The following is a 57,671-nucleotide window of genomic DNA, read 5'->3' on the forward strand; positions in this document are numbered from 1 at the left end:
TGTTTCTATTAAATAGAAACGCCCTACACATTTGGTTTGTTTTATTCGTTCAGTTTTCAAAGGTCTACATTGTTTGTAGCGTTGTTTCAGCAACTTTTAAATCATAACAGATTGCAAAGTAGATGTCAATAACTTTTTTGAAGTTTTTTCGAAGAAGTTGTTGTCATCGTTTATTGCGACTTTGATAGAATAACTGAAAATCAGTTGTCTGTCAATAACAATTTTAGGTGTTCCGAAAGGTTTTTTGCTGTCTCAGAACATAAAATAATATATCAGTTTTAGAGCATTTGGTCAACGAAAAAATAGCAATTTTATCCACTTTTTTTAAACACGATGTATAAATATAAAATTTAAAATTTCGTTCGTTTTTTTGTTTTTGAAAAGGGATTTTCTATCTCATCTGAAGTTTAACTTTCGGTATTTTATTTTTGATTTTTCTTTAACTCCTAGTGCTGTCTTTCGCCTTCCTTTGATTTCTTTGGTAAAATAGGAATGTAATTATTTTTATTATGGACGGAGGAACATTTAATGAAAGTTTTAGTTGCAGATGACGACAAAGAGATTGTCGAACTATTAAGTATTTATTTGCATAATGAGGGGTATGATGTCGTAAAAGCCTATGATGGGAAAGAGGCATTGAGTAAACTGCGTACGACAAATGATATCGAATTGCTCTTATTAGATATCATGATGCCCGTTATGGACGGCATGCAAGTTGTAAAAGAATTAAGAAAAGAATCACAGATACCTATTATTATGCTAACAGCGAAAACAACGGACATGGATAAGATCAAAGGGTTAGTCGCTGGTGCCGATGATTATGTGACAAAACCGTTTAATCCATTGGAAGTGATGGCTCGGGTCAAATCGTTGTTGCGTCGAACAAAGATGCACATTGCCGAAGATCAACCTGATATTCTTGAGATTCAATCATTAATCATTAACAAAGATTCTCATGAAGTCAAAACAGTTGATGGTAAAGAAATTCAATTAACCGCTTTAGAATTTGGAATCTTGTATTTATTAGCAAGTCATCCAAATCGTGTTTTCAGTGCGGATGAAATTTTTGAACGGGTTTGGAAACAAGAGAGTATCGTTTCAGCAAAAACGGTCATGGTTCACGTCAGCCATTTGCGGGATAAGATCGAAGAAGCAACAGATGGCGAAAAAGTGATCCAAACCGTTTGGGGTGTGGGTTATAAAATAGATGCAAAATAAACTAGAAAAGAAAAAACGAATCACGCTGACTTCCAAAGAAGTAAGTGAACTGATTGCTGAAGGAATCATCACGATTATTTTGTTGCTTCTATTAAATGTAGCAATTATGGTCCTTTTTACACAGATACTTAATAATTCGCCAGATTTGACCGACGCGATCTATCGAACAAAAGATATCTTTGCCAACAATTTAGGAAGTGATATTTTTTGGAGCGGACGTAACTTTATGATTCCTTTCTTTGTTCTCCTTGATGTTTTGATTGTTTTTTGGCGATTGATTCGTCGATATCGGCAAATGCAGCTGCGCCATATCATCAATGAACTGCATTATATAGCTAATGGGAATTATGATTATCGGATTCCGTTTGAATTACGCGGTGACCTTAGCAAAGTGGTCGATAGTATCAATGGGTTGGTCGACAGTACCGTCGCCGCAATCGAAGATGAACGAGAGATTGAAAAGTCCAAAGATGAACTAATCACCAATGTCAGCCATGACATTCGAACTCCTTTGACTTCAATCATTGGCTATCTAGGATTGATTGAAGATGGGCAATATCAAAACAAAGAAGAAATCCTAAAATATACTAGTATCGCCTATAATAAAGCCAAACAAATGAAATCTTTAGTTGAAGATTTATTTGAATATTCTAAAGTTCGTCAGCCTTCTGTCCCGGTCAATACTGTCTCTTTTGACATGGTTCAACTCTTAGAACAGTTAGCAGCTGATTTTGAATTGGAAGCTCATAAAAAGGCTATTCAGATTCAAGTTGATACTACAGAAAATCAATTAGTTATGGACGGCGACACGGAAAAACTTGTGCGTGTCTTCAATAACTTGATCACTAACGCGTTAAAATATGGCGGTAATGCGGATAAAATCGTGATTGAGATTGAAAAAACTAAAAATGAAGCCGTCGTGACTGTCAAAAACAACGGACAACCCATTCCAAGGGAAGCTTTGGAACAATTATTTGATCGTTTTTACCGTGTCGATGGATCACGTTCACAAGAAATCAGCGGAACAGGCTTAGGTTTAGCTATCGCACAAAATATCGTCAATCTTCATGGCGGTTATATTTATGCCCAATCAAATGAGGAGTGGACATCTTTCATTATTCATTTGCCGCTTTATAAAAATCAAATGAAGAGCTTTCAAGATAATCATTGACTTTAATTTTTTGATTGCTTATACTGGTCTCAATAAGATATACAGGAAACCAAGTACATAAGTTTGTTTTTCTAGAGAGTTGATGGCTGGTGGGAATCAACAAAACAACTTAAGGAAATCCAGTTTCACTAACTGTGTTTTTTGAAAGAAAAACCGGGTGACGTCGATACCCGTCGATCAAGTGCAGCTTCGGCTGAATTTGGGTGGTACCGCGAAATTCAACACCGTTTCGTCCCTGTTATATGGGATGAAGCGGTGTTTTTTAGTTTAAAAGGAGGAAAAATAATGCTAGATGTAAAAATGATTCGTAACAATTTTACTGAAGTGAACGAAAAATTAGCGACTCGTGGCGTGAAGGAAGAAATCTTGAAACGGTTCTTAGAACTAGATGAACAACGCCGCCAGTTATTAGTAAAAACCGAGGAATTGAAAAAATATCGGAATGATGTATCAAATGAAATCGCCAAATTAAAACGTGAAAAAAGTGATGCCGCCGATAAAATTGCTGAAATGAAAGAAGTCGGGACAAAAATCAAGGACTTTGATGCCCAAGTTGCTGAGATTGACGCCCAATTAACTGAGATTGCTACGACTTTACCTAACTTGCCTCATGATTCTGTGCCGATTGGTGAAGATGAAGACGACAATGTTGAAGTTCGTCGCTGGAGTACGCCCCGTCAATTTGCCTTTGAACCAAAACCACATTGGGAAGTCGCAGAAAATCTAGATATCTTAGATTTTGAACGAGGAGCAAAAGTTTCTGGTAGCCGGTTTGTTTATTACAAAGGTTTAGGCGCACGATTAGAACGCGCAGTCTATAATTTTATGTTGGATGAACACGTTTATGAACAAGGATATACAGAAATGATCACGCCTTTCTTAGTGAACAGCAAATCAATGTTTGGGACAGGACAATTTCCTAAATTCAAAGAAGATGTTTTTCAAATTGAAGACCGTGATCTAACATTGATCCCTACAGCCGAAGTTCCTTTGACAAATTACTACGCAGATGAAATCTTAGACGGAAAAGAATTGCCAATCTACTTCACTGCCTTGTCTCCTTCTTTCCGTTCTGAAGCAGGTAGTGCCGGACGCGACACCCGTGGATTGATCCGTTTGCATCAATTCCATAAAGTTGAAATGGTAAAATTCAGTGATAAGGATTCTTCATATGATGAATTAGAAAAAATGACACAAAATGCGGAAGTTCTTTTACAAAAACTAAACTTGCCTTATCGTGTCATCACTCTATCAACCGGTGATATGGGCTTCTCTGCTGCGAAAACTTATGACCTAGAAGTTTGGGTCCCTGCCCAAAATACGTATCGTGAAATCAGTTCTTGTTCAAACTGTGAAGATTTCCAAGCACGACGCGCAATGATCCGTTACCGTGATGAAAATGGGAAAGTCCAATACGCACATACGCTAAATGGTTCTGGTTTGGCTGTTGGTCGAACAGTGACTGCAATTTTAGAAAATTATCAAAATGAAGATGGTTCAGTTACAATTCCTGAAGTTTTAGTTCCTTATATGGGAAATGTAAAGGTCATCAAAAAAGAAAAATAAGTAAAAAATATAGCAGCATCGCAAAAGCGATGCTGCTGTTTTTTTTGCAATAACTTATCGATTTTTATTGTTCGACTGAGTAGTTTGGTGCTTCTTTCGTGATTTGAACATCATGAGGGTGAGATTCTTTCAAACCATTTCCACTCATCTGAACAAATTGAGCATTTTCACGCAGATGTTCTAAGTTGCCTGCACCGACATAACCCATCCCGGCTTTCAATCCGCCGATCATTTGGAAAATAATATCTGCTGCGGTTCCTTTGTAAGCCACCCGTCCTTCGATACCTTCAGGAACTAATTTATTGGCTTCATTCACGCCACTTTGGAAATAACGATCACTTGAACCTTTTTCCATCGCGCCTAATGATCCCATTCCGCGATAGGTTTTAAACCGGCGACCTTGATAGATCTCAAATTCACCTGGTGATTCATCTGTTCCGGCTAGCATCGAACCTAACATCACCGCATGCCCACCGGCTGCTAGTGCTTTGACGATGTCGCCTGAATATTTGATTCCGCCATCGGCGATGATTGCTTTGCCATATTGTCGTGCGACAGATGCTGCGTCGTAAATTGCTGTCAATTGTGGTACGCCGACTCCTGCAACGACACGTGTCGTACAGATCGAACCTGGACCAATCCCTACTTTTACAACATCTACACCCGCATCATACAAAGCTTTTGCTCCTTCAGCAGTTGCGATATTACCGGCAATCAATGTCGCTTCAGGGAAAGTAGCCCGAATCTCACTGATTTTACGCAAGACACCGGCACTGTGTCCATGTGCAGTATCAATGACGATTGCATCGACTCCAGCGGTTAATAAAGCTTCAGCCCGCTCAAATGTATCGCTCGTAACTCCGACTGCTGCGGCAACTAATAAACGGCCATGTTCATCTTTTGCAGCATTAGGAAATTCAATCACTTTTTCAATATCTTTAATCGTAATCAAGCCACTTAAGCGGCCTTCTTCATCGACAATCGGTAATTTTTCAATCTTGTGTTTTTGTAATATCTTTTCAGCATCTTGGAGTTTCGTGCCTACCGGTGCGGTTACTAGACCTTCTTTTGTCATCACTTCGTAGATAGGAATATCGTAGTTTGTCACAAAACGCATATCGCGGTTCGTGATGATTCCTACTAATTTGCGATTTTCCAATGTTTCTACAATCGGAACACCGCTAATCCGGTAACGACTCATTAATTCTTCCGCATCTCGTACTTTATGTTCTGGTGTTAAGAAAAACGGATCGATGATTACACCGCTTTCTGAACGTTTTACTTTACGAACCTCATCTGCTTGGGCAGCGACACTCATGTTTTTATGGATGACTCCCAGGCCGCCTTGCCGAGCCATCGCGATCGCCATTTTACTATCTGTCACTGTATCCATACTTGCACTCATCAATGGAATGTTCAATTTTATATTTTTTGCCAATTGTACACTCATGTCCACTTCATTCGGCAATACATGACTCTCCGCCGGAATCAATAATACATCATCAAATGTCAGACCTTTTTTTGCAAATTTCGTTTCCCAATTAGACATCGTTCGTTGCCACTCCCCAGAATTATTTTTAATAAAAAAACTAACAGAATGCGTGAGTGAAGTCAACAACTTGTGCTGAATTCCTCATCTAACCCTTATTTTTCTTAAAGTTCAAATTCTTTTGCTAGTAATTCCGTTGTGATTTCGGTGTCTTCTCCAAACATTTGATACGTTACTTGATTGGTCTCATTGTCTCGAATCAAATAAAAGCCTTCCTTATTAGTAAAGTTATCTAAATGGATCACCGTATACCGTTCATCGATTTTTTGCATGCCTTTAACGATCTCTCGTAACAATAATTTCGCATGATGAATATTTTCTTGTCGTTCTTGGGCTTTTTTAACTGATGCAGTCAACGTGTATCCTTCATCCAAAAAGTGCTTGATAATCTCTACTCGAATGACCATGGGTAATTCAAACGTTCGATTGCCATTTTTTTCCCCTGTTGATCGAATGTATCCCTTTTGTTCCCAATAGCGAATTTGACGTGGGGAAACGCCAGTCACTTTGCTCAATTCACTGATACCTACTAATAAATCTGTACTTTCTAGGAGTTGCTTCACCATATTATTTTTCACAACGCATCCCTCTCTTTACTTTATGATTATACTTTCGCTAACATCTATGTCAAGTAAGTTGACAAATAATTCAAATAGCAGTAAAGTAACAAACGAACATTTATGTTTCTGAAAATTTCCAAAAAGAGAGAAGGCGTTAGATCGTGAGTCATAATCAAACGGTCGATATTTATGGAAAACCTTACAATCGTTCCTTGCTAGTTGTTGTCCTATTAATTGGAACATTTTGTACGGTATTGAATCAAACTTTGTTAACTACAGCTTTTCCAGCACTAATGAAAGCTTTTGATATCTCAGCTTCCAGTGTTCAATGGTTAACGACCGGCTTTTTGCTGGTAAATGGAATCATGATTCCAATCAGTGCATGGTTGATCAACAAATTTAGTTCAAAAAAATTATATTTAGCTGCTATGATGATCTTTTTGATCGGTACGATCACTTGTTTCGTCGCACCAAACTTTTCTACCTTATTAATCGGACGTTTAGTCCAAGCCGCAGGCGTCGGGATCTCGATGCCTTTATTACAAAACATTATGCTATCGATTTTTCCACCAGAAAAACGCGGATCAGCGATGGGGATGGCTGGTATTGTAGTTGGATTGGCTCCAGCTTTAGGTCCCACCCTTTCTGGTTGGATTATCGATCACTATACTTGGCGTGATCTTTTCGGTATGGTGATCCCAATCGTAGTTTTAGTTTTAGTATTAGCGAGCTTCTTAATGAAAAGTGTTATCCGATTATCTAATCCAAGTATCGATATTTTATCTGCTTTATTGTCGACAATCGGTTTTGGTAGTTTGCTCTACGGCTTTTCTTCTGTTGGGAATGACGGCTGGGGCAGTATGAAAGTGATTGGCTTTTTGATTGTTGGGATTATAGTCATCGCCTTGTTTGTCTGGCGTCAACTACAATTGGAACAGCCATTTTTAGAATTACGGGTATTCAAATCCCCCATCTTTACAATCACAGCAATTTTAAGTGGTGTCGTCAATATGGCGATGGTGGGTGCTGAAATGGTTTTGCCTTTGTATATCCAAAACATCCGAGGAGAATCGGCTTTTCATTCGGGTTTAATGTTATTACCAGGGGCTTTAATCATGGGACTCATGATGCCTATCACTGGTGCAATCTTCGATAAACATGGTGCAAAACGATTAGCTATCAGTGGTATGTTGATCCTTACTGCTGCTACGTTACCTTTTGCCTTTTTGACACAAGAAACACCAATCGCTATGATTGTTATCTTGTATGCTCTACGTATGTTTGGGATCTCTATGGTTATGATGCCAGTCACTACTTCAGGGATGAACGCTCTACCAATGAACTTGATTAGTCATGGTACAGCCGTCAACAATACTTTCCGTCAAGTAGCAAGCTCGATCGGTACCGCTGTTTTAATCAGCATTTTGACAAATGTAACAAAAGACAATCTACCAAAAGCTTCGCTATTGAAAACATTGCCGCTATCTTATAAAACTCAAGCCCTCGATGCTACTTTATCTGGTTATCATGCAGCCTTTTTCGTCGCTGTCATTTTTGGGTTGATTGGTTTTGCCATCACCTTCTTCTTGAAGGCAAATAAAAAAGTTGCCGGAGGTGTTGTAAAATGATTTTCATCGTAACAATCATAAGCGTGCTTGCTTTTGCTCTGACCAATATCTTTGCAAAAAAAACTTGGCAGACCGCACTATCCATGATTTTTGCGGTCGTCTTCTTGCTCAGCTTAGGATTTATCACTGCAAATGATCACTACCATTATGGGATGAAACAACTTACAGAGACAACGACTCAAACATTGACTACCGCAGCTGATAATAAAGATATTGATTTGCTGCTTTATAAACCACTCGGTAATGGTACAGAAAAAGTTTATTTATATAAAACCAATGATTCCCAAGATAAACCAAAACCGACTGGAACAGATCATGTCAAAAATATCGTAAAAAACACGCAAAAAAATGCGCAGTTACAAATCGACAAAACCTACTGGGTTTATAAAAACGATACTGCCAAATTTTGGTTTAGCCTTTCCAGTAAAGATCACCAATTGATCAAAGAAAAAAATACTTTCAGTATTCCTAAGAATTGGGTAGTCTTAAGTACTGAACAAGCAGAAAAATTAACTAAATTAGTTCAAGAAAACAAAACTGCGATGGAAACAGACGCAAAATCTTTCGTTCAAGCAAAAGTCAAAAAAGCTATGCTTCAGCAACCCACGATGAATCAAGCAACACAGCAAAAAATCATCCAGCAAGCTACTGTTGAATATCAACAACAAGCCTTAGCTAAACTAATTGCTGAAGTTAAATAAAAAAGAAGGAAGTTCATAATGAACTTCCTTCTTTTTTATTTACGTGGTGCAGTGGCTAAACTGCTGATAATACCAAAGCGTTTTTTCAAATAGTAACGCAAGACTAATGCAAGACCAGATAATACGACTAAAACTATCGGATCAAGAATAGGATTTAATGCTGGTGGCAACAAGGCCGCACCGTTGAATACTAAAAACCAGACAAGTGTAACCGAGGCTAACATAAGGATCGTTTTCCAAGTTTTTGGTTTTTTTGATTTATCTGCACCCGGTTGATCATACTGATAAATAAATAGATACATCATGTAAAATACTAATCCGCCGACTGCTGAAGCGACGATCAGCGCAGTGATTCCATAAGTAACCGGCTGTGTTCCACGTGAAACAAACAGTCCCATAATTCCGGAAACTATACCTAGCAAACCAAATAACAATAAGAAATTGTCCAACCACATCAATGATGCAGTCGTTGATTTTTTCTGTTCAACAGGTTTATTTACGATTGCATCTAATCGCTCTGAAACTGTCCCAAATAATTGTCGTGCGGTTTTTCCAGCTTTTTGTTCTTCTACTAAAACTGGCAGCATTTCATTTAAAGCCTTGATGGTCTGTTCTTCCGTTAAATTTGCTGCTTTTAAAGCTTTTTTCAAGTCAAAAATGTACTGTTCATTTCGTTTGGTCAATTTTTCTTCAAGCTGTACATTTTCTGCTTGCAACGTTTGCAATTTCTCTGGTTCCATTATTTCTTTCCTCCTAAACGTTGAAACGGAACAACATTACATCGCCATCTTGCACGACATAATCTTTTCCTTCTAATCTAACACGCCCAGCTTCTTTTGCCGCGTGCATACTGCCATATTTATCCAGATCTTCAAAAGATACTGTCTCAGCACGAATAAATCCACGTTCAAAATCTGTATGAATTATTCCTGCAGCTTGAGGAGCTTTCATCCCTTTGCGGAAAGTCCACGCTCTAACTTCTTGTTCTCCTGCAGTAAAATAAGTAGCTAAGCCTAATAAATCATATGCTGTACGAATCAATTGATCCAACCCGGATTCTTCGATTCCCATCGCTTCTAAAAATTCTGCTTTATCTTCTTCTTCCAATTCAGCGATTTCTTCTTCGGCTTCAGCACAGACGACGATTACTTCTGAATGTTCACTGGCAGCAAAGTTTCGAACAGTTTGTACATATTCATTATCATCTGGATTTGCAACCGTCTCTTCATCTACATTTGCTACATAAAGAACCGGTTTACTCGTCAATAAGAATAAGCCTTTGACGATTTTTTGTTCTTCTTCAGTAAATTCGATCGTTCGAGCCGATTGACCTTCTTCTAGAACTGGTTTTAATTTGTCTAGAACGGCCAATTCTGCAACGGCATTTTTTTCTTTTGTTTTCGCTACTTTGGCTACTCGTGTATATCGTTTGTTGATTGAATCTAAGTCAGCTAAAACTAATTCTAAGTTGATTGTTTCAATATCTTCTAACGGATCAACGCGTCCTTCCACGTGTGTGATGTTTTCATTATCAAAACAACGGACTACGTGACAAATGGCATCTACTTGACGGATATGGCTCAAAAATTGATTTCCCAATCCTTCTCCTTTGCTGGCACCTTTGACGATTCCAGCGATGTCAGTAAATTCAAATGTCGTGGGAACTGTTTTTTTCGGATGAACTAATTCAGTCAAGCGTTCTAAACGCCAATCAGGGACTTCCACCATCCCGACATTTGGATCGATTGTTGCAAAAGGATAGTTGGCAGCTTCTGCACCTGCTTTAGTAATTGCATTAAATAGGGTAGATTTACCTACGTTGGGTAATCCTACGATTCCGGCTGTTAAGGCCATGATATACTTCACTCTTTCTCTACTAAGGAATTATTCTTGAGTCAACTCTGTTTTTTTCTCAAGGATTTTTTTCATTTTCTTTTCAAAGTCACGGCGCGTCATCATAACGATATGTCCGCAATTGATACATTTGATTTTAATATCCGCACCCATCCGAATGATCTCCCAGCGATTTGTCTGGCAAGCATGCGGTTTTTTCATCTCAACGATATCACCTAAATCGTACATCTGGCAAACCTCCTATGTTAAATTTAAGTATTCAGCTTTTTAATAAAACTAAGCGATTTTAATCCAACTAAGCTTCATCAAAATGAATATTCAAAATATCTAAGATTCGAGTCAAATCTGATGGTGACAGGTATTCAATCGAAATCTTGCCTTTGCCGTCTTTTTCAACGATTTCGACACCGGTTCCGAACTTGTCCATCAGGCGGTCTTCGCTTTCTCGCAAGTAGTATGGTTTTTCTTTTGCTAGTCGTGGCCCTTTTTTCTTATCTTTGGCCTTGCCTTCATTGTATTCATTAACGATCTGCTCTAATTGGCGGACGGTCAAATTCTCTTTCACCGCACGATTGGCTAGTTTTAAGATTTGATCTTTTTTCTTCAATCCTAGCAACGTTCGTGCTTGGCCCATTGATAGCCGTTCATCTTGCACCATTTCTTTGACTAGTTTAGGCAAAGTTAATAAGCGTAAGTAGTTGGCGATATACGGACGGCTCTTTCCTAACCGATTGGCGACGTCTGCTTGCGTCAGTTTTAAATTTTTCATCAGCATCTCATAGGCTTCGGCTTCTTCTAGCGGGTTCAGATCTTCCCGCTGCAGATTTTCTAAGACAGCAACTTGCATCATAGCTTCTTCATCAAACTCACGAATGATAGCCGGAATAGTTTCTTTCCCAGCTAATTTTGACGCACGAAAACGACGTTCGCCGGCAATCAATTCATACCCTTTCACCGCAGATTTTCTTACGATGATTGGTTGAAAAACACCAGATTGCTCAATTGAGTTAGCTAGTTCTTGCAATGTCGCTTCATCAAACGATTTTCGTGGTTGATAAGGATTGGGACGCAGATCACTTAACGGAATCTCGATCACTTGGTCCTTTTTCATATCAACTTCTTCAATCTCAGACAAATCTTGAAACAAGGCATCAATCCCGCGGCCTAAACCTTTATTTTTGCTCACGAACTAACACTTCCTTTGCTAGAGCTTGATAGACTTCGGCACCTTTTGAGCGTGGATCGTAATCAATGATTGGCTTTCCATGACTAGGTGCTTCGGATAAGCGAACATTTCTTGGAATGATCGTATCATAAACTTTTTCTTGGAAATAGCGCCGCACTTCTTCTACTACTTCTGCTCCTAAATTCGTACGTGCATCATACATCGTCAATAAGACGCCTTCAATCTCTAATCCTGGATTAAAATGTTTTTGAACTAGACGCACTGTATTTAGTAATTGACTCAATCCTTCTAACGCGTAGTATTCACATTGAACTGGGATCAAAATGGCGTCACTAGCTGTAAAAGCATTGATCGTCAAATGTCCTAGAGATGGCGGACAGTCTATCAGAATAAAGTCATACTCGTCAATAACTTCTGCTAGCGCGCTCTTTAGACGAGACTCTCGTGCCATCATAGAGGTCAATTCGATCTCCGCGCCAGCTAATTGCAATGTTGCAGGAACGATCGACAAATTTTCTCGCGATGTTTCAATAATCGTTTCTTTGATTGGGATCTCATTGACTAAAACATCATAAATATCTTGCTTCACATCTGGTTTGCGCACGCCTAACCCGCTGGTCGCATTTCCTTGCGCATCGCTATCGATCAATAAGACTTTCTTACCATCATAAGCTAAGCACGCACCTAAATTCACAGTCGTCGTTGTTTTTCCAACGCCGCCTTTTTGGTTTGCAACAGATATGATCCGTGCCATTTAATTTCCTCCTAGTTCGTACTAATGAATTTTTCCTAAAAACCGCTACGTGTTTTCTGTATTTCTCATTTTGACGTATTCATTAGATTTATTTTAATGGCTGCTTGTTGGGCATCCCTGGTTTGCGTGGGTATTTTTTTGGGGTTTCTTTCTTTTTTTGTACAGTGATGATGTGCCGTGTATCACCATTTGGCAGTGAGACATCCTCTGCTTGGATCAGCTTACCGCCCAATAAAGCGATCGCAGGTCGTGCTTCGGTCAACTCTTCTTCACTTTTCGCTGCTTTCAAGGCAAAGAAACAACCATTTTTTTTCACTAAAGGCAAACACAATTCCGTCAACACATTTAATCGAGCAACTGCTCGCGCAGTAACAAAATCATAGGCTTCACGAAATTCAGGCGTTTGTCCAAAAGTTTCCGCCCTATCATGATAAAGATTCACACCATCTAATTGCAAAGCCGTCACTAAAGTTTTCAAAAAAGTAATCCGCTTATTTAACGAATCGACGATAGTGATCTCTAATTCTGGAAAAACAATCTTTAATGGTACACTGGGAAAACCAGCACCTGATCCTACATCACATAACTTTCCTTCTGGTTTGAACGTATCAGAAAAAGCCAATGTGATAGAATCGTAAAAATGCTTCAAATAAACTTCTTCGTGTTCAGTAATGGCGGTAAGATTCATTTTTTGGTTCCATTCAACCAATAAATGAAAATAAGTCGCAAATTGATCCATCTGTTTTGCCGATAATTGGATCCCTTGCTTCTCTAATTCCGCTTGAAATTCTTCTGGTGTCATAAGAAATCCTTTCATTTTCGTGAAACAGAAAAATGTTTCACAGACTATTCTCTACTTTAACGCATTATTACGTTACATGCAATGGTTTACGTATGTTTCACAAGGAGATTAAGAAAGCTTTAATCCCATTTTTTATTCAAATTTTCTAGACAAAAATCATAGAATTTTTTTAGAACTGGGATCTCTAAATTATTTCTTTTTACCGCTAAATAAATATTACGATCATCCACTCTATCCTTTATAGTAATTTTTTTTACTGGAAATGAGGTGATCGACATAACATTAGGCATGATAGCGATTCCATAACCTTCTCCAACAAATCCTAAAATACTATGATCTTCTTCTAATTCACAAACTATTTTTAAATCTAGTTTTAGCTTCCTAGTTTGCTGATCTAAATAAGGACGCAAACCACTTTGTTTATTATAGTAAACATAAGGATATTCAGTAGTTTCAGCTAATGAGATAGCATCATACCTTGCCAATGGATGGTTCAAGGGCACTACCACCACCATCTCTTCCTGTGTTAAAATTTGATAAATCAATTCAGGATCATCACTCACCTTTGAGCAAATACCAATATCGATGTGATCTTCAAGCAGCATTTTAATGATTTGATTAGAATTTCCTTGTTGAAATTCAAAACTAACTTTGTCATTGCCCTGCTGATGGAAAGACTGGGCTAATCTCGGTGCTAGTTTAGCCCCCATCGTAAAAATAAAACCAAATTGGATTTCACCTGAATTAGGATCAATCATCTCTTGCAGTTTTTTTTGACCCTTTTCAATCCTAGCTAATGCTGGAGCTACATACTCGTAAAATATTCGTCCGTGGCGAGTCAACTGGATGTTTCGCCCCTTCTTTTCAAATAATGTCACTCCAATTTCTTGTTCTAACATTGTCATCGCATGGCTAATATTGGGTTGCGATGTATTGGTCTTTTTGGCCGCTTGCGTCATGTGTTCCGTTTGCGCTAATATAACAAAAAATTCTAATTGTCGTAAATTCAATTTTTCACCTCATTTACTAAAAACTATAACTCTATTCAATAAATAGAGTTTATCAATTTTATTGATATAAATCATTAGTTTTCATAATAATTTTGAGGTACTATGTGTGTGAATACAAGTGAATAAAATCACATGAAAGGAGCCTTTAATGAAAAAAAATCACTATGGTTTGTTAATATCAAGTTTATATTTCAACTATATTTTCCAAGGAATGGCGGCTATTCTTCTGTCACAAAATATGACAAACTTAAGGCTACATTGGCAAGCTACTACTTCTCAAGTCACCTTAGTTATGAGTGCTATTGGCTTAGGAAGAATTTTGAGTCTATATTTTTCAGGTTATTTCTCAGATAAATTTGGGCGCAAAAAAACTGTTTTGATTGCCATCATATCTTATATGATTTTCTTTTCTGGAATGCTTTTGAGTCCGAATTATCAATTAGCCTTTTTTTTAGCAATGTTTGGCGGAATTAGCAATGCTTTCTTGGATACAAGTACTTATCCGACTTTAGTTGAAGCATATCCAGATGAGCGAATAAATAGTTCTTTGAGTGTATTAAACAAAGCTTTTATCTCACTCGGACAATTTTTACTTCCTTTTATTACTCGATATTTACTGCAACATGATTTATTTTTTGGCTGGCCTTTTATTTTATGTGCATTATGTCTATTTGCTAATATGTTTTATTTGATGTTTGCCCGCTTTCCGAGATCGACGACAATTATAGAAAAGGAAACACAAGATATTATACAAATCACTTCAAAAAATCGTGGAAATTTTAAAATTGATGGAATCGCCTTGTTAGTTTTTTCATTTGTCTCTGTTTCCTTGTTCAATATTTTTATTTTATGGATTCCTCAGTATGCCGAAAATATGCGGATTGTTTCCCATGAAAATAGTTTGATTTTTGTCAGCCTCTACAGCACTGGCTCGTTTATCTCAGTTTTTTTTACTTCTGGAATCGTGAAAAAAGGGATCAATATACCTAAATTTATCAGTTCTTGTCTAGTCATTTCCGGTTTAACACTGATTTCGATGTTGATTCATCCGAACTTTGTTACTGTCGTTATAGCTGCGATATGTATTGGAATTTTTACTGCCGGAGGTATTTGGCAATTAGGACTTGCTTTGATGTTAGAATTATTTCCTAAACACAAAGGTAAATGTACCAGTTATTATTCACTTGCTACATCTGTTTCGATCATGGTCACACCTTACATCACTGGCTTACTTAGTGAGCAAAAAATCACTTATGTATTTTGGTTCATCATTGTTTTAAATGTTATTGGTTTGGTTGCTTCTCTCATTATTAGTTATCGTTACGATAAATTGGTGAAGCAGCTGGTCTTAAACTAGTTGTTTTATTGATTTATTTTATTGGTTTCATCCAAATAAAGCATTAGTTTTTAATCAAATTAAATTTTAAAATAGAGTTAACTAATTGTGATTGAGTTCTCAATCAAATCATTTAGAAAACGCTTAGATTGGTAATTACTGATCAAATAAACTTGAAAAGAGGAAATTTCTAATGACTGAAAGACTTACTGGACATACTTTACTAATCAGCTTAATTGCAACTCCGATTCGACATAGTATGTCTCCTACCATGCATAATGAAGCTTTTGCCAAACTAGGACTTGATTATGCTTATTTAGCTTTCGAAGTAGGTAATAAAGAACTAAAAGATACTGTTCAAGGTATCCGTGCTCTAGGAATTCGTGGATCTAACGTTTCGATGCCCAATAAACAAGCAATTATTCCTTATCTAGATGAAGTATCACCTGAAGCAATGCTGATAGGTGCTGTCAACACAGTAACTAATCTTGATGGTAAAGGACATCTCGTAGGATACAATACAGATGGAATCGGTGCTATGTCTGCATTAAAAGATGAAGGAGTCGAAGTTAAAAATCAAATTATCACTTTAACAGGTGCTGGTGGTGCAGGAACTGCTGTCGCGATCCAAGCTGCCTTTGACGGTGCGAAAGAACTACGTATTTTCAATATTGATGATGGTGTTTTTTCAAATGCTAAAGAAACTGCACGTAAAATCAATGAAAATACAGCATGCCGAGCAACAGTTACTGGTTTAGCGGATCAACAAGCATTTAAAAAATCAATTGCCGAAAGTAGTATCTATATTGATGCAACTGGTGTTGGAATGAAACCATTAGAAGATTTGAGTTTAATTACTGATCCTGCTGTCATTCGCCCAGACTTAGTTGTTTTTGATGTCGTTTACGCTCCACGTGAGACAAAATTACTAAAATTTGCCAAAGAACATGGAGCAAAAAAAACAATTAATGGACTCGGTATGATGCTTTATCAAGGGGCTGCCGCTTTTAAACTATTTACAGGTGAGGATATGCCTGTCAGCTATATCAAAGAACTATTATTCAACGATTAGGAGGAATATAATGAAAACAGTAACTGTTGGTCAAGTTACCATCGGTACAGGTCAACCCAAAATCATCGTTCCGATGGTGGGGAAAACTGAGTCTGAACTCTTAACAGAAGCAAAAATGATCCATTCATTGGATTGTGATTTAGTCGAGTGGCGGATCGATTTTTTTGATCATGTTCAAGTGCCGCAAATAGTCGCTAAGCTTTCACATACATTGAAAACTATACTAAAAAAGCCGTTATTGATCACTTTTCGTACAAAAAAAGAAGGCGGTGTATGTGAGCTTTCGGATGCTGATTACTTTGCTCTTTATCAAACAATCATCGCCGAAGGTTGTTTGGATTTATTGGATATAGAATTGTTCATGCCTGAGGAAAATGTAGCAGAAACGATTGATCTCGCTCATAAAAATAACATTAAAGTCATTTTATGTAATCATGATTTTAACCAAACACCTGCAAAAAAAGAGATCGTCACTCGACTACAAAAAATGCAAAACAAAGGAGCAGATATTTGTAAAATTGCTGTGATGCCTCAAAATTCCGCTGATGTACTGACTTTACTAACAGCCACTCGTGAAATGCACGAAGAGCATGCTGACGTTCCATTAATCACTATGTCAATGGGTGCCTTAGGAATGATCAGTCGTGTCTCCGGTCAACTCTTTGGTTCTGCTGCAACTTTTGGTTCTGCTAAAACGGCATCAGCTCCTGGTCAAATTCCTGTTGCAGAATTACGAAAAATGTTGGCTACACTAAAATTAACTCAATGAGCTAAATTCTCTCAAAAATCCATTGAGAAATATTTGTTAAAACACGTTATATATTTTCTTGTTTTTAGTTATTTATTGCTTATAAAAAAGTAACTGTTCCAAAAAACCAGAAGAAAATGTTTCACATGAAACATTTTCTTCTGGTTGATTGTATTTCAAATAATTAGCTATTTGAAATACTTTTATCTTGATACAATCTACGATTCAATGATTTTCTTAAAAAAGAAATACTCACATCCTAGTATCGGAACATCTTTGATCTTTCCAAATTCCTCATACCCGTTTTTCTTATAAAAATTAGGTGCTTCAAATGAAAAAGTCTCTAAATGAATGGCTTTACAGTGCTCTCTTTTAGCAATAAATTCAATCTCAGACAACAATTTTCTACCTTGTCCTTGTCCCCGCAAATTTTCATCCACCCAGAAAAAATCAATATGCATGATGTTCCAAAAACAATGGGCTGCAATTCCGCCTACAAGTTTATCTTCATCGTATAAATAGCAGCCAAAAGTAGATTCCGGTAGTGTATCAATCGTGGTAGGTAATTTTTTATTGCCAAAAGCAACAATTTTATCTTTAATTTTCGCCTGTAGTTCCAGTGTATTATTTTCTACTATACGCACTTTTATTCTCCTATCTGATTTTTACATTGAATGAATTGATCAATCATTTAATAAAAAAAGCCCAATGGATAATGGGCTAATTTGTTATTATTTCCATAATTTTTCTGTTTTAATAACGAGGTGATCTGTATTACGAATCGTGTATTTGTATCCCGGACTAGCAGGATATGAAGCATTTCCATCATAAACTATTAATTCAGTTGTTTCTCCATTTTTGATAAATTCATCATAACTACCGCCTGCTCCGCTAATATTAGCCCAATGCAGGACTAGCCGGTTACCGTTTTGTTCAACTAAACTCCAACATTTTCTATCATAATTTTCCCATACGATATTTTTACTTATTTCGTTTGAGGTATTTTTATAGACCGCTTCATAAAATTGAATCGCTTCATCCATTGAAGACCACGTATCAGTATTTTGAGTGCTTTGATCTTGAGTAGGTTGACTAGCAGAAGTACCACCTGCAATATTTTGAAAACCTGTATTTAATTGACTATTTTCTGTCGGAGTAAAATGCAATGCTCCGTCAGGCATTCCTTGATTTTGCATAGAGACTAAAACGATAGGTTGATCCTTATTGAAACCAAAGAAATAAACATGTCTGACTGCATATGAAGCCGTTTCTGCATCGGAATAAACTGAAACGATTGTATATTCTGCAGACGATTTTCCGCTAGCAGACCATTCAGCTGATACAATCTTATCGTTGACTGCAATTGGTTGCTTTGTTCCCAATACATCATCCGGTAAATTTAATCCATAAAAATTAACATTTTGACCAGGTTGATATTCCTTATAAGATTGTCCCATCGTATTGCCCCAATTTTTCATAAATGTGCGCAGTTCACTAGCCTTTTGCTCCGTCCAAACAGTAGCTGTTTCACTAGTTTCTTTATTATTTTCTGATGATGTTGGAACATTTTTTTTGAGATGCGAACGAGTTTTTTCCTTGTTCCCCGTACGCTTAGTAGTTGAATAAGTTTCTGAAATTTTGACAGAATTCTTGCTTTCTGATCCCTTAGTCTGTTTTTGGTCTTTACAGCCTGCTAAACTAAACAAACAAATCCCTATACTTACCCCAACAATGAGCTTTTTCATTTGATCACTCCCAATTTATCTGCTTTTAGCTTAGCAAATAGCCTCCCTTATTAAAAGGTCTTTTCCTAAATAGATTGCTAAAAACAAAAAAACGGCTGAATATCAAGCCGTTTCTGTGCCAACCTTCGCAATTTTCCCTTGTTCGATGTAGACCATCAAGATACTGATGTCTGCAGGATTCACACCGCTGATACGGCTAGCTTGGGCAATTGTTTCTGGTTGGATTTTTTGAAGTTTTTGTTTTGCTTCAGTAGCTAAACCATTGATTGCTTCATAGTTGATGCGTTCTGGAATGCGTTTAGCTTCCATTCGTTTTAACTTATCGACTTTTTCCATCGCTTTTTTGATATAGCCTTCATATTTGATTTGAATCTCGACTTGCTCGATTTCTTTTTCCGTCAATTCGTCATTAGCAGGAATGAATAGCAATAGTTCTTGATAAGAAATTTCTGGTCGTTTTAAGAAATCACTCGCCAAAACACCATCTTTTAATTCTGCGCTGTTTTTAGCCCGCAGGAAGCTTTGAACTTCTTCATTAGGTTTTATACGAACAGAACGTAAACGAGCCATCTCAGCTTCGATATGGGCCTTTTTGACTAAGTATGCTTGGTAACTCTCTTCTTCCACCAAACCGATGGCGTGTCCGATTTCTGTTAAACGCAGATCAGCATTATCATGACGCAAAATCAAACGATATTCTGCACGGGAAGTTAATAAACGATACGGTTCATTTGTTCCTTTTGTAACCAAGTCATCAATCATGACACCGATATACCCATCGCTGCGCTTCATAACGAACGGTTCTTTGCCTTGAATCTTTAAAGCGGCATTGATACCGGCCATCAAACCTTGTCCTGCTGCTTCTTCATATCCGCTAGTCCCGTTGGTTTGTCCAGCCGTGTAAAGATTTTCGATAACTTTTGTCTCTAATGTTGGTCGTAATTGGTGCGGTGCAACCATATCATATTCAATTGCATAACCAGTCCGCATCATTTCAGCATTTTCTAAACCTTCGATTGAATGCAATACTTCATTTTGGACATCTTCTGGCAATGATGTCGATAAGCCTTGTACGTAAACTTCTTCTGTATGACGTCCTTCTGGTTCTAAAAATAATTGATGACGTTCTTTGTCTGCGAATCGAACAATCTTATCTTCAATTGATGGACAATAACGAGCACCGACCCCATCAACGATACCGGTAAACATCGGTGCACGATGCAAATTATTTTGGATGATCTCATGACTTTTTAGATTCGTATACGTCAGCCAACAAGGTATTTGCTCTTGTAAGTAGCGGCTGTCTGGTGTTTGATAACTAAAATGATTGGGTTTTTCATCTCCCGGTTGGATTTCTGTTTTACTATAATCGATCGAACCTGATTTTACTCGTGGTGGTGTACCAGTTTTGAATCGATGGATTTCTAATCCTAATTCTTGCAAGTGATCAGCTAATTTAATCGCTGGTTGAGAATTATTAGGACCAGATGAATACTTCAATTCACCGATAATGATCTCACCACGTAAAGCTGTTCCGGCTGTAATAATCACAGCTTCCGCTGAATATCGCGCACCTGTTGACGTTACAACGCCTTTACAAATTCCTTCTTCAACGACTAGCCGATCTACTACACCTTGTTTCAAGGTCAAATTTTCTGTTTTTTCAATCGTATGCTTCATTTCTTCTGCATACGCATGTTTATCTGCTTGTGCTCGTAATGCGCGTACCGCGGGGCCTTTTCCCGTATTTAACATTCGCATTTGAATATAAGTTTTATCGATATTGCGTCCCATTTCACCGCCAAGTGCATCAATTTCTCGCACGACGACACCTTTGGCTGGACCACCAATCGAAGGATTGCATGGCATAAATGCCACCATATCCAAATTGATCGTAATCAATAACGTTTTTTGTCCCATTCGCGCTGCTGCTAAGGCTGCTTCAGAACCAGCGTGTCCCGCACCTACGACAATCACGTCATACTTTCCTGCATTGTATTCCATATCGATGCTCCTTCTTATTTTCCTAAACAAAATTGGCTAAATAATTGTGTGATCAATTCGTCTTGTACACTGTCGCCAACAATCTCACCCAAATAATCCCAACACCGTGTCATATCGATCTGAACTAAATCTACCGGCATCCCTGCCATAATCCCGTTACGGACTTCAGTCAATGATTGACCGGCTTTTTCCAGCAGTGCGATATGACGAGTATTTGATACATAGGTCGCGTCTTTCTCTCCGGTTTGGCCACCAAAAAAGAGTTTTGCGATAGCTTCTTCTAATTGATCCAAACCTGCTTTTTCCAAAACAGAGATTGCAAAAATTTCTTCTTCACTCAGATATTCTGCTAGTTCAGCAGGTGATAATCGACTAGGCAAATCAGTTTTATTTAATAAAACAATCCGTTTCAAGCCTTGTGTCGCTGCTAATAATGCTTGATCTTCGTCAGTCAGCGCTTCGCTTTGATTCAAGACCAATAAGATGAGGTCAGCCTCACTTAACGCTTTTCGACTACGTTCTACGCCTATTCGTTCCACCACATCATCCGTTTCACGGATTCCTGCTGTATCGATTAATTTCAATGGTACACCACGAACATTGACATATTCTTCAATCACATCGCGTGTCGTTCCAGCTATTTCTGTAACGATTGCTTTTTCCTCATGTAATAAATAATTTAATAAACTTGATTTCCCAACGTTTGGTCGACCAATAATTGCTGTGCTCAGACCTTCGCGTAAAATTTTTCCTTGCTGAGCGTTTAATAACAACGCATCGATCTGTTGACCGACTTGTTGCGCTTTTTCCAATAACAATTGGGTCGTTAGTTCTTCTACATCATCATATTCTGGGTAATCAATATTCACTTCAACTTGTGCCAACGTTTCTAAAATTTCTTGGCGCAATTCACGAATCAAATGAGACAAATTTCCATCTAATTGATTGATTGCGACATTCATCGCTCGATCTGTTTTTGCTCGAATCAAATCCATGACCGCCTCTGCTTGAGACAAATCTACACGACCGTTCAAGAAAGCTCTTTTCGTAAATTCACCAGGTTCTGCTAAACGGGCACCTGAACGTAGGATTAATTGCAACAATTGATTAACGACCACGATACCACCATGACAATTGATTTCAACGATATCTTCTCTAGTAAAAGTTTTAGGTGCACGCATCACACTTACCATTACTTCATCAACTACTTGCTGATCAGCAGGATCAACGATATGTCCATAATGAATCGTATGTGTTGGAACATCTGACAAACATTTTTTTCCGCTTTGATAAACACTGTCTGCAATCGCTACTGCCTGATCACCGCTCAAGCGTACAATACTGATTGCACCTTCGCCTGGCGGGGTCGAAATTGCTGCGATCGTATCAAATTCTAAGGTGATTTCTGCCACTTTATTTCCTCCTGTTTCTTTTTTAGAGCATAAAAAAAGTGCCTACTCCACCCCTTAATAAGGAGTAGATTGAGCACTTTGACTGCTTTTTCTACAAAATTCTGGTGTAAGATTAGCATATTTTTTTTAACAATTCAAGCATCCTTGCTGAAATCCCACTGTTTTCTCAAATTTTAGTAAAGAAAGCTTATTCTTCAATAATTAAAGAATATGCCTGGGAACTTTCGTAGATACCTTGCGTTTTGAATGTAACAGGTTTTGAAAATAGTGGTCCATCAATCACTAATGTATGATATTCCCCATTTTCTCCACAAACATCTAAATCATTTTTTATTAAATAATCAATAAAAGCATCATCCAATGGTCGACCTAGAAATTCAACCGGAATTCCTGATTTTTTGCTAACTGTCTTAATAATTGCTTGATACCCGCTAGAAAGAAATTGATTCACAATTTCACGACGTTCGCATTGCCATAATGGTAAATAAGGCGTTAATCCTGCTTCTTGGGCGATACGTTTATCCCAATCACCGTTCTCTTCAATGTCGATATCGCCAAAACAAATACTGCTGATTCCTTCTTTTTGGATTTCTTTTAATGCTTTGAGCATTTGTTTCTCATAATTTTTGCCGTCTGTTTTAACAATCACTAATGGGAGATTCAATGCAGTAGCAGCACTCTTTAGAATACCTTCTGGAACACCATGAAACCAAGAGCGATTGATTTCTTCGTTTAAACTGGTAATCAGTCCAGCTGGCTGCAGACCTTGTTTAACTAAGGTATCCAGCGCTAAAATGCAGTCTTTTCCAGAACTAAAACTTAAATAAAATTTTTCCATAATCTCTCTTCTTTCTTACTTGGATTTTTCAAAGAAGTTTAAAAAAAGCGTTAAGTAAGCTAAAGCTACTTAACGCTGATTCAATGAATTAGAAATATTTTTTAGCTGGTTCAACGACTAAGTAACGATAAGGATCTTCACCTTCAGAATGTGTTTTGATGTAATCATCTTTACTTAAAGCTGAATGAATCATCTTTCGTTCAAAGGCCGGCATTGGTTCTAAAAAGACTGGTCGACCGGTTTCTTTGACTTTTTCTGCAGTTCGTTGAGCTAAACGTGTAAGAACTTCTTCACGTTTTTGGCGATAGTTGCCAACATTTACCACTACGGACAATTTTTCTTTTGCTATCCGGTGTAAGAAAACTTGTGCTAAGTATTGCAAAGCATTCAAAATTTTCCCATGTTTTCCGATCAACATCCCTTGTTTGCTCGTTTCTAGATTCATCACGATCAAACCATTGGCTTCTTGTTGGATCTTCACCAAGGCCGGTACACCCATGTCATTAGTGATATTAGTCAAATACAAGGCCAACTCTTTGATGGCATCCTCTTTTTCTAAATCTTCTAAATGATCCACTTCTTCAGTTGCTTTCACAGGTTCTGGGTTGCTTTCTTCAGCCTCAGCAGCAACTTCTTCTGCTTCAGGTTCAAGAACCGGTGCTTCTTCTATTTCGATGGGTTCGATAGAAACACGAGCAGCTTTTTTTCCCATCCCTAGGAAACCTTTTTTGGCATCCGTTAAAATTTCAATCGTGGCTGCTTCTTTCTTCAGTCCTAAAGCGTGTAATCCTTGTGCAATGGCTTCGTCGATCGTTGGACCTTCATAAACAGGCATTTTCTAAACCTCCTTATTGATAAGTAACTATTAGTCTTATGAAAAACTAAGCTGTTTTAGCGTAAAATAACTGATAAATATTACGTTAAACAACAAAATGTTCATACTTATTTCCGTTTTTTCTTCGAGCGTTTCGCTTTTTCAAGTGCTCGTTCGCGTTCACGAATTTGACGAGCAGCCTCTTCACGTTCATGGCGGATCTTGAACGGATTATTGATCAATAATGTTTGGACTACTTGGAACGCATTGGAAATCACCCAGTAAAGAGATAACCCACTTGCTAAATTCAGTGCCATAACAAAGATCATCACTGGCATCGCAAAGTTCATGATTTTCATAGAAGCATTCGATTCGATCTGACTCATACTAGATAAGTACGTGCTGGCAAAAGTAAAGACGGCTGCAAGAATCGGCAAGATAAAATACGGATCGGCTTCACTTAAGTTCAACCATAAGAAATGACCTGCGCGTAACTCTGGAATTCGTAAAATTGCTTGATACAAGGCCATCATTACTGGCATTTGAACCAATAGCGGCAGACAGCCAGCGTAAGGGCTCACATTATTTTCTGCGTATAACTTTTTTGTTTCCTCTTGTAGTTTCTGTTGTGTTTCTTGATCACGCGAGCTGTATTTTGCTTGCAACGCTTTGATCTTTGGTTGCAGCTCTTGCGTTTTACGCATACTTTTTGTTTGGAAATGCATCAATGGCATCAAAATGATCCGAATAATGATCGTAAATAAAATGATCCCAATCCCAACATTGCCAAAAGCAAGACCTTTAATCGCCTGGCCAAAGTAGTAAACAATGTAGCGATCCCACATATTGGTACTGCTTGCGCTGATCTCTCCAGTTCCACAGGCAGATAACAAGAAGACGAGACTCAGTAATCCTGTCATTAATAATATTTTTTTATATTTCTTCACCTAGATCTGTTTCCTTCCTAACTTAGTATTTTTGCTAATTTTAACACGTGTATAAGATTCGAACGCATTTCATCATGAGGCAGATCTTTTGTTGCTGGCCGCGCGATGACGATAAAGTCTATTGGCGGTAATTCTGTTTTCAATTCTTGCAGAATTGCTCGAATTTGACGTTTCACTCGATTTCGTGTTACCGCGTTCCCGACTTTTTTACCGACTGACAGACCTACTCGAAAATGTTTTTGACCAGAAGGTTCTAGACGATAAACTACGAATTTTCGATTCGCAAAAGAAGCACCTTCTTGGAACACCTTTTGAAATTCTTGTTCTTTTTTGACCCGATATTTTTTTTTCATCTAGTTTCCTTCGTTTCTTTTAAATCTATACCTGACAATAATACCATACTTCAAATTAAGGAATCATCCTTATTTACCAGAAAAGTTCATTAAAAATCTAATTTTAGATACAAAAAAAACCACTGACCGGCAGTGGCTTAAGCAGCAAGTACTTTTCTTCCTTTACGACGACGGCTTGCTAATACTCGACGGCCGTTTTTAGTGCTCATACGTTTACGGAATCCATGAACCTTTTGACGTTTACGTTTGTTTGGTTGATAAGTTCTTTTCATTTAAATACACCTCCATATAACATTACATAGACATACCCGAATATTATAACGACTCATCCCCTACTTTGTCAATCAAGAAATGAAAAAGGTTTAATTCTTCAGACCTATTATTCCGTCTATTCACTAATACAGAGTCAAAGTAACTCGCTAATCGCCTTAAACTATTGTGATTTCTTTCGTAAATTTAGAAAGAAATTTTTTAAATCTTGTCCTCTCAAAACTACATATTAGCAATAAAATTTATCCACATTTTCTGGGGATAAACTAATTGAAATTGTGCACAACATTTTTTTGTAAAAAACTTGTATAGAATTTTCCCAACGTTTTTCCACAAAAATCGCTCTGTCTAACAACTTTTCCACAAGGTGGATAACTTTTGTTAACAACTCGTCTCCAGCTTTAGTTAGCAAGGCCTTTGTTTTCTCTGTTTTGTCTATAACTTCGTGGAAAAAGCAGAAATTCCACAATTTTTCTTTGACGTGTGGATATGTTTTTTCCATCTAGTTAATAACTTTTTGCATTTTTATACATTTTGTGGAAAAACTGAAAGACACTCTTCTTTTTTTGATTGTGGAAAACTTTTTAAAAAAATGATAAAGTAAGGCTATCTGAATTTTATTAAATAGGAGGCGACTTTTTTGACCTCATTAGATAGTTTCTGGCAGGAATTAAAGGACAGTTACAAAAACGACCTTAATCCTGCCAGTTATGATGCTTGGATAGTCACAGCTAAACCTTTAGCTCTAACAGACAATCAACTAACGATTGAAGTCACGAGTGATTTACATAAACGCTATTGGGAAAAACATTTAGCTGCAAAAATTGTTGAGATCGGTTTTAAAGTAACAGGAGATGAGATCATGCCGTTGTTTGTCACACCGGATGAAGCTCCACCTGTTAGCATTACAGAAAAAGCAGAAACACCTAAAATAGACACGACCAAACGAGCAATGCTTAATCCAAAATACACTTTTGACACATTTGTTATCGGAAAAGGGAACCAAATGGCCCATGCGGCGGCTTTAGTCGTAGCAGAAGAACCTGGTTCCATCTACAATCCGCTTTTCTTCTATGGAGGAGTTGGATTAGGGAAGACCCATTTGATGCACGCTATTGGACATCAGATGTTGGCGATTAATCCGCAAGCCAAAGTTAAATATGTTTCTAGTGAGACATTTGCAAATGATTTTATTAATTCCATCAAGAACAAAACATCTGAAGAATTTCGGCAAGAGTACCGTAAAGTAGATTTGCTATTAGTCGATGATATTCAATTTTTTGCTGATAAAGAAGCGACACAAGAAGAATTTTTCCATACATTTGAAAATCTATACAATGATAATAAACAGATTGTATTGACGAGTGATCGTTTACCAAACGAGATTCCGAAATTACAAGAACGGCTTGTTTCTCGTTTTGCATGGGGGTTATCAGTGGATATCACACCGCCGGATTTAGAGACACGTACAGCGATTTTACGAAAAAAAGCACAAGCAGAAAATCTTGAGATTCCAGATGACACACTGAGTTATATCGCCGGACAAATCGATTCAAATATCCGTGAATTAGAAGGGGCTTTGGTCCGTGTTCAAGCATTTGCCACAATGAACAGTGCAGATATCACGACGAGTATTGCCGCAGATGCCTTGAAAAGTCTAAAAGGAACCAATAATGCACAGCTTTCTATCACAAAAATCCAAGAAGAAGTCGCTAAGTTCTATCATATCCAGGTAAAAGATCTAAAAGGGAAAAAACGAGTCAAAGCAATCGTTGTTCCTCGCCAAATCGCTATGTATCTAGCCCGTGAAATGACTGAAAGCTCATTGCCAAAAATCGGTGCTGAATTTGGCGGCAAAGATCATACGACTGTCATCCACGCTCATGAAAAAATCAATCGTTTAGTAAAAGAAGATAGCAGTATCCAACAAGAAATCGCGGAGATCAAAAATCTGCTCCTTGGCTAGCCTGTGGAGAAACAAAGGAAAAGCGTTCAATTTATCCACACCTTTTCCACAAGTGGAAAACTTATGATTCCAAGCTTTTTTCTAACTTTTCCACATCATCAACAGGCCCTACTACTTTTATTACTTAATTAATTAAAATAAATAATAAAGAGTGCGCAGCATTTTTTAGCCAATCAAACGGTCTGTTAAGACTTAGATTGAGTATTAAAAATAAACTAATTAAAATGAAAAAGGAGTTCCATTATGAAATTTACGATTAATCGTGCCCGCTTCATTCAAGAATTACAAACTGTTCAACGTGCCATCTCAACTAAAACGACTATTCCGATCTTGACTGGAGTCAAAATCGAATTGAACCATGAAGGATTGAATCTAACAGGTAGTAATGCAGATATTTCTATCGAAACTTTTTTAGCTGCTGATGACGAAAAAGCTGAATTACAAATTGATACAACAGGAACGATCGTTTTACAGGCTCGTTTCTTTAGTGAAATCATTCGTCGTTTGCCTGAAGTGACTTTTACGTTAGAGGTCCAAGAAAATCATCAAGTATTGATCACTTCTGGAGCAGCTCATTTTACGGTCAACGGATTGGACGCCGATAATTATCCACATTTGCCGGTAGTAGAAGAGCAGAATCAATTAAAATTACCTGTCCACATGTTGACAAAATTAATTGGAGAAACAGTTTTTTCCGTTTCTCAACATGAAAGCCGTCCAATTTTGACAGGGGTTCATTTTACAATGTCTAATGGTCAACTTTTAGCAGTTGCCACCGATTCTCACCGTTTAAGTCAAAGAATTGTCCCAGTAGAAAATGCGAACAAAGATTTTGATATCGTAATTCCAGGGAAGAGTTTAGTTGAACTTTCTCGTTCTTTATCAGATGAAGAGGCTGAAGTGGAGATCAGTATCATGGAGAATCAAGTTTTGTTCAAAACACCGACGATGTATTTTTATTCTCGATTACTTGAAGGAAACTATCCTGATACCAATCGATTGATTCCAACTAGTTTCAATACAGAACTTACTTTTTCTGTCCCAACTTTATTAGCAGCTATTGAACGGGCATCCTTGCTTTCTCATGAGGGACGAAACAATATTGTTCGTTTAGCAATTGCAGATGATTCTGTGATTCTTTATGGAAATTCTCCAGAGATCGGTAAAGTAGAAGAAGAATTGGTCTATGAAAAAGTTGAAGGGGAACCATTAGAGATTTCCTTTAATCCTGACTATATGAAAGATGCTTTACGTGCCTTTGGGGATATGAGCATCAAGATTCAATTTATCTCAGCGATCCGTCCCTTTACTTTAGAACCAAGCGAAGGGGATGTTTCCTTCATCCAATTGATTACACCTGTACGAACAAACTAAAAATAAGCTGAGTTTCACAAGTTTTTTGAAAAATTTGAAAAAATATGAAAAAAATAAAATTCCAGTAAAAGGTCTTAAAATCGATTTTAAGACCTTTTTCTTTTTTTTGAGTAAATTAATTAAAATGGCTTAAAACTTCTTAAATCGAAAAATACAACAAGTTTATTTGTTTTATCCCTGAAAAAAGGGTATAATAATAAGGTGTTTCTAGCATGAAAATGAGGGATGAATGTGAAACAAAAAATTTTTTTAGAAACAGAATTCATGACGCTTGGTCAGTTATTGAAAGAGATCAATTTGATTTCTAGTGGTGGACAAGCCAAGTGGTTTTTAGCAGAAGAAACAGTATTTGTAGATGGCGAGTTAGAAAAACGCCGCGGCCGAAAGCTCTATCCGGGAATGATGATTGAGATTCCTGAGGTAGGAACTTTTTTTATGGTCAAAAATAAGGAAGAACAAGATGCGGCTGAATAAGCTTGAATTAAGAAATTATCGTAATTACGAGCAGCTCCAATTGGAATTTCCTAACCGATTGAATATTTTTTTAGGAGAAAATGCCCAAGGAAAAACCAATCTGTTAGAAAGTATTTATGTGTTGGCCCTGACTCGCAGCCATCGAACGAGCAGTGAGCAAGAGCTGATTGGCTGGCAAGATGATTTTGCCCAGATCAAGGGGCGGATTGAACGAAAGTCAAGTGAGCTGGAGTTAGAATTGTTGCTTACTAAAAAAGGCCGTAAATCTAAAGTCAATCATATCGAGCAAAAAAAACTAAGTAGTTATATTGGTCAATTAAATGTCATTTTGTTTGCGCCAGAAGATCTTTCTTTGGTAAAAGGGAGTCCGCAAATTAGACGACGTTTCATCGATATGGAATTAGGCCAGATCAATCCGGTCTATCTCTATGATTTGGCTCAGTATCAACAAACTTTAAAACAACGTAATCTCTATTTGAAGCAACTATCTGAGAAAAAACAGACAGATGAGATCTATCTTGAGATCTTAACGGAGCAGTTAGTCGATTTTGGCAGTAAAGTGTTGGCTAATCGCCTTTTGTTTGTTAAAAAATTAGAATATTGGTCCAATGATCTTCATGGCAAGATTACTAATCAAAAAGAAACGCTGGCAATCGAATATGCTGCCAGTATTCCTTTAAGAGGCGAGACGGTTGAAGCGATTCGAGAGATTTTTCTAAGTGAGTTGCAGAAAAACCGAAAACGGGAGATTTTCAAAGGCAACACATTCATAGGTCCTCATCGAGATGATTTGATCTTTAAAGTCAATCAGCAAAATGTACAGACTTACGGATCGCAAGGACAGCAACGAACCACGGCGTTAAGCGTCAAATTGGCAGAAATCGATTTGATGAAAGAAGAAACAGGGGAATATCCGATTTTACTTTTAGATGACGTCATGAGTGAACTTGATGACAATCGCCAGATTCATTTATTAGAGACGATCGAAAATAAAGTTCAGACTTTTTTGACAACGACGACATTGAATCATGTCAAAGGAAAAATGACGGTCCATCCGGATATTTTTTATGTCCAACAAGGACAGATAGAAAGGAAAGAAACGTAGATGACAGAAGAGGAAAAGAGTTTACTAGAACGTGCTCAAGAGTACGATGCCAGTCAGATCCAAGTATTAGAAGGCCTAGAAGCTGTTCGGAAACGTCCTGGGATGTATATTGGTTCCACTAGCACGGAAGGATTACATCACCTTGTATGGGAAATCGTGGACAATTCTATCGATGAAGCTTTGGCAGGTTTTGCGACGCATATCCATGTGATAATTGAAGAAGATAATAGTATCACTGTCAGTGATGATGGTCGTGGGATTCCGGTTGATATTCAAGCCAAGACTGGCCGTCCAGCGGTCGAGACAGTTTATACAATCTTGCATGCCGGCGGGAAATTTGGCGGTGGCGGGTATAAAGTATCTGGCGGATTGCACGGTGTTGGTGCGTCAGTTGTTAATGCTTTGTCTGCTAGTTTAGATTTGCGCGTTTTCAAAAATGGTAAAATCTATTTCCAAGAATACCGTCGCGGAGCAGTGGTGGACGACTTAAAAGTAATTGGTGAAACCGATCAACACGGAACCACGGTTCATTTTGTTCCCGATCCTGAAATTTTTACGGAATCAACGGTTTTTAACTTTGATAAATTGGCTACGCGGGTTCGCGAATTAGCCTTCTTAAATCGCGGATTGAAAATTTCAATCGAAGATAAACGTGAAGAAAAACCTGTTCTACGTGAATACCACTACGAGGGTGGGATTAAAAGTTACGTTGAACATCTAAATCACAGTAAAGCAGTCCTGTTTGATGAACCTGTCTATGTAGAAGGTGAACAGCAAGACATCACAGTTGAAGTGGCGATGCAATATACAGACGGCTATCACACCAATATTTTGAGTTTTGCCAATAATATTCATACCTATGAAGGCGGGACCCATGAATTCGGTTTTAAAACAGCGTTGACACGAGTCATCAATGACTATGCCCGCAAGCAAAAAATCATGAAAGACAACGACGAGAATCTTTCTGGTGAAGATGTACGAGAGGGATTGACTGCTGTTATTTCGATCAAGCATCCAGAACCGCAGTTTGAAGGACAAACCAAAACAAAACTTGGGAATTCCGAAGTTCGGACGGTGACAGATCGTCTATTTTCAGAGAATTTTTTGAAGTTCTTGATGGAAAATCCATCTGTTGGTCGACGAATCGTAGAAAAAGGAATGTTAGCAGCAAAGGCACGCTTAGCTGCTAAACGCGCACGTGAAGTGACCCGTCGCAAAGGAGCATTGGAGATCAGCAATCTACCAGGAAAACTAGCCGATTGCTCAAGTAATGATCCTGAAAAATGCGAACTATTCATCGTCGAAGGAGATTCTGCCGGCGGTTCAGCAAAACAAGGACGGAGTCGAGAATTTCAAGCAATCTTGCCGATCCGCGGGAAAATTTTGAATGTGGAAAAAGCTTCAATGGATAAAATTTTAGCCAATGAAGAGATTCGTTCATTATTTACTGCTATGGGAACTGGTTTTGGAGCAGATTTTGATGTCTCAAAGGCTCGTTACCATAAATTGGTTATCATGACTGATGCCGATGTTGACGGAGCTCATATTCGTACGTTGCTGTTAACCTTGTTTTATCGCTATATGCGTCCAATCGTGGAAGCTGGGTATGTTTATATCGCACAGCCACCATTATACGGAATCAAACAAGGAAAAAATATTACGTATATTCAGCCAGGAAAAAATGCAGAAGAAGAATTAGTGCAAAAAATGGCAGAATTACCTGCTTCACCAAAACCAAGCATCCAACGTTATAAAGGGTTAGGTGAAATGGACGACCATCAACTATGGGAAACTACGATGGACCCAGAAAATCGCTTGATGTTGCGGGTCAGTGTCGATGATGCGATCGAAGCCGATCAGGTCTTTGAGATGCTTATGGGAGATCGTGTAGAACCACGTCGGGCATTTATTGAAGAAAATGCCCACTACGTTAAGAATTTGGATATTTAGTGAGGAGGATCATTTTGGAAGATCGAAGAGAGAATATACATGACGTCAATCTAACCAGTGAAATGCGAGAATCCTTCATTGATTATGCAATGAGCGTTATTGTGGCACGTGCGTTACCCGATGTACGAGATGGGTTAAAGCCTGTCCATCGTCGGATTTTATATGGAATGAATGAATTAGGGGTAACTCCTGATAAGCCGCATAAAAAATCTGCTCGTATCGTTGGGGATGTAATGGGTAAATATCATCCTCATGGTGACAGTGCGATTTATGAATCTATGGTACGGATGGCGCAATCATTTAGTTACCGCAATATGTTAGTCGATGGTCACGGAAACTTCGGTTCTGTCGATGGCGATGGAGCAGCGGCGATGCGTTATACCGAAGCGCGGTTAAGCAAAATTGCGATGGAAATGTTGCGAGATATCAATAAAGATACCGTTGATTTTCATGGGAACTATGATGACAGCGAACAAGAGCCGGACGTTTTGCCGGCACGTTTTCCGAATCTATTAGTCAATGGTGCTACTGGGATTGCTGTTGGGATGGCAACCAATATCCCGCCGCACAATCTTAAAGAAGTCACAGCGGGAATCGAATTATTGATGGAACATCCGGATGTGACTACCCAGGAATTGATGGAAGTGATTCCGGGACCTGATTTTCCAACTGGTGGATTAGTCATGGGGAAATCTGGTATTCGTCGTGCTTATGAGACAGGAAAAGGCTCGATTACTGTACGAGCAAAAATCGAGATCGAAGAGCAGAAAAATGGTAAAGAACGAATTATCGTTACAGAGTTGCCATATATGGTTAATAAAGCAAAATTGATTGAACGTATCTCCGAATTGCATCGGGATAAACGAGTGGAAGGAATCACTGATTTACGGGATGAATCTTCTCGTGAAGGCATGCGAATTGTGATTGAAGTTCGCCGTGATGTCAGCGCGTCAGTTATTTTGAACAATTTGTACAAAATGACTTCACTCCAAACTTCTTTTAGTTTCAATATGTTGGCAATCGAAAAAGGTGTTCCAAAGATCTTGAACTTGAAACAGATCTTAGAAAACTATATTGAACACCAAAAAGAAGTAATCACTCGCCGGACGATTTTTGATAAGAAAAAAGCAGAAGCTCGGGCACATATTTTAGAAGGTTTGCGGATCGCATTAGATCACATCGATGAGATCATTGCCACAATCCGTAGTTCTGCTTCCGATGATATTGCTAAATCTACTTTGATTGAGCGCTTTAAGTTATCTGATCGTCAAGCACAAGCAATCTTAGATATGCGTTTGCGCCGTTTAACCGGCTTAGAACGTGAGAAAATAGAAAATGAATACCAAGAGCTATTGAAGACAATCAGTGACTTAGAAGACATTTTAGCGCGATCTGAGCGTGTGACGGAAATTATTCGTACAGAATTAGCAGAAATTGCAAACAAATTCGGTGATGCTCGTCGAACAGAGTTGTTAATTGGTGAAGTACTAAGCCTTGAAGACGAAGATCTGATTGAAGAAGAAGATGTAGTAATCACCTTAACAAGCAACGGTTATATCAAACGGGTTGCATCGACAGAATTCCGTGCGCAGCGTCGTGGCGGCCGCGGCGTTCAGGGAATGGGAATCCACAATGATGATTTTGTAAAAACATTAATTTCTTGTTCCACGCATGATACATTGCTGTTCTTTACTAACAGCGGTCGTGTCTACCGAGCAAAAGGTTATGAAGTGCCTGAATATGGACGTACAGCTAAAGGAATCCCGATTATCAACTTATTGGGGATCAATTCAAATGAAACAATCCAAGCGGTGATTTCAGTTAGCGGACAAGCAGAAGATGGTCATTTCTTGTTCTTTGTGACGAAAAAAGGAACGGTTAAACGGACGACTGTGACGGCCTTTTCAAATATTCGCGCAAACGGACTGATTGCAATTGGTCTACGTGAAGGCGATGAATTGGTAAATGTAATGGCAACAGAAGGTGATGAAACGATCATCATCGGTACTCATAACGGGTATTCCGTAACATTCAAAGAAGAAGCGGTCCGCGATATGGGTCGTACAGCTAGCGGAGTTCGCGGAATCCGATTGCGTGAAGAAGACTACGTGATTGGTTCAGCCGTACTAAAAGAAGAGCAAGAAGTTTTAGTGATTACTGAAAAAGGGTACGGAAAACGGACAAAAGCGACAGAATATCCAATCAAAGGTCGTGGCGGTAAAGGTATCAAGACTGCAAATGTTAGAGAAAAAAATGGTCCATTGGCTGGACTAGCTGCTGTGAATGGCGATGAGGATATCTTATTGATTACAGATAAAGGTGTCATTATCCGCTTTAATGTTGGTGGTGTCTCACAAACAGGTCGAGCTACTTTAGGCGTTCGTTTGATGAAAATGGAAGAAAATACAAAAGTTGTAACGATGGCAATCGTTGAAAAAGAGGACGAAGAAGTTGAAACAACTGAAACAATCGAATTAAGTGAAAATTCAGCTGATCCAACTGAAGAAACAAACGATACAGAAGAATAAATTTTAAGACTAGGAGAAATCCTAGTCTTTTTTCGTAACTTAAAGTAAAGAAACATTTGATTTTTGTAGGATGATTATGTATAATGAATATTTGTGAGTAGTCTATATATTTTAGATCGCTCTCCTTGCTCTTAAATAAATTAAGAGCCTTACAGTCCATAGGGAGGTGAAAATCAATGAGTCAAAACACGAAGTATGAAATCACATACATCATTCGTCCGAACATTGATGAAGAAGCAAAAACTGCTTTAGTAGAACGTTTCGATACAATTTTGAAAGATAATGGAGCAGAAATTATCGATTCAAAAGATTGGGAAAAACGCCGTTTCGCTTACGAAATGAACGGATTCCGTGAAGGCATCTACCATATCGTCAATGCAACTGCGCCAACAACAGCTAGTGCAGTTAACGAATTCGATCGTCTTGCAAAAATCAATGACGATATTATTCGTCACATGATCGTTAAGATTGAAGAATAATTGTTTCACGTGAAACAATTGACGAGAAGGGAGCTGGCTTTACTTTGATTAATAATGTTGTACTAGTTGGTCGTTTAACGAAGGATCCTGATTTGCGCTATACAGCAAATGGTACAGGTGTCGCAACGTTTACCTTAGCAGTGAATCGTAATTTTACGAATCAAAGCGGGAATCGTGAGGCAGACTTTATCAATTGTGTTATTTGGCGGAAATCGGCTGAAACTTTAGCTAATTATGCGCGCAAAGGAACTCTTTTAGGTGTGACTGGCCGTATCCAAACCAGAAATTATGAAAATCAGCAAGGACAACGTGTCTATGTGACAGAAGTAGTTGCTGAAAACTTCCAGTTATTGGAATCGCGTTCTGCAAGTGAACAACGTCAACAGAACCCAAGTTCTAGCGACAACTTCCAAGGCGGAGGAAATAATTTTGACAACAATTATAATCAATCCTCTCAGTCAGCTAAGAACACTATGCCTGACTTCGATCGAGATTCAGATCCATTTAGTGGATCCTCAATCGACATTTCAGATGATGATTTACCATTCTAACAATTGAATAGGAGGGAAACGGAATGGCACAACAAAGAAGAGGTCGCAAACGTCGTAAAGTAGACTATATTGCTGCAAATCATATCGAGTACATCGATTATAAAGATATCGAATTACTAAAACGTTTCATCAGCGAACGTGGTAAAATTTTACCTCGTCGTGTAACTGGAACAAGCGCTAAAAACCAACGTAAATTAACGATCGCTATCAAACGCGCACGTATTATGGGCTTATTAGCATTCGTTTCTGAAGAATAAAATATCCATTTCAAGAGAGACTTCATTAATGAAGTCTCTCTTTTGTGTTTCACGTGAAACATTCAAGAAAGTCGCTTGCTAAAGAAGACTGTGATAAAATTACACTGTTAGCTTGTCTGTTCGGGATAGATAAGGAGAATTGAAATAGGAGGTCATGAATGAAAAAAAATTCTCGATTAAAATGGACCTTTTTCTTACTTTGTTTATTACTGATTCAATTAGCAGTAATTTTTTTGTCACCGCTTGCGATTTTAACGGCGGGAATTATTGTAATAATCGATTTCTTGTTATGGATGTATACAGTTGTTTTACGTAATCGGATTGAGATCACGAATCAACAAAAAATTCAATATGCTTCTCGCAGAGCACAAGAAGCATTGTCATATGTCTCTGAGGATATGCCAGTGGGAATTATTACATGGGATGATACCAATACGTTTGTTTGGACAAGTCCAGCAATAACAGAAAGCATCCAAACTTTAACTACCGCTGATCAGCAAGATATGATTAATGAATTACTACAACGTGCAGAAAAAGGGAAAAGTATTTATAAGATAGATAACAAATTGTATCACTTTGATTTGAATCAAGAAAAACGCGTTGTCTATTTAATCGACATTACAAAACAATATACGCTAGAGAACAAAGAAAAACAGCAACAAGCAGTTGTAGGTATCCTTTCAGTGGATAATTATGATGATGTGATTGATCGGCGAGACGACAAAGAAATATCTAATTTGAATTCTTTTATTACAACGATCATTTCTGATTGGATGGATTCGTATCATATTTTCTACAAACGTGTGAATGCAGAGCGTTTTTTTCTCTTTGCTCGTTACGATGATTTGGAGAAAATGATTGAAAATAATTTTGATTTATTGGAGCATATTCGGGTTTCCGCTGAGAAACAAGATATGTTGATCACGGTTAGTATGGGAATCAGCTATGGTACAGCCTCTTTAGATACGATTGGTGACGAAGCACAAAATAATCTAGATATCGCGTTGGTTCGCGGAGGCGATCAAGTCGTTGTTAAAAATGTAGAAGAAGGACAGAAACCGATTTTTTATGGTGGAAATTCTGCCAGTGCAGCTAAACGGACGAGGGTTCGATCACGAGCGATGTCGATGGCGTTGAAGAAAGTTTTCAATCAAACGGGGAACGTATTTGTGATGGGGCATCGTTTTCCTGATATGGATGCAATCGGTTCAGCATTTGGAGTAGCTCGTTTAGCTCGTTACCATGATAAAAAGGTTCGCATCGTCATCAATGAAGAAGAGACGATTCCAGATGTCGAACGTTGTTTAGCGGAGATTCATGAAAATGGTGAGCTAGAAGATTTGTTGATCGCACCAGATGTAGCAAAAAAACAACGAAAACCAGGCGATTTATTGGTGATGGTTGACTATCATCGACCCTCGCTATCGATTGATCAAGAATTATATGAACAATTTGAAAATATCGTTATTATCGATCACCATCGAAGAGGGGAAGAATTTCCGGAAAAATCGTTGTTAACTTATATTGAATCATCGGCATCATCGGCTTCTGAGTTAGTAACTGAATTGATCCAGTTTGAAAGTAATGGAAGACAAAGGATGAGCAAATTAGAGGCAACACTTTTGCTAGCGGGCATCACTGTGGATACTAAGAATTTCGCGATTCGAACAACAGCACGAACTTTTGATGTCGCCAGTTATTTAAAGACTTGTGGAGCAGATGCTTCTTTAGTACAATATTTATTGAGTACGGATATTCGTTCCTATTTAGAAATCAGCAAATTAGTAGGAGAAAGCGAATACGTCAGAGATGACATTGTGGTCGCTACAGGAACAGATGATCAAGAATACGATAATGTAACGGCAGCCAAAACAGCGGATACCTTATTATCAATGGTCGATATCAATGCTGCGTTTGTCATTATCAAACGGACAGATGGTGTGATTGCGATTAGTGCCCGTAGTTCTGGGACAATTAATGTCCAAATAGTGATGGAAGTCTTGGGCGGCGGCGGACATTTTACAAATGCGGCAACGCAATTGTCTGATCGTACAATCGCTGAAGCGAAAGAACAATTATTAGATGCCATTAATAAACAGTTGACGGAGGGGACAGAAGAATGAAAGTAATTTTTTTAAAAGATGTTAAAGGAAAAGGAAAAACGGGCGATATCAAAGAAGTCCCAACAGGTTATGCACAAAATTACTTATTAAAGAATAACTTAGCCAAAGAAGCCACCAAAAGTAGCATCTCTGAATTGAGCGGTCAAAAGAAAGCCCAAGATAAAAAAGCTGCAGAAGTTTTAGCGGAAGCTAAAAAGGTTGCAGAATTTTTAGCCAAGGAAGAAACAGTAGTGGAAATCAAAGCAAAAGGCGGCGAAGATGGCCGGTTGTTTGGTTCGATTCCTTCAAAACAAATTGCAGAAGGATTGAAAAAACAATACAATCTAAAAATCGACAAACGTAAGATCGAATTAGAAAATCCGATTCGTACGTTGGGGTATACAAAAGTTCCAGTTAAACTTCATACAGATGTTGAAGGAATCATCAAAGTTCATGTGGTGGAAGAATAACTTATAAGAAACGAATAATGACAAGAGAGTATGAGAATTCTTGAAATTAAAAGAATCCCTCATACTCTTTATTGTATGATTGTATTTGACGGATAGATTTTGTAAAATAGATGGACGAAGAGGAGCGTAAATAAACATGAGCGAAATGTTACAAGATCGTGTGCCACCACAAAGCATCGAAGCCGAACAAGCAACACTAGGCTCTATCTTTTTAGAGACGGATGCTTTGATTACAGCCATGGAGTACATAGTTCCAGAAGATTTTTATCGTCGTGGCCATCAATTGATCTTCCGTGGAATGATTCAATTAAATGATCGGAATGAAGCAATCGATGTGGTGACGATCAAAGAATTGCTAGAACAACAAAATCAGTTGGAAGATGCGGGTGGATTAAGCTATTTATCTGAACTTGCATTAAGCGTTCCAACGGCGGCCAATATAGGTTATTATGCTAAAATCGTTGAAGAGAAATCACTACTGCGTAATCTGATCCAAACCGCTACGAATATCGTAACCCAAGGTTTTGAACAAGGAGACGACGTACAAACGATTTTAGATACAGCTGAGCGGAATATTATGGAAGTATCCGAACGGCGCAACAAGAGTGGTTTTTTGTCTATTAGCGACGTGCTGAATACTGCGATTGAAAATATTGATCAATTGGCACGAAATAATGAAGAAATTACAGGATTACCTACAGGTTATGCGGCATTAGATAAAATGACAGCAGGCTTACAAGCAGAAGAGTTGATCATTCTAGCGGCTCGTCCGGCAGTCGGCAAAACCGCTTTTGCTCTGAACATTGCACAAAACGTCGGAACAAAGACAGATAAATCCGTTGCTATTTTTAGTTTAGAAATGGGGGCAGAATCTTTAGTTAACCGGATGCTTTGTGCAGAAGGATCGATTGAAGCAAGCCACCTTAGAACAGGACAATTATCTGAAGAAGAATGGCAAAATCTGATTGTTGCAATGGGGAGTCTATCGCGAGCGAATATCTTTATCGATGATACACCAGGAATCAAAATCTCTGAAATTCGAGCAAAATGTCATAAATTAGCAAAAGAAAAAGGCAATCTTGGATTGATTTTGATTGATTACTTACAATTGATTGAAGGTACCGGCCGCGAGAATCGCCAACAAGAAGTTTCTGAAATCTCGCGTCAATTGAAGAAATTAGCAAAAGAATTGAAAGTACCAATCATTGCTTTGTCACAGCTTTCGCGGGGAGTCGAACAACGTCAGGATAAACGTCCCGTGTTAAGTGACATCCGTGAATCAGGATCAATCGAACAAGATGCGGATATCGTTGCCTTTTTATATCGTGAAGATTATTATGAACGCGAAGGAGAAGAAGACGAAGAATCAGCTGCTAATCGCAATGTAATCGAAGTAATCATTGAAAAGAACCGGAGTGGTGCACGAGGAACTGTTGAATTGCTCTTCATTAAGCAATACAATAAATTTTCTTCGTTATCCCCAAGAGAAGATTTTTAGCGTAAGTATAAAACTTACGCTTTTTTTGTTCTTAAAACTCGTTGTTATGTGTTCGCATGTTTTTTTTCATAATCTAAAAATAATGTTCGTGATTTACTCTTTTTTTTAGTATATTTTATTTTAATATTCGAATTTTAGTTGAAGTATTGGCTTATTCTTGATACAATGATTCAGGATTAAATAAAATTGAATGAGGTGTTCAGATGTCATCTGTAGTAGTTGTAGGGACGCAGTGGGGCGATGAAGGAAAAGGAAAGATCACAGACTTTTTAAGTGAGAATGCAGAAGTCATTGCTCGCTACCAAGGTGGAGACAACGCAGGTCATACAATCAAATTTGACAATGAAACATATAAGCTACACTTGATTCCTTCTGGGATTTTCTACAAAGAAAAAATCAGTGTCATTGGAAATGGTGTGGTGGTCAATCCAAAATCATTAGTAACAGAATTAGCTTATTTGCATGAACGTGGAATCGTGACAGACAATTTACGAATCTCTGATCGAGCTCATGTGATTTTACCTTACCATATCAAATTGGATCAGTTACAAGAAGATGCCAAAGGCGAAAATAAAATCGGTACAACGATTAAAGGAATCGGACCAGCTTACATGGATAAAGCAGCTCGTGTTGGTATCCGAATCGCTGATTTATTAGATAAAGAAATTTTTGAAGAACGTTTAAAAATCAATCTAGAAGAAAAAAATCGCCAATTTGTTAAAATGTTTGATGATGAAGCATTGGATTTTGACGATATCTTTGAAGAATATTATGAATATGGACAACAAATCAAACAATATGTAACAGATACATCGGTTATCTTGAACGATGCGTTGGATCACGGAAAACGTGTATTATTCGAAGGCGCACAAGGCGTGATGTTAGACATCGACCAAGGAACATATCCATTCGTCACTTCTTCCAATCCAGTTGCCGGCGGTGTAACAATCGGTAGTGGTGTGGGTCCAGCAAAAATCGACAAGGTTGTCGGTGTATGCAAAGCGTATACGTCACGTGTTGGTGATGGTCCGTTCCCAACAGAATTATTCGATGAAGTAGGAAATCAAATCCGTGAAGTCGGCCGTGAATATGGAACAACGACTGGTCGTCCACGACGTGTGGGCTGGTTTGACTCTGTTGTCATGCGCCATTCTAAACGTGTTTCAGGTATCACCAATCTTTCTTTAAATTCAATCGACGTTTTGAGCGGTTTAGAAACAGTGAAAATTTGTACTGCTTATGAATTAGATGGCGAATTGATCTATCATTATCCAGCAAGCTTGAAAGAATTAAATCGCTGTAAACCAGTCTATGAAGAATTACCTGGTTGGGATGAAGACATCACTGGTTGTCGTGATCTAGCAGACTTACCAGAAAATGCGAGAAATTATGTTCGCCGTGTTTCTGAACTTGTCGGTGTTCGTATTTCAACGTTTTCCGTTGGGCCAGATCGGACACAAACAAATATTATGGAAAGCGTTTGGGCACAAATCTAACATAATATGAGACAAGCACTCAATTATCTAGTAAAATGAATATACTATCAAGTGGGTGTTTGGAGGATTTAAAAATGTATCAGATTCTGACAGATTCATGTTGTGATGTGCCTTATGAAATACTAGAAGAAAACAACGTTGATTTTATTTCGATGCATGTCTCAATCGGTGGCACTGAAATTGCCGATGACTTAGGACGTCATTTTAAAATTGCTGATTTTTATCAACAAATCAAAAATGGTGCAATGCCAACAACTTCGCAAGTCAATGTTGGTCGTTATGTAGAATTTTTCCGTAGCTATGCAGAGAAGAAAATCCCGATTTTGTATATTTGTTTCTCTTCAGGTATGAGCGGGTCTTATCAAAGTGCGATGCAAGCGGTGGAGATCTTGAAAGAAGATATACCAGCAGCAGAAGTCTATGTCGTAGATTCTTTGGCTGCCAGCGGCGGTGAAGGACTGATGGTCTATGAAGCAGCTCAGAAACAGCAAGCAGGAATGTCTCTGAATGATTTGTATGATTGGCTAGAAGAAAACAAATTAACCTATCATCATTGGGTGACTGTAAATGATCTTCATCATCTACAACGCGGAGGTCGTATCTCAAAAACAAGTGCTGCAATTGGTGGTTTGATGAATATCAAACCGATCATCACTGTAGATGTTGAAGGAAGATTACAAAATGTCGACAAGGTGCGAGGACGTAAAAAAGCCTTGCAATTAGTTGCTGATAGAATCAGTGAAGCAACGAAAGATCCAGCAAATCAAACAATTTTTATCACTACCAGTGCTGATCAAGAAGGTGCTGAAGAAGTGAAGCGTCATTTAGAAGAAAGCATCCAACCAAAAGAGGTTCGGATCTTTCCATTAGGAACGACGATTGCTAGCCATACAGGTCTTGGCTGTATCGCAGTCTTTACGCGTGGTGAAAAAAGAAGTTAATCAAAAAACGAGGAAATCAATTGATTTCCTCGTTTTTTATTGTCTAATACAGTTGGCTTAATTGTTTTTGGACTTCAGGATTTTCCAAGAATTCATCATAAGTCGTTTCGGCACGGTCAACGACACCATTTTCAGAAATGGCGATAATCCGGTTAGCGATTGTTTGAATAAATTGATGGTCATGAGAGGCAAATAAAAGCGAACCTTTATATGCGATCAATCCATCATTCAAAGCTGAGATCGACTCTAAATCCAAATGATTCGTTGGATCATCTAAGACTAAGACATTTGATTTTGACAGCATCAATTTTGATAACATACAACGAACTTTTTCACCACCAGATAAGACATTGACGGGTTTCATCACTTCGTCTCCAGAAAACAACATCCGGCCTAAGAAACTGCGTAAGAAAGTATTGTCATCTTCTTCTTTACTAGCATATTGACGCAACCAGTCAAGAATTGGCAGGTTGTTATCAAACTCTTTAGTCGTATCTTTTGGCAGATATGCTTGGCTTGTTGTTACTCCCCAACGAATCGTACCAGTATCCGGTTCAAGATCTCCCATGATAACTTTAAATAAAGTCGTTGTCACTAAGTCGCTTTCAGCGATGAAAGCCACTTTATCATCACGATTTAAAGTGAATGAGATGTTATCAAGAATTTTCTTTCCATCAATCGTCACACTGACATTGTCAACTTGCAACAAGTCGTTTCCGATTTCTCGTTCTGGTTTGAATTGAACGAATGGGTAACGGCGTGAAGAAGGTTGAATATCATCAAGTGTGATCTTATCCAACATTTTTTTTCGAGAAGTCGCTTGTTTTGATTTTGATGCGTTAGCGCTGAAACGAGCGATAAAATCTTGTAATTCTTTGATCTGTTCTTCTTTTTTGGCATTTTGTTGTGACTGTAATTTTGCAGCCAATTGGCTTGATTCCAACCAAAAATCGTAGTTACCGACATATAATTTAATTTTACCGAAATCAAGATCGGCCATATGGGTACATACTTTGTTCAAGAAGTGACGGTCATGGGATACGACAATCACGGTGTTTTCAAAGTTGATTAAGAATTCTTCTAACCAGTTGATGGATTGGATATCCAATCCGTTTGTCGGTTCGTCTAATAATAAGACATCCGGTTTACCAAAAAGCGATTGTGCCAAAAGTACTTTGATTTTTTGACCGGCAGTCAATTCGCCCATTTTTTGTTGGTGCAAATCTTCAGGGATATTCAAGCCCTGTAATAGAACTGCTGCTTCAGGTTCTGCTTCCCAACCATCAAGTTCAGCAAATTCACCTTCTAATTCTGCCGCACGAATACCATCTTCATCGGAAAAATCTTCCTTCATATAAATGGCGTCTTTTTCTTGCATGACTTGGTATAAACGTTGATGGCCCATGATGACCGTCTCAAGAACAGTATAGTCTTCAAAGTCAAAATGATTTTGTTTCAAAACAGCCATTCGCTCATTAGGCCCCAGAGTAACCGAGCCAGTAGATGGTTGAATATCACCTGCTAAGATCTTAAGAAAAGTTGATTTTCCGGCACCATTTGCACCAATCAACCCGTAACAATTGCCGGGAGTGAATTTAATATTTACGTCATCAAATAATTTACGGTCAGGGAACTGTAAACTAACGTCACTTACTGTAATCAATGATTTTCCTCGCTTTATCAGTATTGGCGTAAGGCCTCTTTGCATTATATCGGGGAACATCTGAAGTTTCAAGCTTCCTTAAGAATTTACTTGCAGTTTAAAATAGGATAGACTGGGGAACTGAAGGGATGTGTCAGTATGATCGGGATAGTTATCGCGACCCACGACCATTTAGCGGACAGTCTGTTAAAAACAGCTGAATCTATTTTGGGTGAGCAGAGCTGCGTGGAAACAATAAATATTGAACCTGGAGCTACAGGATTACAAAAAAAGATTGAAAATCTCTCCAAAGAATTATTGACGAAAGTTGATGAACTCGTTTGGTTAGTCGATATGTTTGGCGGTACACCATTTCGTTATGCCAGTTATTGTGTAATCCATGATTCACGACAATCTTTAGTGACGGGGGTGAATTTGCCGATGGTCTTACAAGCGTTGGTCAATCGAGAATTATCAGCAAATGAACTAACAAAACAGTTAGAATTAGAAGCTAAACAAACGATTCGAAGAATGTAAAAAGAAGCTGCGACGAGATCGCAGCTTCTTTTTTAGTTCAACAGCTCTCGTAAAGTTGGCATATCATGGACATGATATTTTTCTTTAAATGCCTGGATTTGTTCCTTCGAGAACTTTTCAGGCTCTAATTCTAGTGCTTCAACAGGCAATGGTCGTTCGTCTTTGATTTTGATATCGATTACAACAGGGCGATTACTTGCTTTAGCAGCAGTAAAGGCAGGTTCTAATTGGCTGTATTCTGTAATTGTGAAGCCATCAGCACCAAGGGCTTCACCAACCTTACCAAAGTCTGCACCTTCAAGGAAGACCCCAAATTTTTGTTGTTCAGTATCTTCTTGTTCGGCTTCAATAAAACCAAAGGCATTATTAGAAAAAACCACGTTGATAACTGGCAACTTATATTTTACTTGTGTAATGATGTCTTGCATTTGCATGGCAAAACCGCCATCGCCGCTAAATGTAAAAATTTGCTTGTCAGGAAAAGTTAATTGCGCTGCGATTCCACCTGGCACGCCATTACCCATTGTCGCAAACCAGCCAGAAGTTGTAAAACGTTGTTCGCCGTTCATCTCTAAATGACGGATTGCATTCAATGTGACATTTCCAACATCGGCAACGTAAACAGCATCTTTTTCAGCGATACGATTGACTTCTTTAAAGACAGGTTCTGCACGAAGAGGTGTTGATTCATCGTGGTAAAAACTCTTCCGCCATGCGTGCCAGTTACGGATATTTGCTTGATTTGCTCGTAACCAGTCATCTGCGGGACGTTTCTCACCAAGTTCAGCCCAGCGGCGAAGAGTCGTAGCACCATCACCTAAAATAGAATAATCTGCGTGGTGGCGTCGTCCAAACTTAGCGGCATCAATATCTACTTGAATAAACTTTGCCTCCGGGTTAAAGAAAGAACGACCAAATGGGAAATCGCTGCCGACAAATACGATTAAATCAGCCTCAGCTAACGCTTCATTTGCAGGTTTAGTTGCTACACGTGCTGCAAAACCTAAAAAGTTCTCATATAGATCAGGGATGATACCCTTAGCTAAAACCGCGGCAGCGATTGGCATTGAAAAATGTTCAGAAAAAGATTTGACAGCATCAAGACCGCCGCGGACTCCTTGACCGACGTAAAGTACTGGACGTTTTGCCACTTCGATCAAAGGTAAGGCCGCTTGGATGTCTGCTTCGTCTGAGAGCAAGACACCGGTCTTATGATTTTTTGCCGTTGCAATATCTTGTTCTTCAATTTCAGTAAAACCAAAATCAACCGGGATGGTAACGACAGCGACACCTTTTTGCTGATAAGCCGCTTTGATGGCTTCATCTATCACATGTGGCAAACTTTCAGGCGTCATCACCGTACGGTTATAAACGCTGACATCTGCGAACATGGGATTTTCATTTAACTCTTGAAAAGCGTCATAGTTCATGGCAGTCGAAGCGACCTGTCCTAATAAAGCTAAAAGGGGAACATGATCCATCTGCGCATCATAGAGTCCATTGATTAAGTGACTAGCGCCAGGACCTGCCGAACCAAAGACAGCGCCTACTTTACCAGTTAGTTTTGCATCAGCTGCAGCAGCAAGAGCACCGGCTTCTTCATGACGAACTTGGATGTATTTGATCGACTCGCGTTCATGATACAAAGCATCCATTGTCGAATTGAAGGAACCGCCGGGAATACCATAAATATGGTCGATGCCCCAAGCCTCTAATACTTTGACCATCGCAACGCCTGCATTGATTTTTGCCATTCTCTTCACTCACTTTCATTTGTAAGGTTCCTACTAAAAAGTATAACGTGCCTTAAAAAAACCGGCAAAGAAAGTGTCTTAGGAAAAAAGTTTACAGGTATACCTAAAATATGCTAAAGTTAATATGAATAAACGGTTTCAATAATAAAAATGAGACCAATTCGATCAAGCATTTTTTAAAAGTAGAGAAAAATACTTAGTGATTTTTGGAATCAACTAATTAATGAATTTTCTAGCGAGCAGGATCATTAGATTTATTTTTATACGAATAATGAGATTTAGGAGGATGTTATGATTGGATGGTTATTAAGTTTAGCAACTTGGCAACAAGCATTAGTGGGTACACTGTTTACCTGGGGGATGACGGCATTAGGTGCCGCGTTAGTTTTCTTTTTTAAAAAAATTAATCGCAATGTATTAAATTTGATGTTGGGTTTTGCTTCAGGTGTGATGATCGCGGCTAGTTTTTGGTCATTACTGGATCCTGCGATTGCAGCGGCTGAAAAAAATGGCTCGATTCCTTGGCTAGTGGTTAGTTTAGGATTTGGATTAGGAGGATTATTTTTATATATCGCTGATAAAACAATCCCTCATATGCACTTTGGACCAAATAAAGAAAAAGAAGGACTACCCAGTCATTTGAAACGGACGATTTTGCTCGTGTTCTCAATTACCTTGCACAATATCCCAGAAGGATTGGCAGTAGGAGTAGCCTTTGGTGCTGCAAATGAAGCAGCGAATCCTGCAGTAGCTGTTTTGGCAGCGATTTCTGTTTCATTAGGGATTGGAATCCAAAATTTCCCAGAAGGTGCGGCAGTCTCGATTCCTTTGCGTCAAGAAGGATTGAGTCGTACAAAATCTTTTCTTTATGGACAGGCTTCTGGTCTGGTGGAACCGATTGCCGCGGTAATCGGAGCGTTGTTAGTCACTAGCGTCGAACCTTTATTACCGTATGCCTTATCGTTTGCTGCAGGAGCTATGATTTATGTTGTAGTAGAAGAATTGATCCCTGAAGCGCAAGTAACAACAGATAGCAAGCATCATTACGGTGTGTTTGGAGCTATGATAGGTTTTATCATTATGATGATTCTAGATGTTGCATTAGGATAGAGATAAACGAATTCAATAAAAAAATCGTAGAAGATCGGTAGTTACCGAATGCTTGCTACGATTTTTTTAGTTGCAGATTAATAAGTCCGACCACGTCGTTTTGTTAGCCAGTTGACCAAAAGATAAGCCAAGGCTAGTGGGATAGCAACTTTAAAGAATAATTTGATCAAGCCTGCAAAAATCGGGCCGACGATACTCAAAAGTAAACTACCAACTAAAAAAAGACCGATAACAGCTAAGATACGTACAACTATAGGATACTCTTTCATCATTTTAATGTCCTTCTTTCCATCTGTTTTATTTGAATTTAGTTTAGCAAATTACTTTTCTTTTTACGTCCAACTTAAGACGTATTTATGATAGGCCTTTACCAAGTTTAATGACTAAAGTTATTAATCTATGAAAAAATAGATGAATATGTGCAAGTAGCACTGTTATTCTTGATATTTCATGTATTTTTTTGTTTAATAAAGACAACGGAAAAGCTTATTTTTTATTAGTAATAATAGAAAGTCAGGAGAAAAAAATGTCGAAATCACGAATTGAGGCGTTCACCGATGCAGTTATTGCAATCATCATGACATTGCTCGTTTTAGAATTGCATGAACCAAGTTCAGCTGATTGGTCAGCTTTTTTAGTTATGAAACATAAATTTATTGTTTATTTGATCAGTTTTGTCAGCCTAGCGATTTATTGGAACAATCATCACCACCTCTTTCATTTAGTAAAAAAAGTGGATGGCTGGGTGTTGTGGGCAAACAATTTTTTGATTTTGATGATGACCTTATTTCCTTATGCTACTGCTTGGGTGGGAAATTATCCCTTTGATTGGCCGCCGCAAGCTTTGTATGGCTCGATTATTTTAGGGACGGACTTTGCTTATTATTTGTTAGTACGAGCATTGGTTCGAGCAAACGGAATAGATTCTCAGATTGGACAGATGTTCCGACATTATCCTAAATTGTACTTATCGATTGGTCTAACTATCGTGGCCTTGATTTTAGGGAAATTAATCGCACCGATTGCTGTATTAATTGTCAATGCTTTGATTTTGTTGATGTGGTTTATTCCAGAAAAATCAATTGAAAAGACTTTATAAATAGATTAATTCTAAAAACTGTGACACTGATCTGTCGCAGTTTTTTTATAAGAGAATAGAAAATTTAACAGGTTAGTGCAGGATTTATTGCTTGAATAAATCATAGCTACTATGCAGATTTTTTATAGAATAGACCTATGCACTTTTTTGGTTCTGTGGTAGAGTCTAAGCAGATACTTGTATGGAGGATCTTTATGTTAGAAGCAATTATTTTTGATATGGATGGCGTGTTGGTCGATTCAGAATACACGTACTTTCAAAGTAAATCACAGATGTTAAAAGAAGCAGGTCACGAAGTAGAAGAGAGCTATCATTTTCAATTTATGGGCACAACGAGTGAGTATATGTGGGAACAAATGAAACAAGAATTCTCATTGCCTTTATCGGTACCGGAATATGTTGAACAAATGACATCTTTGCGTCAAGCGTTGATCAAACAAAATGGAATCAAAGTAATCCCTCATGTGCAGGACTTTGTTAAGCGATTACATGAAGGAGGCTTAAAATTAGCAGTGGCATCATCGTCTTCGTTAGTAGAGATCAAAGAAAATTTAGAAACGATTGGTTTGGCAGATTATTTTTCAGAAGTCGTCAGTACCGAAGAAGTGACACATTCAAAACCAGCACCAGACGTATATTTAGCAGCAGCTAAACGATTAGGTGTCGCTCCTGAAAATTGTCTGGGGATTGAAGATACTAAAAATGGTACAGGAGCAGTACGAAATGCCGGTATGGTTTGTGTGGGTTATGCTAATCCGGCGTTTCCTAAACAAGATTTGACTTTTGCAGATACGATCGTAGCGACTTTTGCTGATCTTGATGCAAACAAACTTAATAATATTTATCAGAAAGTGAGGGAGTCACATGCCTAGAGCAGCAATTTCTAGTAAAGCCTTTTTAGTTGAAGGCGGGTGCAATGCTTGCAAAATGCGAAATGCAGAGACGTTTACGATTCATTTTGAAGATCGATTATCTGAAATGTTGGATAATTTTGATGTTCCTTCTCTTGTTCAAACAATCGTTCAAAAAAATGGCTGGCGTGAAACAGCAATCCCTGTAGGTATCGGAGAAGAAATGATTGTTTTGAAAAAAGGCAATGATGTAATCGAACCGAAATACTTAGGCAATCAAGTTGTTTATCAAGCAGAGAATCAACGAATTCAAACGAAGCAAACCTTTGCAGAAACTACCGAATTGTTTGATCAGGTCAATCAAATCTTGGTCCAACTATTCAACATTGAACCTTATGAGATAAAAATGGCTGTTGATTAAATCCTAGAGAAATCTAGGATTTTTTTAATTTTTGCTGATAAATTGACTATATATTGAAACTAGATTAGTCATCTTTGGTTTTGAGCGGTTATTTTGCCTTTTTGTGAAAGCGTATTCTATGATGGAAGATAGGAGGGATGAAACTATGCAGAGACAATTTGACAAACAATTTATTGGCGGGAAATGGAAACGAGGCAGTGATTCCAAGCATGTGAATGAAGATAAGAACCCTTATTCACAAGAGACGATGCTTACAATTCAAGGCGCAAGTACCCAAGATGTCGATGAAGCCTATCAAGCCGCGCAGAATGCTCAAAAAGAATGGATGACCAAGACACCTCAGGAACGAAGTGAAGTGATACAAAAGGCAGCTCATTTAATAGAAGAACAACAAGCAGAGATCAGCGAATGGTTGACCAAAGAAGGTGGCGCAACAAAAATCAAGGCAGGAATTGAAGTCAGTTTGGCCAAAGGAATTACTGAAGAAGCAGCTAGTTTCCCAATGCGTATCGAAAATCAGCTGTTACCTACAAATAATTCTGGCGAAGAAAGTTTTGTCATCCGTCGACCAGTTGGTGTGATTGGAATTATCAGTCCATGGAATTTCCCGTTTCATCTGACGATGCGTTCGTTAGCACCGGCTATTGCTGCAGGAAATGGGGTAGTCATCAAACCAGCGAGTGACAGTCCCGTCACAGGAGGACTTTTACCAGCCAAAATTTTTGAAGAAGCGGGCGTCCCTAAAGGATTGGTGAATGTCACTGTTGGCAGCGGTAGTGAGATTGGTGATTACTTTGTAAGTCATCCTATTCCAAGTCTCATCTCTTTTACTGGCTCTACACCAGTTGGGAAAAATATTGCAAGTCATGCAATGAATGGAGAAAAGATTAAACAAGTAGCATTGGAATTAGGCGGAAATTCACCTTTTATTGTTTTAGCAGATGCTGATATCGAGGAAGCTGCTCATGCGCTAGTTGTCAGTAAATTCATGCATGCTGGTCAGATCTGTATGGCAGCAAATCGAGCAATCGTAGTCGATGAGGTTTTTGATCAGTTTGTTCATAAAGTAGTCGAACGAGTAAAAAAATTGATTGTAGGAAATCCTGCTGAAGCGGATACGATCATCGGTCCAATCATTAATCAAAAACAAACAGATCATATCAAAGAAGTTCTTCAGCAAGCGCAAGTAGCTGGAGCAAGGTTTTTAGTAGAAGGTTCAATCAAAGGACAAGTCGTTGAACCAGTTGTGTTAGTTTCAGACGATCCTACTTTAGCAATTTTTCATGAAGAGATTTTCGGCCCAGTGCTTCCAATCTTGAAAGTAAAAGATACAGACGCTGCGATCAAAGCAGCGAATGACACAGAGTATGGTTTGTCCAGTGCTTTATTTACGAAAGATGTGACTAAAGGCAGATTATTAGCAAATAAAATAGAAGCCGGTATGTGTCATATCAATGGCTTGACTGTAGCTGATGAACCCAATGCACCATTTGGCGGAGAAAAAAATTCTGGTATCGGACGTTTTAATGGCAAATGGGTACTAGAAGAGTTCACCCGTATTCAATGGGTGACAACCAGAACCGAAAAAAATAACTACCCATTTTAAATTATGAAAAAAAGATAGGGACATACAGTAAAAAAATTCTGAATAAAAGGGTTACTGAGAGGACGATAAATAGTTCAATTCAGTACCCTTTTTTAGTTTATTCAACATTCAACGTTAAAATACAGTATTTTTACTGATAAAGACTGTGAAGTCTAACTTACATAAAAAACAGACAAATAATGAGACTGTTGATAAAATCAATAGAAAAAAAGAGTACCAAGTTGCATAAAAGATAGTAAAAAATAGGAATGTAACTAAGTATTCGTGCTATTATTTAGATGTTTCTCAGTTCCATTTATTTTTTTTATAAAAAAATAGTATTTATCAGCACCAAGTTGCATAAAAAACACTGAATTATTTGTGAACAAATAAGATGGAAATGTAAGCGTTTTTCATTTAAATTAAGGATGTAAAGAGGGATAAGGATGAACTTAGAAGAACGAACCAATCAGATTTTTGTTGAGTTAATCAACAACCCGCAGATCACTAGTAAAACATTGTGTGAAAAATTTGATTTAACGCGTGGGCAATTAAACTACGCGTTGAAAAAAATTAATGATTCTTTACTAGATGAAAAGTTGAGTGAGATCAAACGAACAAAAAATGGACATTTTCTCATCGCAAGTGAGATTCTCTCAAATTATAAGGGTGGTGATGAACAGCTCGGGGAATCAACCGAGAGTTATGTATTTTCCGGTAAAGAACGAGCGGCCATAATCGAATTGATGTTACTTAGTAAAGAAGACTATTTATCGTTGAATCACTTTATTGACGAACTAAAAGTCAGCCGTAATACCGTATTACGAGACTTGAAAGAAGTTACCCAAGAGCTTCAACAAAGTCAACTAGACTTGAAATATACTCGTCAAAAAGGCTATTTCATTCAAGGAGATGAGTGGAACAAACGCAATGTTCTTTCTAATTTATTGAATAATTTAGCAGTGATGTACAACGGTATCAATTTCATTAGCCAATTTGCTAATATCAATCCACAACAGATTGAAGTCTTTCGCAAGCGAGTGGAATTAGTGGAAGAAGAGTTGAGGGTTCAATTCACAGATGAGCGACTGAAAACTTTACCATTGTTGATTATTTTAGTAATTCGACGAGCACAAAAGGGCAAGCTGATTTCTTATAGTTTTAAAGTCAACTATCGAGAGTTAGCTGATACAAAAGAATATTTAGCAGCTGATCGAGTTATTTGGGATGTTGATGGCTTAACTGAAAATGAACGCGTTTACTTGACGATGCTGCTGCTGACGACCAATCTTTCACGTGGTGATATTTTGTCAGTGAAAGAGATCAATAAAATGCGGGAAGCTTTAGAAAAAGTTATCGCAAATTTTGAACGGATTGCTAGTGTCAACTTAGAAGAAAAAGAAAAATTATTGGAGCGATTACTCGTTCATATGCGACCTGCGTATTATCGAATCAAGTATCATTTGAATCTGCAGACCCGTTTTTATCAAGAAAATAAAGATGCAAATCTATTTTCATTGTTCTTTTTAGTTAAAGAAGCCAGCGGCCCTCTAGAAGCTTATTTCGATCAGCCGATTCCAGATGCAGAATTGTTTTTTATTTCGTTATTCATTGGCAGTCATATTGTAGAAAGTTCAGAAATCGTCCATCCGGAAAATCGAAAGCAAGCAATTGTTGTATGCCCAAATGGTATTTCAATCACTGTCTTATTAGAGAATACATTGAAAAATTTGCTTCCAGAGATTGATTTTGTTACATCGATGTCTGCTCGAGAATTCTACCGAAAAGATTATGATGTAGATTTCATTTTTTCAGCAGTTCCGTTGAAAACAGAAAAAAAAGTTTTTGTTGTGAATAATTTTTTATCTGAACAAGTAAAACGGCAATTACGAGAACGAGTTTTACGTTCTACGGCAATTATTCACACTGAGATTGTAACGCTGGAAAAAATCTTAGCAGTAGTAAAAAAACATGCCACCATCGAAGATGAAGCAGGTCTTCATGAAGAACTATTAAGTTTGTTTGCTCCTAAAGAAACTAGAATTCTAGAAAAGAAACGTCCACACTTGATAGATTTATTAAAAGGCGAAACAATCCAAATTTTTGAAGAGACAATTAGCTGGTCTGAAGTATTAGATGCGTTAGCATACCCGCTAGAGCGTCAACAGATTATCACGACGGATTACGTCCAGACATTAAAAAAAGAGATGCCCGTCCCACCAGCTTATACAATTTTACGTCATAAGATCGCGTTGCCGCATACAGTAGCTGAGGCAGGAGCAATTGGGGTAGGAATTAGTTTGGGATTAGTAAAAAAAGGTATCTTAACTGAGGATGGCAAAAGGATTCATACAGTAATCCTATTAGCTTCTAATGATAAAGAAGAACATCTCGATTTGATTTTTGAAATGATGAGTTTAGCAGGTGGAGATGAGTTAACAAAATTAGAGAAAGCGACCACAAAAGAAGAAATTCGGGAGTCGTTGAGCAATTTCAACGATGAGTATTGGAGGGCAAAATAATGACAGAAACGACACTAAGTTCCTATGTGAAAGAACCGTTAGTTTTCGCACAAGCAAATTTTTCTTCAAACGATGAATTGTTTGAAGAAGTTTATCAGAAAGCAGCTGATCTTGGATGGGTTCGAGAAGACTTCTTAGAAAGAATTAAGAAACGAGAAGCAACCTTTCCGACGGGAATTCAATTGATGAGTTTGGGAGCAGCGATTCCCCATACAGATGCAGAATGTGTATTGGAAGAATTTGTGGCAGTCATTACACTGCAGGAACCGGTAGTTTTTAAAAGTATGGAGGACAATAGCAAGCAAGTTGAAGCCCAAATCGTCTTTGTATTAGGGTTGAATCAACCTCATGCACAATTAGAAATGCTGCAATCTTTGATGGGACTATTACAAAACGAATCAGTTTTATCAAAATTATTAGTTGCAACAACAGAGAATGAGTTAATCAGTACCATTAAAAATAATCATTTATAGAAAAGGGAGAGAAATATTATGAAAGCAATTCGCGTATTAGTAGCATGTGGAGCAGGTATCGCAACATCAACAGTAGTTATGAAAAAGGTCGAGGAATTATTCGCTAAGAATAATATGCCCGTAGAAATCACGCAAATCAAAATTGCAGAAGCAGCAGGAAGACAAGATGGAGCAGATATGTTGATCTCGACAACGATGCTACCGACACAATACAAAATTCCAGCAATTTCAGCAATGGCATTTCTAACAGGGATTGGAACAGAAAAAATCGAGAATCAAATTATTGAAGTAGCTAAAGGTATTCAATAATTTTTGGCAAAGGAGCTAGTTTACAAGTTTTAACTAAGTCGGTTTGTATTCATAGATAGCTTGTAAGCTAGCGATGCGTTCTAATTTTCTTACAGGTAGTTAGTTGAATAAGGTAAAAGAAATGACTTACTCGAAGTTAGATACACGAATAATTTATATATTAAAACGATTGGGAGGAAGGAATCTATGGATGGTTTAATGAATGTGGTCCAGAGTATTTTAGGTGCTGGCGCAAGTGTCATGTTGCCGATTATTATCTTCATTGTCGGTATTATTTTCAGAGTTCCAGTAAAAAAAGCAATTGTATCGGGGATAACCGTAGGTATTGGGATGATCGGAATCAATTTGGTGATCAATGTATTAACTACAAATGTTGGTCCAGCTGCACAAGCAATGGTTGAACGGTTTGGATTGAACCTGACAATTATTGACGCTGGCTGGCCAGCAGTCTCAGCCGGGACATGGGCGCAACCAATCGCGGCTGTGATGATTCCAGTGATTTTAGTTGTAAATTTGGTTATGTTGGCATTAAATCGGACCAAAACACTAAATATTGACATCTGGAACTACTGGCATGTTAGTTCTGTAGCAGCAACTGGTTATATTGTAACAAAAAGTTTTTTCTTCGGCATCTTATGCGGAATTTTATTTACGATTATCATCCAAATCATTGCTGATAAAACAGCACCAAAAGTTCAAGAATATTATGGATTAGAAGGAATCAGTATTACAACTGGTTCAGCGCAAGGTTATGCTATTTTGGCGTTACCAGTTGGCTGGTTAGTCGACAAAATTCCTGGTATCAATAAATTAGATGTAAAACCTGAAACAATCCAAAAACGATTTGGTATTTTTGGAGAACCAATGATTATGGGGATCATCATCGGGATGTTCCTTGGTTTATTAGGTGGTTACGACTTTATCGGTATTTTACAAATGGGAATAAATATGGGTGGTGTAATGTTCTTAATGCCACGAATGGTAAAGATCTTGATGGAAGGATTAATTCCGATCCAAGAAGGTGCTCAAAAATTATTACAAAGTCGCTATGGTGATCGTGAAATCTATCTAGGAATGGATGCGGCATTAGCAACCGGATCACCAGCAGCATTATCAACAGGTCTTTTAATGGTACCTATCACATTATTCTTAGCGGTTATTTTACCAGGAAACCGAGTATTACCATTTGGAGACTTAGCAACTATTCCATTTTTCGCTGCTTTAGTTGTCCCTAGTCGTAAAGGAAATATTTTACATTCAGTTATTTCTTTAACCGTTGTTATGGCAGCAGCATTACTAATGGCAACAAACTTTGCACCAGTTATCACTGAAATGGCTCAAGGAATCGTTAAATTCCCAGAAGGTGCAGCTGAGATCACGAACTTAGATACTGGCGGAAACTTTTTGAAATGGATCTTCCTAAAATTCTCAGAATTAGTTGCTCAAGTAATGTAGGAATTAATCTAATTTTTCAATGATAAAAATAAAAAGGATACATTCAATTTAGAAACAAAAACTATCTAAAGAAATAAAATACACAAAAAAATCAAAATAATTTTCCAACCAAAATTATTTTCCTTAATATGAATGAGGAGAGACAGTAATGACAAAAATGATGAAGGGCGTTTCAAAACAAGAACCAGGATATGACAAAATGGAGTTTATTGATTTATCAGTACCGGAAGCTACTGAAGATAAAGTATTGATCAAAGTTGCTTATACAGGTATTTGTGGTTCTGATATTCATACATTTAAAGGAGAATATAAAAATCCTACAACACCTGTTGTACTTGGGCATGAATTTTCTGGACAAGTTGTAGAAGTAGGCGACAAGGTAACAAAAGTCAAAGTTGGTGATCGTGTAACCAGTGAGACAACTTTTTATGTCTGTGGAGAATGTGACTACTGTAAAGAAAAGAAATACAATCTATGTCCACATCGTAAAGGAATCGGGACCCAACAAAATGGCTCAATGGCCAATTATGTACTAGCTCGTGAAGAAAGTATTCATTTATTACCAGATCACCTAAGTTATGAAGGAGCTGCGATGAGTGAACCATTGGCTTGTTGTGTTCATGCAATGTATCAAAAGAGTCATTTAGAATTAAAAGATACGATTATTATTATGGGCCCTGGTCCAATTGGTTTATTCTTATTACAAATTGCTAAAGAGATTGGTGCTTTTGTCATCATGACTGGGATCACGAAAGATGCTCATCGTTTAGCCTTAGCGAAGAAGCTAGGTGCAGATATTATTGTGGATACAATGAAAGAAGATTTAGCTGCCATTGTCAATGAAGTGACAGATGGATATGGCGTGGATAAAGTTTACGATGCATCAGGAGCTGTACCAGCAGTCAATGCTAGCTTGCCATTGCTTCGTAAACAGGGCCAATTTGTACAAGTTGGTTTATTCGCTAATAAAATGGTAGATTTGGATACTGAATCTATTATTCAACGAGAAATTGAATACATTGGTAGTCGGTCACAAAACCCATATGATTGGCCGATTGCGATTCATCTATTAGCTAAAGGTGCCATCAATATTGATGAAATGATCACGAAAAAATTCCCACTGACACAATGGCGTGAAGCTTTTGATAAAGTAATGGAAGGCAATGAAATCAAGGTAATGATTG

Annotated in this window: 55 protein-coding genes (1 of these 55 running past the window's edge); 33 read left to right on the forward strand and 22 right to left on the reverse strand. The window is 38.0% G+C overall.

Annotated elements, in window-relative coordinates; all coding sequences use genetic code 11:
- Window positions 1-528: 528 nt before the first annotated feature.
- The 3 genes from croR (at window position 529) to serS (ending at window position 3,955) form a co-directional block, all read left to right on the forward strand.
- Window positions 529-1,218 (forward strand): response regulator transcription factor CroR, encoded by a 690-nt coding sequence (gene croR, locus P7D84_RS08290; RefSeq protein WP_137603697.1) that lies wholly within the window; start codon window positions 529-531, stop codon window positions 1,216-1,218.
- Window positions 1,208-2,389: a sensor histidine kinase gene (locus P7D84_RS08295; RefSeq protein WP_311805997.1), complete on the forward strand. Its 1,182-nt coding sequence runs from the start codon at window positions 1,208-1,210 to the stop codon at window positions 2,387-2,389. The genes croR and P7D84_RS08295 overlap by 11 nt, the downstream gene beginning before the upstream one ends.
- Window positions 2,390-2,674: 285 nt before the next feature.
- Window positions 2,675-3,955, forward strand: a complete 1,281-nt coding sequence (serS, locus tag P7D84_RS08300) for a serine--tRNA ligase (protein WP_311805998.1) — start codon at window positions 2,675-2,677, stop codon at window positions 3,953-3,955.
- Window positions 3,956-4,019: 64 nt separating this feature from the next.
- Here the strand turns inward: serS and guaB are convergent, their stop codons facing one another.
- Together guaB and P7D84_RS08310 are read right to left on the reverse strand one after the other, a co-directional pair.
- Window positions 4,020-5,504 carry an IMP dehydrogenase gene (gene guaB / locus P7D84_RS08305; protein WP_137603694.1) on the reverse strand — a complete coding sequence of 495 codons (1,485 nt, stop codon included), beginning with the start codon at window positions 5,502-5,504 and terminating at the stop codon, window positions 4,020-4,022.
- A gap of 104 nt (window positions 5,505-5,608) precedes the next feature.
- Window positions 5,609-6,082, reverse strand: coding sequence for a MerR family transcriptional regulator (locus P7D84_RS08310; RefSeq protein WP_137603693.1), 474 nt, complete (start codon window positions 6,080-6,082; stop codon window positions 5,609-5,611).
- A 143-nt stretch (window positions 6,083-6,225) separates the two neighbouring features.
- Between P7D84_RS08310 and P7D84_RS08315 the strand changes: the two genes are divergently transcribed.
- A complete protein-coding gene (locus P7D84_RS08315) occupies window positions 6,226-7,692 on the forward strand; it encodes an MDR family MFS transporter (RefSeq protein WP_311806000.1) in 1,467 nt (488 codons plus the stop codon).
- Window positions 7,689-8,393: a DUF4811 domain-containing protein gene (locus P7D84_RS08320; protein WP_137603691.1), complete on the forward strand. Its 705-nt coding sequence runs from the start codon at window positions 7,689-7,691 to the stop codon at window positions 8,391-8,393. Before P7D84_RS08315 ends, P7D84_RS08320 begins: the two co-directional genes overlap by 4 nt.
- A gap of 35 nt (window positions 8,394-8,428) precedes the next feature.
- On the opposite strand, the gene P7D84_RS08325 is transcribed toward P7D84_RS08320, so the two are convergent.
- The 7 genes from P7D84_RS08325 to P7D84_RS08355 form a co-directional block, all read right to left on the reverse strand.
- Window positions 8,429-9,133: a DUF1129 domain-containing protein gene (locus P7D84_RS08325; protein ID WP_137603690.1), complete on the reverse strand. Its 705-nt coding sequence runs from the start codon at window positions 9,131-9,133 to the stop codon at window positions 8,429-8,431.
- Between the two features lie 13 nt (window positions 9,134-9,146).
- Window positions 9,147-10,247 carry a redox-regulated ATPase YchF gene (gene ychF, locus P7D84_RS08330; protein WP_137603689.1) on the reverse strand — a complete coding sequence of 367 codons (1,101 nt, stop codon included), beginning with the start codon at window positions 10,245-10,247 and terminating at the stop codon, window positions 9,147-9,149.
- 30 nt (window positions 10,248-10,277) lie between these two features.
- Window positions 10,278-10,475, reverse strand: a complete 198-nt coding sequence (locus P7D84_RS08335; RefSeq protein WP_137603688.1) for a DUF951 domain-containing protein — start codon at window positions 10,473-10,475, stop codon at window positions 10,278-10,280.
- 67 nt (window positions 10,476-10,542) lie between these two features.
- The gene (locus P7D84_RS08340; protein WP_137603687.1) at window positions 10,543-11,433 is read right to left on the reverse strand and encodes a ParB/RepB/Spo0J family partition protein; all 891 of its coding nucleotides are present in this window, start codon (window positions 11,431-11,433) and stop codon (window positions 10,543-10,545) included.
- Window positions 11,420-12,187: a ParA family protein gene (locus P7D84_RS08345; RefSeq protein ID WP_311806002.1), complete on the reverse strand. Its 768-nt coding sequence runs from the start codon at window positions 12,185-12,187 to the stop codon at window positions 11,420-11,422. Before P7D84_RS08345 ends, P7D84_RS08340 begins: the two co-directional genes overlap by 14 nt.
- A gap of 88 nt (window positions 12,188-12,275) precedes the next feature.
- Window positions 12,276-12,989, reverse strand: a complete 714-nt coding sequence (gene rsmG, locus P7D84_RS08350; RefSeq protein ID WP_137603685.1) for a 16S rRNA (guanine(527)-N(7))-methyltransferase RsmG — start codon at window positions 12,987-12,989, stop codon at window positions 12,276-12,278.
- Window positions 12,990-13,108: 119 nt separating this feature from the next.
- Window positions 13,109-13,999, reverse strand: coding sequence for a LysR family transcriptional regulator (locus P7D84_RS08355; RefSeq protein ID WP_311806003.1), 891 nt, complete (start codon window positions 13,997-13,999; stop codon window positions 13,109-13,111).
- A gap of 148 nt (window positions 14,000-14,147) precedes the next feature.
- Here P7D84_RS08355 and P7D84_RS08360 point away from each other — a divergent pair, with 148 nt between their 5' ends.
- The 3 genes from P7D84_RS08360 (at window position 14,148) to aroD (ending at window position 17,176) form a co-directional block, all read left to right on the forward strand.
- Window positions 14,148-15,356, forward strand: coding sequence for an MFS transporter (locus tag P7D84_RS08360; protein WP_311806004.1), 1,209 nt, complete (start codon window positions 14,148-14,150; stop codon window positions 15,354-15,356).
- A gap of 172 nt (window positions 15,357-15,528) precedes the next feature.
- Window positions 15,529-16,407: a shikimate dehydrogenase gene (locus tag P7D84_RS08365; protein ID WP_311806006.1), complete on the forward strand. Its 879-nt coding sequence runs from the start codon at window positions 15,529-15,531 to the stop codon at window positions 16,405-16,407.
- Between the two features lie 10 nt (window positions 16,408-16,417).
- On the forward strand, window positions 16,418-17,176 hold the full coding sequence (aroD, locus tag P7D84_RS08370) for a type I 3-dehydroquinate dehydratase (protein WP_311806008.1): 759 nt from the start codon (window positions 16,418-16,420) through the stop codon (window positions 17,174-17,176).
- A 197-nt stretch (window positions 17,177-17,373) separates the two neighbouring features.
- Here aroD and P7D84_RS08375 read toward each other — a convergent pair whose 3' ends face one another.
- The 10 genes from P7D84_RS08375 to P7D84_RS08420 all read right to left on the reverse strand — a co-directional run bounded on the left by P7D84_RS08375 (window position 17,374) and on the right by P7D84_RS08420 (window position 26,040).
- Window positions 17,374-17,799, reverse strand: coding sequence for a GNAT family N-acetyltransferase (locus tag P7D84_RS08375; protein ID WP_311806010.1), 426 nt, complete (start codon window positions 17,797-17,799; stop codon window positions 17,374-17,376).
- Window positions 17,800-17,886: 87 nt separating this feature from the next.
- A complete protein-coding gene (locus P7D84_RS08380) occupies window positions 17,887-18,900 on the reverse strand; it encodes a DUF4767 domain-containing protein (protein WP_311806012.1) in 1,014 nt (337 codons plus the stop codon).
- Window positions 18,901-19,002: 102 nt separating this feature from the next.
- Window positions 19,003-20,904, reverse strand: coding sequence for a tRNA uridine-5-carboxymethylaminomethyl(34) synthesis enzyme MnmG (gene mnmG / locus P7D84_RS08385; protein ID WP_311806014.1), 1,902 nt, complete (start codon window positions 20,902-20,904; stop codon window positions 19,003-19,005).
- Window positions 20,905-20,918: 14 nt separating this feature from the next.
- Window positions 20,919-22,316, reverse strand: coding sequence for a tRNA uridine-5-carboxymethylaminomethyl(34) synthesis GTPase MnmE (mnmE, locus tag P7D84_RS08390; RefSeq protein WP_311806016.1), 1,398 nt, complete (start codon window positions 22,314-22,316; stop codon window positions 20,919-20,921).
- 187 nt (window positions 22,317-22,503) lie between these two features.
- Window positions 22,504-23,154 carry a Dph6-related ATP pyrophosphatase gene (locus P7D84_RS08395; protein WP_311806018.1) on the reverse strand — a complete coding sequence of 217 codons (651 nt, stop codon included), beginning with the start codon at window positions 23,152-23,154 and terminating at the stop codon, window positions 22,504-22,506.
- Between the two features lie 88 nt (window positions 23,155-23,242).
- Window positions 23,243-23,989 (reverse strand): RNA-binding cell elongation regulator Jag/EloR, encoded by a 747-nt coding sequence (gene jag / locus P7D84_RS08400; RefSeq protein WP_311806019.1) that lies wholly within the window; start codon window positions 23,987-23,989, stop codon window positions 23,243-23,245.
- Window positions 23,990-24,096: 107 nt separating this feature from the next.
- Window positions 24,097-24,915: a YidC/Oxa1 family membrane protein insertase gene (locus tag P7D84_RS08405; RefSeq protein WP_311806021.1), complete on the reverse strand. Its 819-nt coding sequence runs from the start codon at window positions 24,913-24,915 to the stop codon at window positions 24,097-24,099.
- A gap of 17 nt (window positions 24,916-24,932) precedes the next feature.
- Window positions 24,933-25,268 carry a ribonuclease P protein component gene (gene rnpA / locus P7D84_RS08410; protein WP_137603678.1) on the reverse strand — a complete coding sequence of 112 codons (336 nt, stop codon included), beginning with the start codon at window positions 25,266-25,268 and terminating at the stop codon, window positions 24,933-24,935.
- Window positions 25,269-25,405: 137 nt separating this feature from the next.
- On the reverse strand, window positions 25,406-25,540 hold the full coding sequence (gene rpmH / locus P7D84_RS08415; RefSeq protein WP_006703104.1) for a 50S ribosomal protein L34: 135 nt from the start codon (window positions 25,538-25,540) through the stop codon (window positions 25,406-25,408).
- 227 nt (window positions 25,541-25,767) lie between these two features.
- Window positions 25,768-26,040, reverse strand: coding sequence for a hypothetical protein (locus P7D84_RS08420; RefSeq protein WP_311806023.1), 273 nt, complete (start codon window positions 26,038-26,040; stop codon window positions 25,768-25,770).
- Window positions 26,041-26,178: 138 nt separating this feature from the next.
- On the opposite strand from P7D84_RS08420, the gene dnaA reads away from it, so the two are divergent.
- The 14 genes from dnaA to P7D84_RS08490 all read left to right on the forward strand — a co-directional run bounded on the left by dnaA (window position 26,179) and on the right by P7D84_RS08490 (window position 42,729).
- Window positions 26,179-27,504, forward strand: a complete 1,326-nt coding sequence (gene dnaA / locus P7D84_RS08425; RefSeq protein ID WP_311806025.1) for a chromosomal replication initiator protein DnaA — start codon at window positions 26,179-26,181, stop codon at window positions 27,502-27,504.
- A gap of 243 nt (window positions 27,505-27,747) precedes the next feature.
- On the forward strand, window positions 27,748-28,878 hold the full coding sequence (dnaN, locus tag P7D84_RS08430; protein WP_137603676.1) for a DNA polymerase III subunit beta: 1,131 nt from the start codon (window positions 27,748-27,750) through the stop codon (window positions 28,876-28,878).
- Between the two features lie 231 nt (window positions 28,879-29,109).
- On the forward strand, window positions 29,110-29,352 hold the full coding sequence (gene yaaA, locus P7D84_RS08435) for a S4 domain-containing protein YaaA (RefSeq protein ID WP_311806027.1): 243 nt from the start codon (window positions 29,110-29,112) through the stop codon (window positions 29,350-29,352).
- The gene (gene recF / locus P7D84_RS08440) at window positions 29,339-30,457 is read left to right on the forward strand and encodes a DNA replication/repair protein RecF (RefSeq protein WP_311806029.1); all 1,119 of its coding nucleotides are present in this window, start codon (window positions 29,339-29,341) and stop codon (window positions 30,455-30,457) included. Before yaaA ends, recF begins: the two co-directional genes overlap by 14 nt.
- A complete protein-coding gene (gyrB, locus tag P7D84_RS08445; RefSeq protein WP_137603674.1) occupies window positions 30,458-32,407 on the forward strand; it encodes a DNA topoisomerase (ATP-hydrolyzing) subunit B in 1,950 nt (649 codons plus the stop codon).
- A gap of 11 nt (window positions 32,408-32,418) precedes the next feature.
- Window positions 32,419-34,935 carry a DNA gyrase subunit A gene (gyrA, locus tag P7D84_RS08450; protein ID WP_311806095.1) on the forward strand — a complete coding sequence of 839 codons (2,517 nt, stop codon included), beginning with the start codon at window positions 32,419-32,421 and terminating at the stop codon, window positions 34,933-34,935.
- Between the two features lie 176 nt (window positions 34,936-35,111).
- The gene (gene rpsF, locus P7D84_RS08455) at window positions 35,112-35,414 is read left to right on the forward strand and encodes a 30S ribosomal protein S6 (protein WP_010742561.1); all 303 of its coding nucleotides are present in this window, start codon (window positions 35,112-35,114) and stop codon (window positions 35,412-35,414) included.
- A gap of 44 nt (window positions 35,415-35,458) precedes the next feature.
- Entirely contained in the window at window positions 35,459-35,965 is a 507-nt protein-coding gene (ssb, locus tag P7D84_RS08460; protein WP_137603673.1) for a single-stranded DNA-binding protein, read from the forward strand.
- 23 nt (window positions 35,966-35,988) lie between these two features.
- On the forward strand, window positions 35,989-36,222 hold the full coding sequence (gene rpsR, locus P7D84_RS08465) for a 30S ribosomal protein S18 (protein WP_010742563.1): 234 nt from the start codon (window positions 35,989-35,991) through the stop codon (window positions 36,220-36,222).
- A gap of 158 nt (window positions 36,223-36,380) precedes the next feature.
- On the forward strand, window positions 36,381-38,345 hold the full coding sequence (locus tag P7D84_RS08470) for a DHH family phosphoesterase (RefSeq protein WP_311806031.1): 1,965 nt from the start codon (window positions 36,381-36,383) through the stop codon (window positions 38,343-38,345).
- Window positions 38,342-38,794: a 50S ribosomal protein L9 gene (gene rplI / locus P7D84_RS08475; RefSeq protein ID WP_137603671.1), complete on the forward strand. Its 453-nt coding sequence runs from the start codon at window positions 38,342-38,344 to the stop codon at window positions 38,792-38,794. The genes P7D84_RS08470 and rplI overlap by 4 nt, the downstream gene beginning before the upstream one ends.
- A gap of 136 nt (window positions 38,795-38,930) precedes the next feature.
- Entirely contained in the window at window positions 38,931-40,292 is a 1,362-nt protein-coding gene (gene dnaB, locus P7D84_RS08480) for a replicative DNA helicase (protein ID WP_137603670.1), read from the forward strand.
- A gap of 203 nt (window positions 40,293-40,495) precedes the next feature.
- Window positions 40,496-41,788 (forward strand): adenylosuccinate synthase, encoded by a 1,293-nt coding sequence (locus tag P7D84_RS08485; protein ID WP_137603669.1) that lies wholly within the window; start codon window positions 40,496-40,498, stop codon window positions 41,786-41,788.
- A 74-nt stretch (window positions 41,789-41,862) separates the two neighbouring features.
- The gene (locus tag P7D84_RS08490; RefSeq protein ID WP_311806033.1) at window positions 41,863-42,729 is read left to right on the forward strand and encodes a DegV family protein; all 867 of its coding nucleotides are present in this window, start codon (window positions 41,863-41,865) and stop codon (window positions 42,727-42,729) included.
- A gap of 43 nt (window positions 42,730-42,772) precedes the next feature.
- Here the strand turns inward: P7D84_RS08490 and P7D84_RS08495 are convergent, their stop codons facing one another.
- A complete protein-coding gene (locus tag P7D84_RS08495; protein ID WP_137603667.1) occupies window positions 42,773-44,392 on the reverse strand; it encodes an ABC-F family ATP-binding cassette domain-containing protein in 1,620 nt (539 codons plus the stop codon).
- A 138-nt stretch (window positions 44,393-44,530) separates the two neighbouring features.
- Between P7D84_RS08495 and P7D84_RS08500 the strand changes: the two genes are divergently transcribed.
- Window positions 44,531-44,908 carry a PTS sugar transporter subunit IIA gene (locus P7D84_RS08500; protein ID WP_246022692.1) on the forward strand — a complete coding sequence of 126 codons (378 nt, stop codon included), beginning with the start codon at window positions 44,531-44,533 and terminating at the stop codon, window positions 44,906-44,908.
- 32 nt (window positions 44,909-44,940) lie between these two features.
- On the opposite strand, the gene spxB is transcribed toward P7D84_RS08500, so the two are convergent.
- The gene (spxB, locus tag P7D84_RS08505) at window positions 44,941-46,662 is read right to left on the reverse strand and encodes a pyruvate oxidase (RefSeq protein ID WP_311806035.1); all 1,722 of its coding nucleotides are present in this window, start codon (window positions 46,660-46,662) and stop codon (window positions 44,941-44,943) included.
- 291 nt (window positions 46,663-46,953) lie between these two features.
- Between spxB and P7D84_RS08510 the strand changes: the two genes are divergently transcribed.
- A complete protein-coding gene (locus tag P7D84_RS08510) occupies window positions 46,954-47,772 on the forward strand; it encodes a ZIP family metal transporter (protein WP_311806037.1) in 819 nt (272 codons plus the stop codon).
- A gap of 77 nt (window positions 47,773-47,849) precedes the next feature.
- Here the strand turns inward: P7D84_RS08510 and P7D84_RS08515 are convergent, their stop codons facing one another.
- Window positions 47,850-48,044, reverse strand: coding sequence for a hypothetical protein (locus tag P7D84_RS08515; protein ID WP_311806038.1), 195 nt, complete (start codon window positions 48,042-48,044; stop codon window positions 47,850-47,852).
- A gap of 254 nt (window positions 48,045-48,298) precedes the next feature.
- On the opposite strand from P7D84_RS08515, the gene P7D84_RS08520 reads away from it, so the two are divergent.
- The 9 genes from P7D84_RS08520 to P7D84_RS08560 form a co-directional block, all read left to right on the forward strand.
- The gene (locus P7D84_RS08520; RefSeq protein WP_311806040.1) at window positions 48,299-48,871 is read left to right on the forward strand and encodes a TMEM175 family protein; all 573 of its coding nucleotides are present in this window, start codon (window positions 48,299-48,301) and stop codon (window positions 48,869-48,871) included.
- A 194-nt stretch (window positions 48,872-49,065) separates the two neighbouring features.
- Entirely contained in the window at window positions 49,066-49,743 is a 678-nt protein-coding gene (locus tag P7D84_RS08525) for an HAD family hydrolase (protein ID WP_311806042.1), read from the forward strand.
- Window positions 49,736-50,143, forward strand: a complete 408-nt coding sequence (locus P7D84_RS08530) for a DUF4809 family protein (protein ID WP_311806044.1) — start codon at window positions 49,736-49,738, stop codon at window positions 50,141-50,143. Before P7D84_RS08525 ends, P7D84_RS08530 begins: the two co-directional genes overlap by 8 nt.
- A 145-nt stretch (window positions 50,144-50,288) precedes the next feature.
- Window positions 50,289-51,749 carry an aldehyde dehydrogenase family protein gene (locus tag P7D84_RS08535; protein WP_311806046.1) on the forward strand — a complete coding sequence of 487 codons (1,461 nt, stop codon included), beginning with the start codon at window positions 50,289-50,291 and terminating at the stop codon, window positions 51,747-51,749.
- Window positions 51,750-52,174: 425 nt separating this feature from the next.
- Window positions 52,175-54,250 carry a BglG family transcription antiterminator gene (locus P7D84_RS08540; protein WP_311806048.1) on the forward strand — a complete coding sequence of 692 codons (2,076 nt, stop codon included), beginning with the start codon at window positions 52,175-52,177 and terminating at the stop codon, window positions 54,248-54,250.
- Window positions 54,250-54,723, forward strand: a complete 474-nt coding sequence (locus tag P7D84_RS08545) for a PTS sugar transporter subunit IIA (protein WP_311806050.1) — start codon at window positions 54,250-54,252, stop codon at window positions 54,721-54,723. The genes P7D84_RS08540 and P7D84_RS08545 overlap by 1 nt, the downstream gene beginning before the upstream one ends.
- Before the next feature lie 18 nt (window positions 54,724-54,741).
- Complete coding sequence (locus P7D84_RS08550) at window positions 54,742-55,032, forward strand: PTS sugar transporter subunit IIB (protein ID WP_311806052.1); 291 nt, start codon at window positions 54,742-54,744, stop codon at window positions 55,030-55,032.
- Between the two features lie 186 nt (window positions 55,033-55,218).
- Window positions 55,219-56,487, forward strand: coding sequence for a PTS galactitol transporter subunit IIC (locus P7D84_RS08555; RefSeq protein ID WP_311806054.1), 1,269 nt, complete (start codon window positions 55,219-55,221; stop codon window positions 56,485-56,487).
- A 148-nt stretch (window positions 56,488-56,635) separates the two neighbouring features.
- Window positions 56,636-57,671, forward strand: the 5' portion of a protein-coding gene (locus tag P7D84_RS08560) for a zinc-binding dehydrogenase (protein ID WP_311806056.1). The gene runs 23 nt beyond the window's last position; only the first 1,036 of its 1,059 coding nucleotides appear in the window; it begins with the start codon at window positions 56,636-56,638; its stop codon lies off the right edge, out of view.

The organism is Enterococcus dongliensis, assembly GCF_031927985.1.
Classification (GTDB): Bacteria; Bacillota; Bacilli; order Lactobacillales; family Enterococcaceae; genus Enterococcus_A; species Enterococcus_A dongliensis.

Coding starts and splice junctions, on each gene's coding strand:
- P7D84_RS08295 (WP_311805997.1), top strand. CDS start 1,208: ATGCAAAATAAACTAGAAAAGAAAAAACGAATCACGCTGACTTCCAAA.
- dnaN (WP_137603676.1), top strand. CDS start 27,748: ATGAAATTTACGATTAATCGTGCCCGCTTCATTCAAGAATTACAAACT.
- P7D84_RS08490 (WP_311806033.1), top strand. CDS start 41,863: ATGTATCAGATTCTGACAGATTCATGTTGTGATGTGCCTTATGAAATA.
- P7D84_RS08555 (WP_311806054.1), top strand. CDS start 55,219: ATGGATGGTTTAATGAATGTGGTCCAGAGTATTTTAGGTGCTGGCGCA.
- rpsF (WP_010742561.1), top strand. CDS start 35,112: ATGAGTCAAAACACGAAGTATGAAATCACATACATCATTCGTCCGAAC.
- recF (WP_311806029.1), top strand. CDS start 29,339: ATGCGGCTGAATAAGCTTGAATTAAGAAATTATCGTAATTACGAGCAG.
- rpsR (WP_010742563.1), top strand. CDS start 35,989: ATGGCACAACAAAGAAGAGGTCGCAAACGTCGTAAAGTAGACTATATT.
- rsmG (WP_137603685.1), bottom strand. CDS start 12,989: ATGACACCAGAAGAATTTCAAGCGGAATTAGAGAAGCAAGGGATCCAA.
- P7D84_RS08380 (WP_311806012.1), bottom strand. CDS start 18,900: ATGAAAAAGCTCATTGTTGGGGTAAGTATAGGGATTTGTTTGTTTAGT.
- P7D84_RS08335 (WP_137603688.1), bottom strand. CDS start 10,475: ATGTACGATTTAGGTGATATCGTTGAGATGAAAAAACCGCATGCTTGC.
- P7D84_RS08470 (WP_311806031.1), top strand. CDS start 36,381: ATGAAAAAAAATTCTCGATTAAAATGGACCTTTTTCTTACTTTGTTTA.
- P7D84_RS08550 (WP_311806052.1), top strand. CDS start 54,742: ATGAAAGCAATTCGCGTATTAGTAGCATGTGGAGCAGGTATCGCAACA.
- guaB (WP_137603694.1), bottom strand. CDS start 5,504: ATGTCTAATTGGGAAACGAAATTTGCAAAAAAAGGTCTGACATTTGAT.
- P7D84_RS08500 (WP_246022692.1), top strand. CDS start 44,531: ATGATCGGGATAGTTATCGCGACCCACGACCATTTAGCGGACAGTCTG.
- P7D84_RS08365 (WP_311806006.1), top strand. CDS start 15,529: ATGACTGAAAGACTTACTGGACATACTTTACTAATCAGCTTAATTGCA.
- aroD (WP_311806008.1), top strand. CDS start 16,418: ATGAAAACAGTAACTGTTGGTCAAGTTACCATCGGTACAGGTCAACCC.
- P7D84_RS08535 (WP_311806046.1), top strand. CDS start 50,289: ATGCAGAGACAATTTGACAAACAATTTATTGGCGGGAAATGGAAACGA.
- P7D84_RS08510 (WP_311806037.1), top strand. CDS start 46,954: ATGATTGGATGGTTATTAAGTTTAGCAACTTGGCAACAAGCATTAGTG.
- mnmG (WP_311806014.1), bottom strand. CDS start 20,904: ATGGAATACAATGCAGGAAAGTATGACGTGATTGTCGTAGGTGCGGGA.
- P7D84_RS08345 (WP_311806002.1), bottom strand. CDS start 12,187: ATGGCACGGATCATATCTGTTGCAAACCAAAAAGGCGGCGTTGGAAAA.
- jag (WP_311806019.1), bottom strand. CDS start 23,989: ATGCCTGTTTATGAAGGTCCAACGATCGACGAAGCCATTGCACAAGGA.
- rpmH (WP_006703104.1), bottom strand. CDS start 25,540: ATGAAAAGAACTTATCAACCAAACAAACGTAAACGTCAAAAGGTTCAT.
- spxB (WP_311806035.1), bottom strand. CDS start 46,662: ATGGCAAAAATCAATGCAGGCGTTGCGATGGTCAAAGTATTAGAGGCT.
- ychF (WP_137603689.1), bottom strand. CDS start 10,247: ATGGCCTTAACAGCCGGAATCGTAGGATTACCCAACGTAGGTAAATCT.
- croR (WP_137603697.1), top strand. CDS start 529: ATGAAAGTTTTAGTTGCAGATGACGACAAAGAGATTGTCGAACTATTA.
- P7D84_RS08325 (WP_137603690.1), bottom strand. CDS start 9,133: ATGGAACCAGAGAAATTGCAAACGTTGCAAGCAGAAAATGTACAGCTT.
- gyrB (WP_137603674.1), top strand. CDS start 30,458: ATGACAGAAGAGGAAAAGAGTTTACTAGAACGTGCTCAAGAGTACGAT.
- P7D84_RS08420 (WP_311806023.1), bottom strand. CDS start 26,040: ATGGAAAAAACATATCCACACGTCAAAGAAAAATTGTGGAATTTCTGC.
- P7D84_RS08545 (WP_311806050.1), top strand. CDS start 54,250: ATGACAGAAACGACACTAAGTTCCTATGTGAAAGAACCGTTAGTTTTC.
- P7D84_RS08540 (WP_311806048.1), top strand. CDS start 52,175: ATGAACTTAGAAGAACGAACCAATCAGATTTTTGTTGAGTTAATCAAC.
- rplI (WP_137603671.1), top strand. CDS start 38,342: ATGAAAGTAATTTTTTTAAAAGATGTTAAAGGAAAAGGAAAAACGGGC.
- P7D84_RS08320 (WP_137603691.1), top strand. CDS start 7,689: ATGATTTTCATCGTAACAATCATAAGCGTGCTTGCTTTTGCTCTGACC.
- P7D84_RS08485 (WP_137603669.1), top strand. CDS start 40,496: ATGTCATCTGTAGTAGTTGTAGGGACGCAGTGGGGCGATGAAGGAAAA.
- P7D84_RS08530 (WP_311806044.1), top strand. CDS start 49,736: ATGCCTAGAGCAGCAATTTCTAGTAAAGCCTTTTTAGTTGAAGGCGGG.
- P7D84_RS08515 (WP_311806038.1), bottom strand. CDS start 48,044: ATGATGAAAGAGTATCCTATAGTTGTACGTATCTTAGCTGTTATCGGT.
- serS (WP_311805998.1), top strand. CDS start 2,675: ATGCTAGATGTAAAAATGATTCGTAACAATTTTACTGAAGTGAACGAA.
- rnpA (WP_137603678.1), bottom strand. CDS start 25,268: ATGAAAAAAAAATATCGGGTCAAAAAAGAACAAGAATTTCAAAAGGTG.
- dnaB (WP_137603670.1), top strand. CDS start 38,931: ATGAGCGAAATGTTACAAGATCGTGTGCCACCACAAAGCATCGAAGCC.
- P7D84_RS08395 (WP_311806018.1), bottom strand. CDS start 23,154: ATGGAAAAATTTTATTTAAGTTTTAGTTCTGGAAAAGACTGCATTTTA.
- P7D84_RS08525 (WP_311806042.1), top strand. CDS start 49,066: ATGTTAGAAGCAATTATTTTTGATATGGATGGCGTGTTGGTCGATTCA.
- P7D84_RS08520 (WP_311806040.1), top strand. CDS start 48,299: ATGTCGAAATCACGAATTGAGGCGTTCACCGATGCAGTTATTGCAATC.
- P7D84_RS08360 (WP_311806004.1), top strand. CDS start 14,148: ATGAAAAAAAATCACTATGGTTTGTTAATATCAAGTTTATATTTCAAC.